Annotated in this window: 55 protein-coding genes and 1 pseudogene (2 of these 56 running past the window's edge); 20 read left to right on the forward strand and 36 right to left on the reverse strand. The window is 62.8% G+C overall.

From position 1 onward, the window contains the following. The 11 genes from BLU15_RS22645 to BLU15_RS22695 all read right to left on the reverse strand — a co-directional run. A protein-coding gene (locus tag BLU15_RS22645) for a branched-chain amino acid ABC transporter substrate-binding protein (RefSeq protein ID WP_034798823.1) crosses the window boundary here: on the reverse strand, window positions 1-219 show its 5' portion. Its footprint begins 900 nt before the window's first position; only the first 219 of its 1,119 coding nucleotides appear in the window; its start codon is at window positions 217-219; its stop codon lies off the left edge, out of view. A gap of 114 nt (window positions 220-333) precedes the next feature. Beyond that, complete coding sequence (locus tag BLU15_RS22650) at window positions 334-678, reverse strand: DUF6867 family protein (protein ID WP_034798825.1); 345 nt, start codon at window positions 676-678, stop codon at window positions 334-336. A gap of 24 nt (window positions 679-702) precedes the next feature. Next, on the reverse strand, window positions 703-1,428 hold the full coding sequence (locus BLU15_RS22655; RefSeq protein WP_034798827.1) for an ABC transporter ATP-binding protein: 726 nt from the start codon (window positions 1,426-1,428) through the stop codon (window positions 703-705). Next, window positions 1,428-2,312 (reverse strand): ABC transporter ATP-binding protein, encoded by an 885-nt coding sequence (locus BLU15_RS22660; protein ID WP_090298237.1) that lies wholly within the window; start codon window positions 2,310-2,312, stop codon window positions 1,428-1,430. The genes BLU15_RS22655 and BLU15_RS22660 overlap by 1 nt, the downstream gene beginning before the upstream one ends. Continuing rightward, a complete protein-coding gene (livM, locus tag BLU15_RS22665) occupies window positions 2,312-3,697 on the reverse strand; it encodes a high-affinity branched-chain amino acid ABC transporter permease LivM (protein WP_060520354.1) in 1,386 nt (461 codons plus the stop codon). The genes BLU15_RS22660 and livM overlap by 1 nt, the downstream gene beginning before the upstream one ends. Window positions 3,698-3,701: 4 nt before the next feature. Then, window positions 3,702-4,604: a branched-chain amino acid ABC transporter permease gene (locus BLU15_RS22670; RefSeq protein WP_034798833.1), complete on the reverse strand. Its 903-nt coding sequence runs from the start codon at window positions 4,602-4,604 to the stop codon at window positions 3,702-3,704. A 287-nt stretch (window positions 4,605-4,891) separates the two neighbouring features. Further along, window positions 4,892-7,318: a GcvT family protein gene (locus BLU15_RS22675; protein ID WP_090298242.1), complete on the reverse strand. Its 2,427-nt coding sequence runs from the start codon at window positions 7,316-7,318 to the stop codon at window positions 4,892-4,894. A gap of 253 nt (window positions 7,319-7,571) precedes the next feature. Beyond that, a complete protein-coding gene (locus BLU15_RS22680; RefSeq protein ID WP_060605195.1) occupies window positions 7,572-8,126 on the reverse strand; it encodes a sarcosine oxidase subunit gamma in 555 nt (184 codons plus the stop codon). Between the two features lie 10 nt (window positions 8,127-8,136). Then, the gene (locus tag BLU15_RS22685; protein ID WP_090298245.1) at window positions 8,137-11,094 is read right to left on the reverse strand and encodes a sarcosine oxidase subunit alpha family protein; all 2,958 of its coding nucleotides are present in this window, start codon (window positions 11,092-11,094) and stop codon (window positions 8,137-8,139) included. Beyond that, the gene (locus BLU15_RS22690) at window positions 11,091-11,369 is read right to left on the reverse strand and encodes a sarcosine oxidase subunit delta (RefSeq protein ID WP_090298248.1); all 279 of its coding nucleotides are present in this window, start codon (window positions 11,367-11,369) and stop codon (window positions 11,091-11,093) included. Before BLU15_RS22690 ends, BLU15_RS22685 begins: the two co-directional genes overlap by 4 nt. Window positions 11,370-11,443: 74 nt before the next feature. Next, window positions 11,444-12,694: a sarcosine oxidase subunit beta family protein gene (locus tag BLU15_RS22695; protein WP_034798844.1), complete on the reverse strand. Its 1,251-nt coding sequence runs from the start codon at window positions 12,692-12,694 to the stop codon at window positions 11,444-11,446. Window positions 12,695-12,909: 215 nt separating this feature from the next. Here BLU15_RS22695 and cysQ point away from each other — a divergent pair, with 215 nt between their 5' ends. Beyond that, window positions 12,910-13,686 carry a 3'(2'),5'-bisphosphate nucleotidase CysQ gene (cysQ, locus tag BLU15_RS22700; protein WP_090298250.1) on the forward strand — a complete coding sequence of 259 codons (777 nt, stop codon included), beginning with the start codon at window positions 12,910-12,912 and terminating at the stop codon, window positions 13,684-13,686. 28 nt (window positions 13,687-13,714) lie between these two features. Here cysQ and BLU15_RS22705 read toward each other — a convergent pair whose 3' ends face one another. Beyond that, the gene (locus tag BLU15_RS22705) at window positions 13,715-14,101 is read right to left on the reverse strand and encodes a response regulator (RefSeq protein WP_034798951.1); all 387 of its coding nucleotides are present in this window, start codon (window positions 14,099-14,101) and stop codon (window positions 13,715-13,717) included. A 265-nt stretch (window positions 14,102-14,366) separates the two neighbouring features. Here BLU15_RS22705 and BLU15_RS22710 point away from each other — a divergent pair, with 265 nt between their 5' ends. Further along, window positions 14,367-14,879: a Dps family protein gene (locus tag BLU15_RS22710; protein WP_060583003.1), complete on the forward strand. Its 513-nt coding sequence runs from the start codon at window positions 14,367-14,369 to the stop codon at window positions 14,877-14,879. A 62-nt stretch (window positions 14,880-14,941) separates the two neighbouring features. On the opposite strand, the gene BLU15_RS22715 is transcribed toward BLU15_RS22710, so the two are convergent. Beyond that, window positions 14,942-15,697, reverse strand: a complete 756-nt coding sequence (locus tag BLU15_RS22715; RefSeq protein WP_034798848.1) for a Crp/Fnr family transcriptional regulator — start codon at window positions 15,695-15,697, stop codon at window positions 14,942-14,944. 189 nt (window positions 15,698-15,886) lie between these two features. On the opposite strand from BLU15_RS22715, the gene BLU15_RS22720 reads away from it, so the two are divergent. After that, entirely contained in the window at window positions 15,887-16,744 is an 858-nt protein-coding gene (locus BLU15_RS22720; protein ID WP_090298253.1) for an SDR family NAD(P)-dependent oxidoreductase, read from the forward strand. Between the two features lie 92 nt (window positions 16,745-16,836). Further along, window positions 16,837-18,393: a VOC family protein gene (locus BLU15_RS22725; RefSeq protein WP_060583001.1), complete on the forward strand. Its 1,557-nt coding sequence runs from the start codon at window positions 16,837-16,839 to the stop codon at window positions 18,391-18,393. Between the two features lie 132 nt (window positions 18,394-18,525). Here the strand turns inward: BLU15_RS22725 and BLU15_RS22730 are convergent, their stop codons facing one another. From BLU15_RS22730 to speB, 11 genes are all read right to left on the reverse strand, one after another. Continuing rightward, window positions 18,526-19,104: an NADPH-dependent FMN reductase gene (locus tag BLU15_RS22730; protein WP_090298256.1), complete on the reverse strand. Its 579-nt coding sequence runs from the start codon at window positions 19,102-19,104 to the stop codon at window positions 18,526-18,528. A 182-nt stretch (window positions 19,105-19,286) separates the two neighbouring features. Beyond that, window positions 19,287-20,240 (reverse strand): ring-cleaving dioxygenase, encoded by a 954-nt coding sequence (locus BLU15_RS22735; protein ID WP_060583000.1) that lies wholly within the window; start codon window positions 20,238-20,240, stop codon window positions 19,287-19,289. 158 nt (window positions 20,241-20,398) lie between these two features. Beyond that, window positions 20,399-21,178: a carbon-nitrogen hydrolase family protein gene (locus BLU15_RS22740; RefSeq protein WP_090298259.1), complete on the reverse strand. Its 780-nt coding sequence runs from the start codon at window positions 21,176-21,178 to the stop codon at window positions 20,399-20,401. Continuing rightward, window positions 21,175-21,975, reverse strand: coding sequence for an ABC transporter permease (locus BLU15_RS22745; RefSeq protein WP_034798857.1), 801 nt, complete (start codon window positions 21,973-21,975; stop codon window positions 21,175-21,177). The genes BLU15_RS22740 and BLU15_RS22745 overlap by 4 nt, the downstream gene beginning before the upstream one ends. Continuing rightward, a complete protein-coding gene (locus tag BLU15_RS22750; RefSeq protein ID WP_034798859.1) occupies window positions 21,972-22,826 on the reverse strand; it encodes an ABC transporter permease in 855 nt (284 codons plus the stop codon). The genes BLU15_RS22745 and BLU15_RS22750 overlap by 4 nt, the downstream gene beginning before the upstream one ends. After that, the gene (locus BLU15_RS22755; RefSeq protein WP_060520343.1) at window positions 22,823-23,860 is read right to left on the reverse strand and encodes an ABC transporter ATP-binding protein; all 1,038 of its coding nucleotides are present in this window, start codon (window positions 23,858-23,860) and stop codon (window positions 22,823-22,825) included. The genes BLU15_RS22750 and BLU15_RS22755 overlap by 4 nt, the downstream gene beginning before the upstream one ends. A gap of 121 nt (window positions 23,861-23,981) precedes the next feature. Further along, a complete protein-coding gene (locus tag BLU15_RS22760; RefSeq protein ID WP_090298263.1) occupies window positions 23,982-25,061 on the reverse strand; it encodes an ABC transporter substrate-binding protein in 1,080 nt (359 codons plus the stop codon). 73 nt (window positions 25,062-25,134) lie between these two features. After that, a complete protein-coding gene (locus BLU15_RS22765) occupies window positions 25,135-25,782 on the reverse strand; it encodes an amino acid ABC transporter permease (protein WP_034798864.1) in 648 nt (215 codons plus the stop codon). Beyond that, window positions 25,779-26,447 (reverse strand): amino acid ABC transporter permease, encoded by a 669-nt coding sequence (locus tag BLU15_RS22770; RefSeq protein ID WP_034798866.1) that lies wholly within the window; start codon window positions 26,445-26,447, stop codon window positions 25,779-25,781. Before BLU15_RS22770 ends, BLU15_RS22765 begins: the two co-directional genes overlap by 4 nt. Window positions 26,448-26,507: 60 nt before the next feature. Beyond that, complete coding sequence (locus tag BLU15_RS22775; protein WP_034798868.1) at window positions 26,508-27,302, reverse strand: transporter substrate-binding domain-containing protein; 795 nt, start codon at window positions 27,300-27,302, stop codon at window positions 26,508-26,510. Window positions 27,303-27,394: 92 nt separating this feature from the next. Further along, window positions 27,395-28,456 carry an agmatinase gene (gene speB / locus BLU15_RS22780; RefSeq protein ID WP_034798870.1) on the reverse strand — a complete coding sequence of 354 codons (1,062 nt, stop codon included), beginning with the start codon at window positions 28,454-28,456 and terminating at the stop codon, window positions 27,395-27,397. Window positions 28,457-28,680: 224 nt separating this feature from the next. On the opposite strand from speB, the gene BLU15_RS22785 reads away from it, so the two are divergent. Together BLU15_RS22785 and BLU15_RS22790 are read left to right on the forward strand one after the other, a co-directional pair. Continuing rightward, window positions 28,681-29,727 carry a LysR substrate-binding domain-containing protein gene (locus BLU15_RS22785; RefSeq protein WP_090298265.1) on the forward strand — a complete coding sequence of 349 codons (1,047 nt, stop codon included), beginning with the start codon at window positions 28,681-28,683 and terminating at the stop codon, window positions 29,725-29,727. A 19-nt stretch (window positions 29,728-29,746) separates the two neighbouring features. After that, window positions 29,747-30,925 carry an aminotransferase gene (locus BLU15_RS22790; protein ID WP_090298268.1) on the forward strand — a complete coding sequence of 393 codons (1,179 nt, stop codon included), beginning with the start codon at window positions 29,747-29,749 and terminating at the stop codon, window positions 30,923-30,925. A 78-nt stretch (window positions 30,926-31,003) separates the two neighbouring features. On the opposite strand, the gene BLU15_RS22795 is transcribed toward BLU15_RS22790, so the two are convergent. From BLU15_RS22795 to BLU15_RS22825, 7 genes and pseudogenes are all read right to left on the reverse strand, one after another. Continuing rightward, complete coding sequence (locus BLU15_RS22795; RefSeq protein WP_090298271.1) at window positions 31,004-31,849, reverse strand: DMT family transporter; 846 nt, start codon at window positions 31,847-31,849, stop codon at window positions 31,004-31,006. Between the two features lie 218 nt (window positions 31,850-32,067). Beyond that, on the reverse strand, window positions 32,068-33,501 hold the full coding sequence (locus BLU15_RS22800; RefSeq protein WP_090298273.1) for an aldehyde dehydrogenase family protein: 1,434 nt from the start codon (window positions 33,499-33,501) through the stop codon (window positions 32,068-32,070). A gap of 16 nt (window positions 33,502-33,517) precedes the next feature. Further along, the gene (locus tag BLU15_RS22805) at window positions 33,518-34,252 is read right to left on the reverse strand and encodes an MBL fold metallo-hydrolase (RefSeq protein ID WP_090298276.1); all 735 of its coding nucleotides are present in this window, start codon (window positions 34,250-34,252) and stop codon (window positions 33,518-33,520) included. Between the two features lie 4 nt (window positions 34,253-34,256). After that, entirely contained in the window at window positions 34,257-35,357 is a 1,101-nt protein-coding gene (locus BLU15_RS22810) for an ABC transporter ATP-binding protein (protein WP_090298282.1), read from the reverse strand. Beyond that, the gene (locus tag BLU15_RS22815) at window positions 35,354-36,145 is read right to left on the reverse strand and encodes an ABC transporter permease (RefSeq protein ID WP_034798882.1); all 792 of its coding nucleotides are present in this window, start codon (window positions 36,143-36,145) and stop codon (window positions 35,354-35,356) included. The genes BLU15_RS22810 and BLU15_RS22815 overlap by 4 nt, the downstream gene beginning before the upstream one ends. A gap of 2 nt (window positions 36,146-36,147) precedes the next feature. Further along, window positions 36,148-37,029 carry an ABC transporter permease gene (locus BLU15_RS22820; RefSeq protein WP_090298285.1) on the reverse strand — a complete coding sequence of 294 codons (882 nt, stop codon included), beginning with the start codon at window positions 37,027-37,029 and terminating at the stop codon, window positions 36,148-36,150. 74 nt (window positions 37,030-37,103) lie between these two features. Then, a pseudogene (locus tag BLU15_RS22825) lies at window positions 37,104-38,191 on the reverse strand (PotD/PotF family extracellular solute-binding protein). Between the two features lie 119 nt (window positions 38,192-38,310). On the opposite strand from BLU15_RS22825, the gene BLU15_RS22830 reads away from it, so the two are divergent. Together BLU15_RS22830 and BLU15_RS22835 are read left to right on the forward strand one after the other, a co-directional pair. After that, complete coding sequence (locus BLU15_RS22830; RefSeq protein ID WP_089045837.1) at window positions 38,311-38,928, forward strand: TetR/AcrR family transcriptional regulator; 618 nt, start codon at window positions 38,311-38,313, stop codon at window positions 38,926-38,928. A gap of 51 nt (window positions 38,929-38,979) precedes the next feature. After that, window positions 38,980-39,372, forward strand: coding sequence for a YybH family protein (locus tag BLU15_RS22835; protein ID WP_090298288.1), 393 nt, complete (start codon window positions 38,980-38,982; stop codon window positions 39,370-39,372). Window positions 39,373-39,380: 8 nt separating this feature from the next. Here the strand turns inward: BLU15_RS22835 and BLU15_RS39570 are convergent, their stop codons facing one another. From BLU15_RS39570 to BLU15_RS22855, 4 genes are all read right to left on the reverse strand, one after another. Further along, window positions 39,381-39,530 (reverse strand): hypothetical protein, encoded by a 150-nt coding sequence (locus BLU15_RS39570; RefSeq protein ID WP_034798890.1) that lies wholly within the window; start codon window positions 39,528-39,530, stop codon window positions 39,381-39,383. 134 nt (window positions 39,531-39,664) lie between these two features. Further along, the gene (locus BLU15_RS22845) at window positions 39,665-40,579 is read right to left on the reverse strand and encodes a transglutaminase-like domain-containing protein (RefSeq protein WP_034798891.1); all 915 of its coding nucleotides are present in this window, start codon (window positions 40,577-40,579) and stop codon (window positions 39,665-39,667) included. A gap of 284 nt (window positions 40,580-40,863) precedes the next feature. Further along, entirely contained in the window at window positions 40,864-42,177 is a 1,314-nt protein-coding gene (locus BLU15_RS22850; RefSeq protein ID WP_176960327.1) for an NAD(P)/FAD-dependent oxidoreductase, read from the reverse strand. Further along, window positions 42,174-43,541, reverse strand: a complete 1,368-nt coding sequence (locus tag BLU15_RS22855) for a glutamine synthetase family protein (RefSeq protein ID WP_034798892.1) — start codon at window positions 43,539-43,541, stop codon at window positions 42,174-42,176. The genes BLU15_RS22850 and BLU15_RS22855 overlap by 4 nt, the downstream gene beginning before the upstream one ends. A 189-nt stretch (window positions 43,542-43,730) precedes the next feature. Between BLU15_RS22855 and BLU15_RS22860 the strand changes: the two genes are divergently transcribed. After that, window positions 43,731-44,423 carry a GntR family transcriptional regulator gene (locus BLU15_RS22860; protein WP_034798895.1) on the forward strand — a complete coding sequence of 231 codons (693 nt, stop codon included), beginning with the start codon at window positions 43,731-43,733 and terminating at the stop codon, window positions 44,421-44,423. 317 nt (window positions 44,424-44,740) lie between these two features. Next, a complete protein-coding gene (locus tag BLU15_RS22865) occupies window positions 44,741-45,844 on the forward strand; it encodes a M24 family metallopeptidase (protein ID WP_090298294.1) in 1,104 nt (367 codons plus the stop codon). 59 nt (window positions 45,845-45,903) lie between these two features. Here BLU15_RS22865 and BLU15_RS22870 read toward each other — a convergent pair whose 3' ends face one another. Beyond that, window positions 45,904-46,155 carry a hypothetical protein gene (locus tag BLU15_RS22870; protein WP_090298298.1) on the reverse strand — a complete coding sequence of 84 codons (252 nt, stop codon included), beginning with the start codon at window positions 46,153-46,155 and terminating at the stop codon, window positions 45,904-45,906. A 146-nt stretch (window positions 46,156-46,301) separates the two neighbouring features. Between BLU15_RS22870 and BLU15_RS22875 the strand changes: the two genes are divergently transcribed. The 10 genes from BLU15_RS22875 to BLU15_RS22920 form a co-directional block, all read left to right on the forward strand. Next, complete coding sequence (locus BLU15_RS22875) at window positions 46,302-47,018, forward strand: FadR/GntR family transcriptional regulator (RefSeq protein WP_090298301.1); 717 nt, start codon at window positions 46,302-46,304, stop codon at window positions 47,016-47,018. After that, a complete protein-coding gene (locus tag BLU15_RS22880; protein ID WP_034798903.1) occupies window positions 47,015-48,187 on the forward strand; it encodes a PLP-dependent transferase in 1,173 nt (390 codons plus the stop codon). Before BLU15_RS22875 ends, BLU15_RS22880 begins: the two co-directional genes overlap by 4 nt. 69 nt (window positions 48,188-48,256) lie before the next feature. Continuing rightward, window positions 48,257-49,519: an ABC transporter substrate-binding protein gene (locus BLU15_RS22885; protein ID WP_034798905.1), complete on the forward strand. Its 1,263-nt coding sequence runs from the start codon at window positions 48,257-48,259 to the stop codon at window positions 49,517-49,519. 146 nt (window positions 49,520-49,665) lie between these two features. Further along, window positions 49,666-50,601 carry a carbohydrate ABC transporter permease gene (locus BLU15_RS22890; RefSeq protein WP_051659467.1) on the forward strand — a complete coding sequence of 312 codons (936 nt, stop codon included), beginning with the start codon at window positions 49,666-49,668 and terminating at the stop codon, window positions 50,599-50,601. A 4-nt stretch (window positions 50,602-50,605) separates the two neighbouring features. Continuing rightward, window positions 50,606-51,439 carry a carbohydrate ABC transporter permease gene (locus BLU15_RS22895; RefSeq protein ID WP_060520333.1) on the forward strand — a complete coding sequence of 278 codons (834 nt, stop codon included), beginning with the start codon at window positions 50,606-50,608 and terminating at the stop codon, window positions 51,437-51,439. Window positions 51,440-51,450: 11 nt separating this feature from the next. Beyond that, window positions 51,451-52,518, forward strand: a complete 1,068-nt coding sequence (locus BLU15_RS22900; protein ID WP_090298303.1) for an ABC transporter ATP-binding protein — start codon at window positions 51,451-51,453, stop codon at window positions 52,516-52,518. A 204-nt stretch (window positions 52,519-52,722) separates the two neighbouring features. After that, entirely contained in the window at window positions 52,723-53,109 is a 387-nt protein-coding gene (locus BLU15_RS22905; RefSeq protein ID WP_034798911.1) for a c-type cytochrome, read from the forward strand. Window positions 53,110-53,349: 240 nt separating this feature from the next. Next, window positions 53,350-54,192, forward strand: a complete 843-nt coding sequence (locus tag BLU15_RS22910) for a cytochrome c oxidase subunit II (protein WP_034798913.1) — start codon at window positions 53,350-53,352, stop codon at window positions 54,190-54,192. A 155-nt stretch (window positions 54,193-54,347) separates the two neighbouring features. Beyond that, window positions 54,348-56,126: a cytochrome c oxidase subunit I gene (gene ctaD / locus BLU15_RS22915; protein WP_060582986.1), complete on the forward strand. Its 1,779-nt coding sequence runs from the start codon at window positions 54,348-54,350 to the stop codon at window positions 56,124-56,126. Further along, window positions 56,123-56,418: the 5' end (the start) of a cytochrome c oxidase subunit 3 gene (locus tag BLU15_RS22920; protein ID WP_090298306.1), read on the forward strand. The gene runs 409 nt beyond the window's last position; the window shows 296 of its 705 coding nt (coding positions 1-296); the start codon lies at window positions 56,123-56,125; its stop codon lies off the right edge, out of view. Before ctaD ends, BLU15_RS22920 begins: the two co-directional genes overlap by 4 nt.

Here is a 56,418-nt window from a genome sequence, read left to right on the forward strand (position 1 = left end):
GTCGTCGCCGAGCACAACCTTGATCTGTTCCCCATTGATACCGCCAGCGGCATTGATGTCAGCGGCGGCCTGCTCTGCACCTTTCTGGAGCTGTGCACCGAAAGCGGCGTTCGGGCCAGTCAGCGGGCCGGCGACACCAACGAGAATATCAGCCCAGGCGCTGCCGCTGAAGGCAACCATAGCCGTCAGCGCGACCGCCGACAGAAGAGACTTTTTCATCTTGTTACTCCCAATTATTCGAGCGGGTCTCGTTACCAACCTGCGCAATGCCCACCATAGTTGCGCCGGTGTTTCTTTCGCACCGGCCGCGGCGGCCGGCGCGCGCTGTTCCCTTTATTTGGCTTTCCAGGAGAAAGGCGAAGCCTTCTCATAGAGCCAATAGTAGTTATTGGTCATTTGCTTGGTCCGGTAGTACCGGAAACCTGCGGTAGCAAACAACAAAAGTACGATCGTGTCCACGATATAGTATTGCAGGCTGAACATGGTGCCTTCGAACAGCGCATGGTGGACGAAACGGATCCCCAGTCCCAGCAACGCCACGTAGAGGATGAGCCGCGGCATGCCTTCCCAGCTTTCAGCCACGCTCTTGCCCGTGCGCCAAGCGGTCCAGCCGCCGAGCACGCAGCTTATGAAAAGAAACTGCCAGATCGACACTTCTTCGTAGAGAATTCCCTGCATGTCACTTGCTCCAGATGCGGCCGGTCAATGACGGCCGCCTTCGAGATAGGCCGCGCGCACTTCCGGATTGGCGAGCAGTTCCTTGCCGGAACCGCTCATCGTCACCCGGCCGTTCACCATCACGTAGCCGCGGTCCGAAAGCTTGAGCGCGCCGAAGGCGTTCTGCTCGACGAGGAAGACCGTCAGCCCCTCCTCCTTGTTGAGTTTCTTGATCGCTTCAAAGATGCCCTTGACGATCAGCGGTGCGAGACCGAGCGACGGCTCGTCGAGAAGCAAAAGCTTCGGCCGGGCCATCAGCGCGCGGCCGATCGACAGCATCTGCTGCTCACCGCCCGAAAGCGTGCCGCCGCGCTGCGCCTGGCGCTCCTTCAGGCGCGGGAAAAGCGTAAACACCTTTTCCACGTCCTGGTCGAAGTGCTTCAGGTTGTCGAGGCTGGCGCCCATCTGCAGGTTTTCGAACACGGTCATGCGCGGGAAGATGCGCCGACCCTCAGGCGATTGCGCAATACGCAGCCGGGCGATCTCGTGCGTCGGCATACGGGTGATGTCCTGACCTTCGAAGAAGACCGAACCGGTGCGCGCCTGCGGGCTGCCGCAGATGGTCATCATCAGCGTCGACTTGCCGGCACCGTTGGCACCGATCAGGCAGACGATTTCACCACGGTGAACTTCGACATCGACCCCGCTGAGCGCCCGGATGTTGCCGTAGTAGGTCTCGACGGCTTTGACTTGGAGAAGTGGCGCCGTCATCAGTGGGTGCCCCCCTGCCCGCCTTCGATTTCCTCGATTTGTTCGATCACCTCTTCAACCTCTTCATCCTCGACACCCAGATAGGCCGCAATGACCCTCGGATCGTTCTTCACGAAATCCGGTGTGCCGTCGGAAATCTTCTGTCCATATTCCAGGACCACCACGTGGTCGGAGATCTCCATGACCACGGACATGTCGTGTTCGATCAAAAGAATCGACGTGCCGGTATCGGCGCGAATGCTTTTCAGCAATTCGTTGAGCGCCAGAGACTCGCGCGGATTGAGACCGGCGGCCGGCTCGTCCAGGCAGAGAAGCTCGGGCCCGGTGCACATGGCACGCGCGATCTCGAGACGACGCTGGGCGCCATAGGAGAGATCGCCGGCCGGATCGTCGGCACGGTCGATTAGCGACGCCTTTTCCAGCCAGTGCTTGGCAAGTTCGATCGCCTCGCGCGATGCCTGGCGGTAGGCCGGGAAGCCGAGCAGACCGAGGAAGGTGTAGCCGGATGCCTGCATCAGCTTGTTGTGCTGCGCGACGAGCAGGTTTTCGAGCACCGTCAGACCGGAGAACATCCGGATGTTCTGGAAGGTACGCGCTACCTTGGCGAGCTTGGTGATCTCGAAGTCGGGCAGACGCTCCAGCAGGTATTCCTTGCCGGCCTTCTGCTTCATCGTGATCATGCCCATCGTCGGCTTGTAGAAGCCGGTGATGCAGTTGAACACCGTGGTCTTGCCCGCTCCGTTCGGGCCGATCAGCGCGGTGATGTCACCGCGATAGGCTTCGAAGGAGAAGTCGTTGATGGCCATGAGACCGCCGAAGCGCATCGACAGGTGCTCAACCTTGAGAATGGGGTCTTTTGTCATTGTCGTTGTCTCGCGGGCCATCAACCGTGCCCTTCCTTTGTGAAGCTGCCGGAGACTGCCTTGCGTTCGTGCAGGAAGGCTGTCGGTTCGCGTGATCCGACGAAGCCGCGCGGCTTCCAGACCATGACGACGACCATGGCCAGGCCAAAGATCAGCATACGGTAGAGTTCAGGTGTGAAGTCCGGTCCGAAGACCATCTTCAGGAAGGAAAGCTCGCGCAGGATTTCGGTGCCGCCGATCATGACGGCCGCAGCGACCGCGATGCCGGTGAGCGAGCCCATGCCGCCGAGAACCACGATCGCGAGAATGACCGCGGATTCCAGGAAGACGAAGGATTCGGGCGACACGAAGCCCTGGCGCACCGCGAAGAACGAGCCGGCGATGCCGCCGAACATGGCGCCCGTCGCAAAGGCGGTGAGCTTGGTCGTCACCGTGTTGATACCGAGCGAGCGGCAGGCGATCTCGTCCTCGCGCAACGCTTCCCAGGCGCGGCCGATCGGCATGCGGCGCAGCCGGATCGTCACGTAAGCCGTGAGCAGCGCAAGTGCCAGGATCAGATAGAACAGGAAGATCTTGTAATAGGCCGACGACATCGGCAGGCCCATCATTGCTGCAAATCCGTCCTTCGAGGCATCGAACTTGATGCCGAACAGCGTCGCCTTGGCGATACCGGAGACGCCGAAGGTACCCTTCGTCACTTCGGTCCAGTTGATCAACACCAGTCGGATGATTTCACCGAAGGCGAGCGTCACGATCGCCAGATAGTCACCGCGAAGACGCAAGACCGGGAAGCCGAGAATCATGCCCCAGAAGGCGGCGAGAATGCCGGCGACCGGAAGAAGAACCCAGAAGGACAGGCCGAAATAGGTCGACAGCAGGGCGTAGGAGTAGGCACCGACCGCGTAGAAGGCGACGTAACCCAGGTCCAGCAGGCCAGCGAGGCCGACGACGATGTTGAGCCCCCAGGCCAGCATCACGTAGATCAGGATCTGGATGCCGAAATTGTCGACCCACTTCAGCGAGCCCTGGACGCCGAAGATCGCGACGACGAGCGGCGGATAGATGAGCAGGAACGCAATCGCGAGCTTGGAGAAGTTGCGGCTGAAGAAGGTCTCCTCCTTCACCGCATCCTCGGCCTCGGCCTTGGCGGCCTTGCGCCGAGCCATGGCCGGCTGGACATAGGCAACCATCAGGAAGCGGCCGACGGCAGCGACGATCACGAAGATCGCCAGCAGTCCCCAGCGCTGGTTGAGGATCAGCTCGTTGCGGATGTTCTGGTCGGACTTGAGACCGACGAACAGCACGAAAAGGCCGAGCGAAATCAGGCCCGCGAAGACAGCCTCGCGCAGGGCCCGCGCCGTCACGTCAGTGCCGGCGCTTGCAGTCGTAGAAGCAATGTTTGCCATGGAATTATACCTTCTCGACTTCCGGTCGTCCGAGAATGCCAGACGGCTTGAAGATCAGGACGATGGCGAGAATGGAGAAGGTCGCGACGTCCTTGTAGTCGATGGTGAAATAGGCCGACCAGAGGGACTCGATGAGCCCGATCAACAGTCCGCCGAGAACGGCGCCCGGCAGCGATCCGATGCCGCCGAGAACGGCCGCGGTGAACGCTTTGACGCCAGGCACGAAACCGTCGGTGAAGACGACGACGCCATAATACATCAGATACATCGTGCCGGCGACGGCAGCGAGTGCTGCACCCATGATGAAGGTCACCGAGATGGTGCGGTCGACGTCAACACCCAGCAGCGCCGCCATCTTGCGGTCCTGTTCGGTCGCGCGCTGGGCACGGCCGAGCGGCGTCTTGTTGACGATGTACCAGAAGATCGAAAGCAGAGCCGCCGTGATGACGATGATGATGATCTGCTTCAGCGAGATGGTGATGCCGAAGACTTCGTAGACCGAAGAGACGAGCGGCGGGATCGGCTTGTTGCGCGGGCCCTGCGTCACCTGGATGAAGTTCGACAACGCAATCGACATGCCGATCGCGGTGATCAGCGGCGCAAGCCGGAACGAACCGCGCAGCGGCCGATAGGCCACTTTCTCGATCGTCCAGTTCCAGAGACCTGCGGTCAGCATGCCGACGATCATCATCAGCAGGAGAGCAAGTACAACCGGGACGCCCCCGATGAATGTTGTGAGAATAAGAAAGACAATCAAAGCAGCAAAGCCGCCGAGCATGAAGATATCGCCGTGGGCGAAGTTGATCATGCCAATGATGCCGTAGACCATGGTATAACCGATTGCGATCATACCATAAATAGACCCAAGAGTCAGCCCGTTGACGAGCTGCTGGACGAAATACTCCATCAATCTTCCCCTGGACCAGATCCATAACGGTCCGGTCTCTTGTTTTTTGAGCTCATTGTTGAGCGCTGTGTTTGCTCGATTCCATACCTCTTTCAAACGAAAAGGAAAGCTAAAAAACGCGACTTCGCCAAAAACTTCCTCGATAAAATCGATTTGACGCTTTTACAGCCAGAAAAATCAAATCTTTCGCAGCTTTCGCCCGCGAAAGCATCAACTTTAGTCGTAAAAGCGTCGGGTATTCTATGAAGCTTCGACAGCCACTTCGGTCTGCATTACACCTCGAATGCTTAGGCGCGCATGCGCTGACCGTTCGAATCGAACAGCGGATGCGGCTGAAGACGGGCCGGCAGGATCTCACCCAAGAGTTCGATCGACCAGCCATCGCTTCGGTCGGCGATCTCCTTGGGCACGTAGCCCATGGCGACCGAAACCCCACTTGCATGCGCATAGCCGCCCGATGTCACCCAGCCGCGCACGACACCGTCGAGATAGATGGGCTCGTCGCCGATGACGTCCGCATCCCTCGCATCGAGCACGAAGGTCCGCAGCCGCATCGCGCCGCCATCCGCCTTCTCCTTCACGGCCGCCGCCTTGCCAATGAAATCCGCATCCTTGCCGGTCGCGACGAAACGGCCGAGCCCAGCCTCGACCGGGCCATAGAGCGGACGATATTCGCGCGCCCAGCTGCCGAAGGATTTTTCGACGCGCAATGCATTCAGCGCCCTCAGGCCGAACAAACGGATCCCGGAAGCCGCCCCCTTCTCCATCAGCAGTTCGAAGAGATAACGCTGGTGCTCCGGTTTCATCCAGATCTCGTAGCCGAGATCGCCGGTGTAGCTGACGCGGCCGACGAGCGCGGGCGCCATGCCGAGATCCATCCGGCGGATGTCCATGAACGGGAAATCGGCGTCGGAGACATCGAGATGGGTCAGGCTTTCAAGCACATCGCGCGCCTTCGGCCCGGCGATCGACAGGCCCACCAGCTCCAGCTTCAACGCCTTCAGCGTCACCGAGCCGTCCGCAGGCAGATGCGCCTCGAACCAGCGCATGTGGTAGTCCTCGGCTATGCCGGATCCAACAAGCAGGAAATCCCCCTCGCCGAGCTTGGCAAGGGTGAAGTCGCCGATCAGCTTGCCGTCCTCCTTCAGCATCGGTGCCAATGCCATGCGCCCGACCTCAGGGATGCGGCAGGCAAGCATGCGGTCGAGCCAGGCTTCAGCGCCCTTGCCGGTGATCGCATATTTGGCAAAGCCCGATGTCTCCATCAGGCCGACGCCTTCGCGCACGGCCCGGGCCTCCGCGCCCACCGTCTCGAAGTCGGTCGAACGGCGCCAGGAGAAGGCGTCCTTCACGCCTTCGGGTGCAAACCACAGCGGCGTTTCAAGCCCGTAGGACGCGCCGAAGACGGCGCCCGCAGCCTTCAGCCGGTCGTAGATCGGCGTCGTCAACAGAGGCCTTGCCGCCGGCAGCTCCTCGTTCGGATAACGGATCGAGAAGCGACGCGAGTAGTTCTCGCGCACCTTGGCATTGGTATAGGCAAGCGTGGCGAAATCGCCGTAGCGCGAAACGTCCATGGCAAAGACGTCGAAGCCGGGGTCGCCATGGATCATCCAGTTGGCAAGCGCCAGGCCGACGCCGCCACCCTGGCTGAATCCGGCCATGACGGCGCAGGCCGACCAGAAATTCCTCAAGCCCCGCACCGGGCCGACCAGCGGGTTACCGTCCGGCGAGAAGGTGAAAGGACCGTTGATGATCTTCTTGATGCCGGCCTTGTTGAAGGCCGGGAAGTGCCGGAAGCCGACCTCGAGTTCGGGCGAGATACGGTCGATGTCCTCGGCGAGAAGTTCATGGCCGAAGTCCCAGGGCGTCGTGACGGGCGACCACGGACGACACGCCTTCTCATAGGTGCCCATCAGCATGCCGTTCCGCTCCTGGCGGAGATAAATCTCGCCGTCGAAATCGACACAGTGCATCAGCTCCTTGCCGCGCGTCTGGTTGAACTCGATGACCTCGGGCATGTCCTCGGTGATGAGATACATGTGCTCCATAGCGAGCACAGGCAGCTCCAGCCCCACCATGCGCCCCACCTCGCGGGCCCAGAGGCCGGCGGCGTTGACGACATGCTCGGCGACAATCTCGCCCTGGTTGGTGATCACCCGCCAGCAACCGTCTTCCCGCTGCACCAGATCCTCGACCTTGGTGTGCAGATAGATCTCCGCACCGTTCTTCTTCGCCGATTTGGCATAGGCATGCGTCGTGCCATAGGGATCGAGATGCCCCTCGACCGGATCGAACACCGCACCGACGAACTGGTCGGGATCGAGCAGCGGCATCAGGTCATGCGCTTCCCTGGGCGTCAAAAGCTCGGCTTCGAGCCCCATGTAGCGGCCCTTGGCAAGGATCGACTTCATCCAGTCGAAACGTTCCTTGGTGGCGGCGAGCATCATGCCGGAGGTCATGTGCAGGCCGACATCCTGGCCGGAATACGCCTCGATCTCCTTGTAGAGCTCGACCGTATATTTCTGCAGCTTGGCGACGTTCGGGTCACCGTTGATCGTGTGCATGCCGCCGGCCGCGTGCCAGGTGGAGCCGGAGGTGAGTTCCGATCGTTCAAGCAGCACGGCATCGGTCCAGCCGAATTTCGTCAGGTGATAGAGCACCGAACAACCGACGACACCGCCTCCGATAACGACGACCTTGGCATGGCTTTTCATGCGTACACTCCGTCTCCCCATGCTCCTGTCGGAGGCATGGCCAAATTGTCAGGAAGAAACTCAGGCACGGCCACCACTTGCTTCAGAGACAGAAGTGCAAGCGGCGAATGATGAAAGCCTAGTCAGAAAGACGGCGCCGATAAAGACACGGCTGCGAAGGACGCTTGTCCATTTCCGCCGTTTGCTGGCGGATGGGCGACCTGTTTGCGGCATTTCATGCCGCATTTGATTTCGACCTCTTGAAGGGGCCGTTTCAATCCGAGAAGGCGGCGGTGAGATCGAAGGCCCGCCCCATCTTCATCAGGTCGTCGAAGAGCGATTCCGCATAGCTCCGCGGCACGATCAGCTCGAACGTGTCCTCGTCCGTCCGGGCGAGATTGACCGGGATGTGACCGCACAGCGCATTGGTGCTGCCGCCAACCGTGAAGGCTGAGGGATGAAGATCAAGGCCGATGCCCTTGGCGAGGATGCTGCGCACGTTCGGGCCGGCGATCCGGAAGACGACGCGCCCATCGCTTTGGTCGACAACATAGGCACCGCCGTCGCAAAGCTCTTCGAGCCAACGCACGAGCCCGCTCGGCGCTTCCACCTCGGAGACGACAATCCATTCCCCCGGTGCCGAAAACCGCATGGACAAGTCGGACTGTGCGGCGATCGCCTCACGCACGGTCTCCTCCCGGCCGGCGCGCGCAAGAACCGTCGCCATCGTGCGCCAATGCCCGACCATCAGGTGGTCGGCCGCCGGCGACATGGGTGCCGATCGCAGTTTCTGCTCCAGTGCGTGGCGGTTGTTGTAGTCGCGAACCATCACCGCCTCCTCAGGCCTTCAGCTTTGCATTTTGCGGATCGACCAAGACCGGGTCGCAGACCTCGGCGACGATCTCCTGATCGCGCAGCTTGTCGAACACCACGACCTTCTCGCCATAGCGTTCGCGCCCGGATTTCAGGAAGGCAAGCGCGATGGCGTGGCCCAGGACCGGCGAGAAACCGGCCGAGCTGACCCAACCCTGATCGTTCAGCGTCGAGGGCTTGGTCCCCTCCTTCAGAAGATGCGCTCCGGCCCGCATGTCCTTGTCGGCATCGACGGGCTTCAGACCAACAAGCTGCATGCGATCCGCCGCCGTCAGGCCGTAGCGCGTCGACAGGCGCTTGCCGATGAAGTCGGTCTTCTGCATCGAGAGCATTCGGCCGAGCCCGGCATCGTCTGGCGTCACGCGACCGTCGAATTCCGCATGCGTCAGCAGACCCTTCTCCAGCCGCAGCACGTTCAAGGCTTCGACGCCATAGGCACAGATTTCATGCGGCCGGCCGGCCTCCATGATCTGGTCGGCCACCGCCTCGCCATAACCTGCCGGCACCGCCAGTTCGAAAGCCAGCTCCCCGGAGAAGGAAATGCGAAAGAGCCGCGCCGACACGCCGCTTTTCAGGACGATCTTGCGGGCGGACAGGAACGGAAACGCGCCATCGGAAATATCGCCATCGACGATCTGCTGCAGCACCGCGCGCGCTTTCGGACCAGCGATCGCCATCTGCGCCCATTGGTCGGTCGACGAGGTGAAGCGGACTTCGAGTTCAGGCCAGAGCGTCTGGGCGCAATATTCCAGGTGCGCCATGACGGGACCGGCCATCGCCGTCGTCGTGGTGACGAAGAAATGTTCCTCGTCGAAGCGGCTGACCGTACCGTCGTCGAAGACGAAACCGTCTTCGCGCAGCATCAGACCGTAACGCGCCTTGCCGATCGGCAGCTTCAGGACCGGGTTGCAATAGAGACGGTTGAGGAACTCCGCAGCGTCGGGGCCGAAGACCTCGATCTTGCCGAGGGTCGAGACGTCACAGAGGCCGACATTGGCCCGCACGTTCAAGACTTCGCGATCGACGCTGTCGCGCCAGGTCTTTTCGCCGGCGCGCGGGAACCAGGCGGAACGATGCCAGAGCCCGGCCTCGACGAAGGTCGCGCCATTTTTCATCGCCCAGCCATGCAGCGGCGACTTGCGCGCCGGTGCTGCATGCTCATCGCGCGCCGTGCCGGCAAGTGCACCGAAGGAGACCGGGGTGTAGAACGGCCTGAAGGTGGTGGTGCCGACCTCTGCCGGGCTGACGCCGCGCATGCCGGCAAGAATGCCGACGGCATTGATGTTGGAAAGCTTGCCCTGATCGGTCGCCATGCCGCTGGTCGTGTAGCGCTTGGCGTGCTCGACATGGCCGAAACCTTCGCGCAGCGCCAGGCCGAGATCCTTCGCATGCACGTCGTTCTGGAAGTCGACAAAGGCCTTCGATTTGGCGCCCGGTACATACCAGAGCGCTGAAAAGGACGTGGCCTCTTCGCCATCGACGACCGGTGCTGCGGCCGAGCTGGCGCTGAAACCGAGGTCGGCCGCAATCGCTGCGGCCTTCTCCGCACCATCGGACAGGCAGCCCGAGAGCGTGTAGACACCGTTTGCAGCGCCCACGGGACGCAGGCCGCCACCGACATCAGGTGCGACGAAGGCCTTCAATTCCTCCGACCAGCCCGGTCTTGCGCCGCGCTGGCAGGCAAGATGCACGACAGGGCTCCAGCCACCGGACATCCCCAGCGCATCGCAGGCGATCAGTTCCTCGAAGCCGGAGCGTTCGACGACGATGCCCTTGAGGCGCTGCCTGCCCTTCGTGTCGACGATCGAGGCCGAGCGGATCACCCTGACACCCTCGGGCGCCTGATCGGTCGCCTCAGCGCGGGCGTCGACGATCGCCGCGATGGCGACGCCCTTGGACGCAAGGGCCCGCGCTGTGCGGTACCCGGCGCTGCCGCTGGTAGAGATCGTGACCTGCTTGCCGGCGGCCACACCATAGCGCTCGGCATAGGTGGTCATGGCGCCCGCCATCATCACGCCGGGCCTATCATTGCCGCCGAACACCAGCGGGCGTTCCTCGGCACCGGTTGCCATCAGCGCGCGCTTGGCAACGATGCGCCAGACACGCTCGCTCACGAGCTTCGAAGACGGTTCAGCGACGTGTTTCTGCACGCGTTCAACCGCGCCGAAGACGTTGTCGTCATACCAGCCGAAGACCGTGGTGCGCGAAAGCAGCGTGACATTGGGCAGCGCTTGCAGTTCGGCGACGGTGCGGTCGGCAAAGACCGATGCCGGCGCGCCGTCGACGGTCTCGCCGGTCGCAAGCAGGGAGCCGCCGAGCCGGAAATCCTCGTCGGCGACGATGACCCGAAGGCCGGCGCGGCCGGCCGTCAGTGCTGCCATCAGGCCGGCGGGACCGGCACCGACGACGAGCAGGTCGCAGAACGCCCAGGACTTCTCGTAGCTCTCGGGGTCGCGCTCCAGCACCGCCCGGCCGAGGCCGGCGGCGCGGCGGATGAAGGGTTCGTAGACGCGCTCCCAGAACTGCTTCGGCCACATGAAGGTCTTGTAGTAGAAGCCGGCGCCGAGGAACGGCGAAAGGACGCCGTTGACCGCCCCGACATCGAAGCCGAGAGACGGCCAGCGGTTCTGGCTTTTGGCAGTCAGCCCGCCATAGAGTTCGGCGACGGTCGCCTTGGTGTTGGCATCGGTGCGGGCACCAGAGCCGAGGGTGACGAGCGCGTTGGGCTCGGAGGGCCCGGCGCTGACGATGCCGCGCGGCCGGTGGTATTTGAAGCTGCGGCCGACGAGCAGCTGGTCATTGGCAAGAAGTGCGGAGGCGAGCGTATCGCCGGAAAATCCGCGCAGCGGCCGGCCGTCGAAGGTGAAGCTCAACGTTTTGCTGCGATCGACGAGGCCGCCGGAGGAAAGACGATAGCCGGTCATCGCGCAGCCCTCCGCGCAAACTCGGCCGCATCGACGACGGAATAGACCTCGTGGGTGGCCGTGTCGCGCTCGACCACCAGGAAGCGGCGACAGCCGGCGATGTGATGCCAATGCTCCAACGTGCGCCCACGCGGGTTGGCGCGCACATAGACGTAATCATGCCAGGCCTCGTCCGAATCCATGGGCTCGGGACGGCCGCGCGAGGCGTCGCCGCGGATCGCGAATTCTTCCTTCGGTCGGACCCCGCAATGCGGGCAGGTAATCAGGCTTGCCATCGTCTTCCGTGTCCTGAAGCCGCACTCCGGCTTCCTGTTCATTCCATACGAGCCGGCGGGCCGGCCGTGTCCTGTCAGTGAAGGTTGGGCTGCGGGCCGGCGCCGGCCTCGTCGACGGCATAGCCGCGGGCGAAGCGATCGAGCCTCAAGGCGCGCGCCACCGGATGGGTGTCGTTCTTGGCGATCAGGTGGGCGAAGCAGTAGCCGGAGGCCGGCGTCGCCTTGAAACCGCCGTAGCACCAGCCGCAGTTCAAGTAGAGATTGTCGATCGAGGTGCGGTCGATGATCGGCGAGCCGTCCATGCTCATGTCCATGACGCCCCCCCAGGCGCGCAGCACCCGAACGCGCGACAGGCCGGGGATCATCGTCACCCCCTCCTCCATCACGTGCTCGGCGGTCGCCAGATTGCCGCGCTGGGCATAGGACGAATAGCCGTCGATCTCGGCGCCGAAGACGAGGCCGCCCTTGTCCGATTGCGAGATGTAGAAGTGGCCGCCACCATAGACGATCACGTGATCGATGCAGGGCTTCAGCCCCTCGGTCACGAAGGCCTGCAGCACATGGCTTTCCAGCGGCAGCTTCAGATCCGCCATTTCGCCGACGCGCGAGGTGTTGCCGGCCGCCGCCAGCGCCAGCTTGCCGCAGCCGATGAACCCCTTGGTCGTTTCGACGCCGGTGACGACACCGTTTTCGCGGCGAATGCCGGTCACTTCGCAATGCTCGATGATGTCGACACCATGCTGGTCGGCGCCGCGGGCATAGCCCCAAGCGACCGCATCATGCCGCGCGGTACCGGCGCGGCGCTGCAGCAGGCCACCGAGGATCGGATAGCGGGCGTGATCGTAGTTGAGGAAGGGGATCATCTTCTTCAACTGCTCACGCTCGATGAGCTCCGCTGCCACGCCTTCCATCCACATGGCATTGCCGCGGCGCACATAGGCATCGCGCTGGCCGTCGCTGTGGTAGAGCATGATGACGCCGCGCTGCGACAGCATTACATTGTAGTTGAGATCCTGCTCCAGCCCCTCCCAGAGCTTCATCGAGAACTCGTAGAAGGGTTCGTTGCCGGGCAGCATGTAGTTGGAGCGCACGATCGTCGTGTTGCGACCGACATTACCCGAGCCGAGATAGCCCTTTTCCAGGACCGCGACGTTCTTCACGCCGAATTCCTTGGCGAGATAATAGGCGGTCGAGAGCCCATGGCCGCCGCCGCCGACGATGATCACGTCATAGTGGGATTTCGGCTGTGGCTGGCGCCAATGCGGTTTCCAGTTCAGGTTTCCGGAAAGGGCGTTCCTGACAAGCGAGAAGGCGGAATAACGCATGAAGGCATCCAGTTCAGTTGCGCCGGCACATTTGCACAGCCGGAACGCGGAAGCAAAGACGCAAAGCCTCTCGCAATTGCAAAAAAGCTTGAGATGCTCCGCCCCGCAGATCAGTTGCGACCACGCGTAAAGAGCCGCCTGCCATGTCAAAAGCATGGCTATAATCTTCCTCTCAATATGCTATGGGCCTGATGACGGACCGAAAGACAGGGCGAATGCTGGAGATACTGCAACAATCGGCAATAACGGCGGGTCGGGCCATTCTCGACATCTACAATGCCGGGCCGGAGGTCACGCACAAGCCTGACTGCTCGCCGGTCACCGATGCCGACACGACGGCCGAACGCATCATCCTGGCAGACCTCGCCTCCGCCTTTCCGGACATCCCCTTGGTCGCCGAGGAAGCGGTGTCCGCCGGCTTCGTGCCGGAGATTTCCGGCAAGTCGTTTTTCCTTGTCGATCCGCTCGACGGCACCAAGGAATTCATCAGCCGCAACGACGACTTCACCGTCAACATCGCGCTGATCGAAAACGGCGCGCCCGTCGCGGGCGTCGTCTACGCCCCGGCGCTTGGAATCCTCTATGCGGCACACCATGGCAAGGCGGTAAAGTCGGTTATTGATGGCAGCTTTCGCCTGACCGAAGAAACGATCATCGGCTGCCGCAGCTGCGGGGATCGCATGGTGGGGCTCGCCAGCCGCTGGCACAACAGCGCCGAGACGATCGACTACCTCGAAAAACACGGCATCGCCGATTACCGGACGGTCGGCTCGTCCTTGAAATTCTGCCTGCTCGCCGAAGGCGTGGCCGACGTCTATCCCCGCTTCAGCCGGACGATGGAATGGGACACCGCCGCTGGCGACGCGATCCTGAGGGCCGCCGGTGGCGAAACGCTGACGATGGATGGCACGCCGCTTACCTACGGCAAGCGCAACCAGAAGGACGACAGCGACTTCGCCAATCCCTGGTTCGTATCGCGCGGCAAGCCCTGAGCAGGTCGCGCAAGGGCTGAGCCGGTTCCTAAGCCTCTCTCGTCTGGATCCCAGCGGCGATCAGCTGGCCGATCGATTTCTCGTTAAAGGGTTTGTCGATCCGCGGAACGTGCCTGAGATAGGTCGGGAAGTGCTCGGCATCGCCGTAGCCGCTGGTGAAGCCGAACGGCATTCCGCGGGCAAGCATGGCATCGGCAACCACGAAACTCGTGTGATCGCCGAGATTGACGTCGAGGATCGCAAAATCGAAGGCCTGGAGCGCCAGCAGCTCCAATGCCTGGTTCGCATTTCCGGCGATCGTAACCTGCAATATTCCGAGAGAAGCGAGGATTTCCTCGACGTCCATGGCGATGATGAAGTTGTCCTCGAGAACGAGGACCGTCCGGACGGACGGTGAAAGCTCGGCCATGTCAATGCACTCCATTTTTCACGCACAGCGACGGCAGTCATCGTCGCTGCAGGCGCATTTCCAGGCGGAATGCCGTCCAGAGTCCCGGAACCTCCACTGAGGCAACGGCAACGACTGAGCTTAGGCTCCAATGGCCTGACCTGGCATTTAAAAAAGACATGTGAGCGTCATGACGGGATCGGGAACAACCCTTTCGTCGCGGCGTTCAGTTCATGCGGCGTGGCCTCGGCCGCCTCCGCTCGACATTCCAAGACAGAACTGGAGCAGAAGAATGAAACAGACTGCCGCCGTGCTGAAGCCCAAGGTCAGGGACGAAGAATTCGACATCGGCCTGACGAAGGCCTATCGCCAGCAGATGGCAACCGCGCTTTCCGATATCCTTGCCGATACCTACAAGCTGGTGATCAAGAGCCACATCTACCACTGGAACGTGGTCGGGCCCCTGTTCAAGCCGCTGCACGAACTGACCGAAGAGCACTACAACGCGCTGTTCAAGGCAACCGACATCATTGCCGAGCGCATTCGCGCCCTTGGCCACCTGGCGCCGGCGAAGCTCGCCGAAGCAAAAACCTTCGCCCCCAGCGCCGCCTCGGTCAACCACACGACGGCGGCCGAGATGGTGGCAGACCTGATCACCGATCACGAAGCGGCGGCGCGGCGCATACGCGAGGCCGGCACCAAGGCCGATGAAAACGGCGACCTGGTCACGACGGACATGCTGACCGATCGCCTCAACTTCCATGAAAAGGCTCTGTGGATGCTGCGGGCGATCGTTGCCGCCTGATCTCCCCCACCTTGACATCGATGCGGCCCTGGCGCCGCATCGATCGGCTTCGACTGGGCACGTCAGATGAACGGCCGCTTGGGTTCGCGGAGCCCTTCCCAGCCTGAAACCGCGAGCAGGCCGTCGATGTCGCGGACATTGCAGCCCTTCTCCGCCCAGCGGATCAGGCCCCGTTCGGCAAGTTTCTTCAAAGTCTTGTTGGTGTGAACGATCGAAAGACCCAGCGTGTCGGCCACATGCTGCTGGCTGATCGGAATGGCGACGCGGCTGTTGCTGAAGAGGTCGAGTACCTCCGCCCGCTGATAGAGGAAGGCGATGAGATAGGCCGCCCGCTCCAGCGCGGATCGGCGGCCGATGCTCAAGAGGTTTTCATCCAGAATGCGCTCCTCGCGTGCAGCGATCCAGGTGAGATCATAGGCAAGCTCAGGGTAGTTCTCGAACAGGCGGTTGAGCTTGCCGCGCTCGAAGACGCACAGAGTGACGGGCGACAGCGCTTCGATCGAATGCTGCATCTCCCCCATCAGGCTGCCCTGCAGTCCGATCAGATCGCCGGGCATCACATAGTTGAGGATCTGGCGGCGGCCGTCATCGAGCATTTTGTAGCGGAAGCCCCAGCCGGAAAGCACGGTGAAAAGGTGCGCACTGTGCGCGCCTTCGACGAGTATGGTCGCGCCACCATCGACCGCCAGTTCGCCAGTCTTGAACTGCGAAACGAAGGCAAGTTCTTCGCCGGTAAAGGCACGAAAATGATCGAGCTTGCGCAAGGGACAGCTTTCGCAAGGGGTGCGCTTTTCGTTGCGGGCTGTCATTTCGTTCATCGTTCCATCCACCGCATGCGTTCGTTCAGGCATTTGCGTCCAAAACTGCAAGTAGCGCCGGCATCGCAGGTGACAAGATACAACCCTGAAAACACTTGGTTTTCCGAAGCGCCATCGTTGCCATGATCATGGACAGCCAGCCCTTCGCGCCCTATCTCTTGCACTCGACCCCGCCACAGGAGCTTCACCATGTCCCACCCTGCCTTCGCCCCCGGCAATGTCGCTGTCGTTACCGGTGCTGCTTCCGGCATCGGCATTGCGGCCGCCAGACACTTCGCGACGCTCGGCATGTACGTCGTGCTCACCGACCTCGCGGGCGACAAGCTGGAGAAGGCGGCCGCCGAAGTCGCAGCCGCCTCGCCCGGCGGGGCGCGGCACGTCACGGCCATCGCGACAGACGTCTCGCGGCTCGACACGCTGGAAGCGCTCGAGCGGGAGGTGCATCAGCGGCTCGGCGACGTGCATGTGCTCATGAACAATGCCGGCATTCAGCCCGGTAGCGCGATCCTCGGCCCCTTGGCCGCCTGGGAGGCGACGCTCGGGGTCAATCTCTGGGGCGTCATCAACGGTTCGCGCGTCTTTGCATCCCGGATGATCGCCCACGGCAAACCGGCCGTCATCATCAACACCGGCTCGAAACAGGGCATCACCACGCCGCCCGGCGACCCGGCCTACAACGTCTCCAAGGCGGCCGTGAAGGTCTTTACCGAGGCGCTGGAGCACGAGCTGCGCAACACCGCCGGAAGCCAGGTCCACGCGCACCTGCTGATCCCCGGTTTCGTCTACACCGGGCTGACGGCTGGCGGCCGCACGGAAAAGCCCGCCGGCGCCTGGACGTCGGAACAGACGGTAGACTTCATGATGGAGAGCCTGGCGCGCGGGGATTTCTACATCCTCTGCCCTGATAACGACGTGCCACGCGCGACCGACGAACGGCGTATCCTGTGGGCCGCCGGCGACATCGTCGCGAACCGGCCGCCGCTGTCGCGCTGGCATCCGAAATATGCGGATGCCTTCAAGGCATTCCTCGACAAGGATGGCGATTGATCCTCCTACGTTGACACTGCGTTCTCGGCGACCCTTCTGGTGCTGGCGGGACACATCGTGTTTTGTGGGACGACGATAATGAGGGACTAAGAATGACGAGCGGCATCCATCACATCACCCTGATTGCCCGGAAGGTCCAGGCAAACGTCGACTTCTATGTCGGCTTTCTTGGCTTGCGCCTCGTCAAGCGGACGGGCGGCTATGAGGACGCCAACCAGCTGCACCTTTTTTACGGCGACGCCGAGGGTTCGCCGGGTTCGCTCGTGACCTTCCTGATGTGGGAAGACGGCGGCCGCGGCCGCGTGGGCCATGGCCAGCCGAGCGAAATCGCGTTTGCCATCCGGCCGGAGAGTATCGGCTTCTGGCTGACCCGCGCGCTGCAGTTCAACATCGCCACGTCAGGGCCAGCGCAGGAGTTCGGTGAGCCGGTGCTGCGGCTCAAGGATCCGGACGGTGTCATCGTCAAGCTCGTCGGCACCGAGTTGGTTTCGGGTGCGGCCCCCTGGAGCCCGCGCGATATCCCGGCGGAAGACGCCATCCGCCGCCTGCGTGGCGCCACGATCCTCACGGAAAAGCCGGAGGATTCCGTTCGCTTCCTGACGTCCCATTTCGGTTATACGGAAACCGGCGCAACCGACGCGATCCGGCGGCTCACCTCCGCCTCCGGCGACACCATCGACGTGCGCAATGCAAGCGGCTTCTGGACGTCTGCCCCCGGAACCGGAACGATCGATCACATCGCCTTCCGCGCGCCCGACCGAGCCGCCGTGGAACGGGTGCACGAGGACCTGCAACGGGATGGCGCGGGCGCGATCAATGCGCATGACCGCAAATACTTCTATTCGCTCTACGTCCGCGAACCCGGTGGGTCGCTCTACGAACTGGCCAGCGACGTGCCCGGCTTCACCGTCGACGAACCGAAGGAAACACTCGGCACCGAACTCTTCGTGCCGGCGCATTTCAGCGCCGCGCGCGAAGAAATGCTGCTGGCCATGCCGCAGTTCGCCCTGCCGGGAGAACCGCGGCTGACCGAGCGCGACCTGCCCTTCGTGCACCGCTTCTATCACCCTGGCGTGCTGGATGACCGCACCTTCATGCTCTTGCACGGCAGCGGCGCCAACGAAACGCAGCTTCTCCACCTCGCCCATCAGGTCGACAGGCAGGCGACGCTTGTCGGCATTCGCGGCCGGTCGAACGAGGAGGGAACGCCGCGCTGGTTCCGGCGCTATTCGCCGACGACCTTCGACCAGAAGGACGTGCGGTCGGAAGCCGAGGCCTTTGCTGCCTTCGTCGAGGGTGCCCGCGACGGCTACCGCATCGATCTGGAGAAGACGGTTTTCATCGGCTACTCCAACGGCGCCAATCTTCTGGTGGCCCTGATGCTGTTGTATCCGGGGCTCGTGCGCAATGTCGTACTGATGCGCTCAATGCTCGTCCTCGACGACGTGCCGCCGCCGGATCTCTCGGGTACGAAGGTGCTGCTCCTGACCGGCAAGCACGACAGCTACGGCGACTTCGCTCCACGCCTCAGGGAAGAGCTCGTCCGCACGCGCGCGGATCTGACCGCGGTCGACCTCGACATGGGCCACGAGATCGGCGCGCCAGATATCGCGGCTATCCAGCAATGGCTGCAGGATAAGGGCCTCTAAGCGTTTCTGAGGTCGTTTCGGCGAATGCTTTCGAGAAATCCAACAGCGCTCGCTCCCTCACCCTCATGCTTGGGCTTTGCCCGAGCATCCATACCCAGTCCTGTCCGCGATGTCCGGGGCAGCCTTAGCGCCTCACTGTGTCGGCAGACTACCGCGCTCCCTCAGCGCCGGAAAATCCGCAAATGCCTTGACGAAGGCGGCGAGCCGGTCGCGGGCGTCCGTGTCCGTCAGCGTCCCCGCCTCATCGAAAAGCGTATCCGCCTTGGGCAGCATCAGGCGCTTGCCGGACCAGAGCTCGGCGCCGAGCGTGCGCATGACGGGCAGCCAGGCGTTCTGGCTGAGAATGGTGCCGAAATTGCCGGGCGAGCTGCCGGCAAGCGCAAAGGGCCGACCGCGAAACACCTTGGCGATATCGGCGGAAGGCCGGCTCATCCAGTCGATCGCGTTCTTGAACACGCCGGGGATGGAGTTGTTGTATTCCGGCGTGAACAGGATGACGCCGTCGGCAGCCATCACCTTTTGCTTCAGCGCCGTCACGGCGTCCGGAATGCCGCTCTCCTTTTCGACATCGCCGTCATAGAGCGGAATTCCGTGCAGCGTCGCGGTGTCGAATTCGACGCCACCAGGCGGGTTTTCCGCGGCCGCCCGCATCAGGCCGGTGTTGAACGACGCCTTGCGCAGGCTCCCGGAAATGCCGAGGATTTTTGTCATGAGGTCTGGTCCTTTTCCAAGTCCTTGCGGGCGCGCCTCGAAGCGCGAGGCGGGATGCCATCGACATAGGCAACGCAACAGCTGTCATGATGGGTCCGCGCGGAACCGATGTCCAACGGGATCAGAGGGATAGAGACAAAAAAGCCGGGGACGAGCCCCGGCTTTTCGTTGGGATCAGACCGTTAGACGAGCGGCTTCAGCCGGGCCTCGATCTGCGCGCGCTTCGGCTCCAGGAACGGCGGCAGAGACAGGCTCTCACCGAGCGTTTCCATCGGCTCGTCGACGGCAAAACCGGGACCATCGGTCGCGATCTCGAAGAGGACGCCGTTCGGCTCGCGGAAATAGAGCGAGCGGAAATAATAGCGCTCGACCTCGCCGCTCGACGGCAGACGGAAGCCGTTAAGCCGTTCCGTCCACTCCGTCAGCGCCGCATTATCAGGCGCCCGGAAGGCGACGTGGTGCACGGCACCGGCGCCCTGACGCGCGATCGGCAATCCCGGTTGGACGGCCACGTGCAGTTCGGCCGCAGGACCGCCCTCGCCCATGGTGAAGACGTTGACTTCCCCCTCGCCGTCCGGCGACGGATAGGTGCGGGCCTTGCTCATGTTCATCACATGCGTCAGGACGAGTTCGGTGTTCGTGATGTCAGGCACGCTGATGGTGATCGGTCCGAGGCCCTTGATCTGGCGCTCGGCCGGCACCGGGCTCTTTTCCCAGGGGTGTGAGGGCGCAAGCCCGCCGTCGTCGACCAGCCGGAAACGTTGGCCTTCGCCATCCTCGAAATCAAGCGCGGTGCGGCCATCGATCTCCGTGACCTCTCCACTCGTGACCTTGAGTTCGTCGAAGCGGTCCTTCCACCAGCGAACGGTTTCGGCGCTGCCGACCCTCAGACCCGTGCGCGAAATGCTGTGCGTGCCGCGCCCTTCCGGCCCGACCGGCCAGTCGAAGAAGGTCAAGTCCGTGCCGGGCGTGGCGCGCCCGTCGGCATAGAAGAGGTGATAGGCGGTGGTGTCGTCCTGGTTGACGGTTTTCTTGACCAGCCGCAGCCCGAGCGTCTCGGTGTAGAAGCGCAGGTTTTCCGGTGCGTTGGCGGTGATCGCCGTCAGGTGATGGATCCCAGTCAGTTGCAAGCTCATGATTGCCTCCAATGCGTTGGCATTGCTGTTGAGCCCAATATGGGATGCCGCATCGTTTCCGACAGTAGACCAATAGAGAACAGAACGTTCTCCTCAGGTGACAACAAACGGCCCGTCCGCGCTGCCATCGCTGAGGCGCAACGGCGATCGAGGCGCGCTCAGCGGCGATTGAGATCGCCGAGATAGGTGTTTTCAAGGCGGGAGATTGCGTAGGCCTTGGGGTCGATGTCGACGAGGAGCACGGCTTCCTGCCCAGACCCCGCCTTGGCGAGCAACTGCCCGTCGGGTGCTGCAATGCGCGACAGCCCGGCGAAGGAGAACAGCGAGTCCGAACCACAATGGTTGATGTAGGCGACGAACACCTGGTTCTCGAAGGCGCGCGTCTGGATCATGTGCTCGGCGATGAAATCGCCGGACCAGCCCGCCGGCAGCGCCGTCGGCACCAGCACGGCCTCGGCGCCGGCGAGCGCCAGCCGCCGCACATTCTCCGGAAACTCGACGTCGTAGCAGATCAGCATGCCGCAGGTGACGCCACGATGTGTGAAGAGCCGCGTCGACGGCTCCGGCGCGCGGAAGATCGAACGCTCATAGTCGCCGTAGAGATGGGACTTGCGGTAGACGACCGGCGCGGCATCGCCATCGACATAGACGGCGCTGTTATAGACGTCGTCGCCGTCGCGCTCGGCAAAGCCGGCGATGAGCGCAATGCCCGTCTCAGCGGAAATCGCCTTGAGGCGCTGAACGATCGCGCCATCCGGCGCCTCGGCGAGCGCTGTCAACGCCTCGCCGGCGCCATAGCCGGTGACGCCGAGTTCGGGCGTCAAAAGCAGCGTCGCCCCTTGTCCTGCAGCTTCCGCCGCGGCACGGGCAATGCGGTCAAGATTGGCGGCGACGTCACCCGCCGCCGATTGCATCTGGAGGGCGGCGAGCTTCATCATTTTCCATCCGACGACATGGCGCCAAGCAGCTTCGGCAGGTCGCCGAAACGGGCAACGAGGCTGAAGATCACCGCGGCGGTCGTGACGAAGAGTACCGTCACCGACGCCATGGTCGGCGTATAGCCGTAGCGCAGCGCATTGAAGATCTTGATCGGCAGCGTTTCCACCGTGAAGCCAACCGTCATGTAGGCAACGATGTATTCGTTGAGCGACAGCACGAAGGCGAAGGCGTAGCCCGACACGATATAGGGCAGAATCAGCGGCAGCACGACGGTGCGGAAGATCGTGCGCTCATCCGCCCCCATGGTCGAGGCGGCCTCGACCAGCGAGCGGTCGATCGAGGTGAAACCGAGCGACAACGTCACCAGCGGCAGCGTCACGAAGAAGATTGCGTGGCTGACGACGGCCGTCCACGGCTGGCCGTAGAAACCGACCGTCGCCCAAAAGGTGAGCATGCCGAGCGCGGTGATGACGGGCGGCAGCGTGAACGGCGCGACACCGAGAAGCTGGAAAATGTTCGCCCACGGCGCGATCCGCCGCCACAGGAACCAGGAGAGCGGCAGCGCGATCGCCACCGCAAGCGCCGCCGAAAGCACCGCCAGCGTCACCGAGGCAAAGAGCGCGTTGCGCCATTCCGGATTGAGGAAGATCTCGCCATACCAGGAGAGCGAAAAGCCCTGCGGCGGAAAGGCGAGCGTCTGCTTCTGGTTGACCGAGACGCCGGCAACGACGATCAGCGGCAGCGACAGGAACAGGCCGATCAGGAAGAAGTAGGCCTTGCGGAAGATCGAGGTCATGCCGCTTCTCCCTTGCGTCCGGCAATCACGGTGAGCGCCACGAGCCCGAGCGTGACCAGCACGAGGAACACGGCCATGGCGGCGGCAAACGGCATGTTCGACTGGTAGATCGCCTGGTCGGTGATCAGCACCGACAGCGTCCAGTGCTGCGGCCGGCCGAGAAGCTGCGGCAACAGATAGGAGCCGAGCGCGAAGATGAAGACCATGATCAAGGTGGCGGTGATGGTGTTGCGCAGCGCCGGCACGACCACGGTGAAGAAGGCTTTGAGCGGCGAGGCGCCGAGCGTGCGCGCGGCTTCCGTCAGGGTCGGATCGAGACGCACGAGCGCCGGGAAGAGTACGAGCACCGTATAGGGGAAGGCCTGATAGACCATGCCGGTCAAGACCGCGCCGAAGCTCGGCGTCAAGGCCTTGGCCTGCTCCATGATGCCGAGCGCAACGAGGATGTTGGTGATCCCTGCGGTGCGCGAAAACAGCGTCGACCAGGCAAAGCCGATGATGACTTCCGAGAGCGACAGGATCGACAGGAGCGCCACCAGCCACACGACCTGTACCTTCCGCGCCATGCGCGTCAGCATGTAGGTGAAGGGCAAGGCGAGCACGACGCAGCAGATCGCCACGATGACGGCGAGCATCAGCGAAAAGCCGAGCACACCGCCGAAAAAGACCGAGAGGAAGCGGGCGTAATTGTCGAAGACGAAGGCCGGCGTGTAGAAGCCGCCCTGCTGGCGCTGGAAGAAGCTGACGGCGATCATCGTGCCGAAGGGCACGACGAAGAAGATCGTCAGCATGGCCGCCGGAAAGAGGAGCGGCAGGTAGTCGCCAAGGGTTTGGGGCGGTTCGCGTCTCATTTCTTCAGCACCACGCAGACATCCGGAGTGAGCGCTATGCCGACTTCCTGGCCGACCGAAACGTCGGGCCGGGCGCGCGGCGTCGAGACGGCGACAATCTGGTGTCCCGCGATATCGACGAAGGTTTCGATCGTGCCGCCGAGATCGCGCACGAAGGTGACCTTGCCGGTGAGCGCCCCGGCGCCGGGCGCCGTCAGGTGCACGTCTTCCGGGCGAACCGACAGCGTACCCTTGTTGGCGCCCGCAGGCAGGGCGAGGCCGGGGACGACATGACCGAGCACTTCCGCGCGGCCGGCACTGTCGGCCTGAACGTCGAGCAGGTTGGTCTGGCCGATGAAGTCGGCGACAAAGCTGTCGGCCGGGCGGCGATAGATTTCGATCGGCGACGCAGCCTGGCGGATCTCGCCGCCGCTCATGACGACGACGGTGTCGGCCATGGTCATCGCTTCGCGCTGGTCGTGGGTAACGACGATGGTGGTGATGCCCAGCTTCTGCTGCAACTGGCGCAGTTCTACCTGCATCGCCTCGCGCAGCTTCGCGTCGAGTGCCGAAAGCGGTTCGTCGAGCAGGAACAGTTTCGGCGAGATCGACAGCGCGCGGGCGATCGCCACGCGCTGGCGCTGGCCGCCGGACAGCTTGGCGACCGGCCGGTCGGCATAGCCCGAGAGATGGATCATCGACAGAAGCTCGTCGACGCGCTTCTTCTGGTCTTCTTTTGCCGCACCGCGGATGCGCAGGGGGTAGGCGATGTTTTCGCCGACGGTCAGGTGCGGAAACAGCGCCAGCGACTGGAACACCATGCCGAGGTTGCGCTTGTGCGTCGGAACCCGGGTGATGTCCTCGCCGTCGAGCCGGATCGCACCGCCGGTCGGCAGATCAAGCCCGGCGATCATGCGCAGCAGCGTGGTCTTGCCGCAGCCAGATGGTCCGAGCATGCAGACGAAGGTGCCGTGCGGCACCGTCAGATCGACATTGTTGACGGCCCTGAAGGCTCCGAATTCCTTGACGACGTTTTGAAGGGCAAGTCCGGACATTGTTTCTCCGCGAGGATGGTCCCCTCCGCCTCATGGGAGGGTTTCAGGCGGGGAGCGGCTGCAAGGCCCCTCCCCGTCGTTATGCTTGTGGCTCTCCCCGGAGGCCGGGGAGCTGGCCGGATCAGCCGACGATCAGCTCGGTCCACTTCTGGTTCAGCCAATCCGACTTGGTCTGGTAGAGATCGTAGCGCGGAATGATCGGCTCGATATCCGACGAGACGGCTGCGAATTCCTTGTCGGTCAGATCCGTAACCTCGCGCTTGACGGTCGGCGACGTTCCGACCTTGCGCGACAGCGTCGCCTGGACCGAGGGTTGGCACATGTAGTCGATGAAGATATGGGCTTCCTCGGACTTCTGCGAGGCACGCGACAGTGCCCAGCAACCGGAATCCTGAATGCCGCCTTCCTTCGGGAAGGTGGAGCGGACCGGGTGACCGTCGGCAGCAGCAAGGCCGGTGACGTCGTGATAGTACTGGCCCATCGGGATTTCGCCCGACTTCAGCGACTGCTCGAACTGCGCCTCGTCGCGGTACCACAGGCGAACGTTGGGCTTCACTTCGGCAAGCTTGTCGAACGCCTTGAGAAGGCCTTCTTCGGTGTCGAGCGCATTGGTGCCGCCGAAGAACGTCTTGGCCGTCACTTCGAGCAGGAACGAGTTGGAGACGAGCGCGAGCAGGCCGAGCTTGTCGGCGTTCGCCGGATCCCAGAAGGCGGTCCAGGAGGTCGGCGCTTCCTTGTAGACGTCGGTGTTGGTCACCAGCGTGATGTACCAGGAAACAGCGCCGATGCCGGCAATGCGTCCGTCCGGATACTTGTTGACGAAGCGATCAAGTAGGTTCGAGGCATTCTTGATCTTGGCGGTATCGAGTGGCGTCCAGAGATCGGTCGACTGGCCCTTCAGCATCGCAACCTGCGACATCATCGAAACGTCGGCTGGGGCCTGGCCGGCGCGGGCGGCCTGTTCGAGCTGGACGAGCCAGGCTTCACCGGTCGGTTCCGCGATCGACTCGACGGCAATGCCGGTCGCTTTGGTGAATTCCGGGAAGATGTTCTTGTCGAACGAATCCTTGAAGTAGCCGCCATAGACGCCGACCTTCAGCGACTTGTCCTGCGCGCGCAGGATCGACGGCATCGCCAGCATGGAGGCACCGGCAAGGCCGGCGCCGAGCAGCGTGCGGCGCTTGATGGAAGTGGTGATCATTCGCGTTCTCCTTTGTTTCGGCGGTGATCCGCCTTGTTCCCTGTTCTGTTTGATTTCTTGCACATTTTCAGTCTCAGTGCGCGGCTGTTTTGCGCTCCAGCATGCGCGAATATTGTGTCAGCGGATAACACAGCACGAAGAAGATCACCGCGACCAGCCCATAGACCGTGAAAGGTTCGAAGGTTGCATTATTGATCGCATTCGCGGTTCTGAGAAGCTCTTCGAAGCCGATGATCGAGGTCAGCGCCGTGCTCTTGATGAGCTGCACGAGGAAGCCGACGGCGGCCGGCCGGGTGATGGCGAAGGCCTGCGGCAGGATGACGAGCCGCAGTTCCTGCAACCGGTGCAGCCCGAGGCTCGCGCCGGCATCCCACTGCCCGCGCGGCAGTGCCTCGACCCCGCCACGCCAGATCTCGGCGAGATAGGCACTGGCATAGAAGGTCAATCCGAGGGCTGCCGCCGTCCACGGCTCGATGCGGAAACCGAGCATCGGCAGGCCGAAGAACATCAGGAACAGCTGCATCAGGAGCGGTGTTCCCTGGAAGAGCGCGATGTAGCCGGAGCCGAAGCGCCGCGCCCAACGGCGCTCGGAAATGCGCGCTGCAAGGACGGCAAGCCCCACTGCTGCGCCGCCGGCAAAAGCGACGATCGACAGCAGGATCGTCCACCGCGTAGCGAAGATCAGGTTGCGCAGGATGTCCCAGAAGGTGAACTCGATCATGACACGCCCGCTCCAAGCACGCGGCGCCCGCCGGCGACGAACAGCCGCCGAAGCGCCATCGACAGGCCGAGATAGATCAGCGTGACGACGAAATAGGTCTCGAATGAGCGGAAAGTGCGCGCCTGCAGCAGGTCCGCCTCATGCGCCAACTCCCGCACCGCGATCTGCGAGACGACCGCCGATTCCAGCATCATGATGATCACCTGGCTGGTGAGCGCCGGGAAAATCACCTTCAGCGCCTGCGGCAGGATGATCTTGACGAAGACCTGGCGGGGCTTAAGCCCGAGCGCAAATGCCGCCTCGCTCTGCCCCTTCGGCACAGCATCGAGACCCGCACCGACGATCTCGGTCGTATAGGCCGCCATATTCAGCGTCATTGCGACTATTGCCGCGACGATCGGGTCGAGTCGGATGCCGAGGCTCGGCAGGCCGAAATAGATGAAGAACAGCTGCACCAGGAACGGCGTGTTCCTGACGACTTCGACGTAGACGGCCACCGCCTTGCGCAAGACGCCATAACGGCTGCGGCGAGCGGCGGCGAAGAGAATGCTGATCAGGATGCCAAGCACCGTGGTGCAGGCGATCAGGAACACGGTCATGGCCGCGCCATGGGCGATTGCGCCCGCGGCGTCCTTGAGCCAACCGAAGCTGAGGCCGTAGCCCATCGTCGCAACCTTTCCTCAAGCGGGCCGCGAGGGGATTGCCCCCCGCGGCCACCGAGCTTGTTAGTCCTTGAGGTTGTCGGGGTTGAGCGGCGTCTTCAGCCAGGCCTCCGAGCTCGCGTTCAACTTGCCGTCCGAGAGCATTTTGGCAACGGAGTCGTTGACCGCCTTCTTCAGGCCTTCCTCGCTCTTGTTGAGACCGATATGCGACGGCGAGGTCAGAAGCTGGAACTTCTGCTCCGGTTTCAACGCTTCCTGGCGGGCCAGCACCTGGGCGCCGACGTCGTTGCCGACGACCATCAGTTGCGTCTGGCCGGAGATGAAGGCCTGGATCACAGCATTGTAGTTGTCGAAGCGCTGGATGTCGGCATTGGCCGGGGCCGCCTCGGTAAGCGAGGTGTCTTCCAGCGTGCCGCGATTGACGGCGATGGTCTTCTCGGCAAGGTCTTCCTTGCCGGCAACCTTCAGTTCCGCCGGGCCGATGACGGCGATGTAGTAAGGCGCGTAAGCCGCGGCAAAATCGATCACCTCGGCGCGCTCCTTGGAGAAGCCGACGCTCATCAGGATGTCGACGCGCTTGTCGTTGAGATAAGGAATGCGGTTCTGCCCTGTGACGCTGACGAGGTTGAGCTTGACGCCGAGATCATCGGCGATCTGCTGCGCGACGTCGACGTCATAGCCCTTGATGCTCATGTCGGCGCTGGCCGAGGAGAACGGCGGGAAGTCGGAGAAGATGCCGACATTGATCTGGCCGGCGGACTTGATATCGGCAAGCGCGTCGGCCTTGGCGATGCCGGCGGCGGCCCCGAGCATCAGGGCGGCGGCGAAGGCTGTCTTCAGTTTTGCATGGATCGTCATGGTAATTCCCCTACCCGGAAGCTTTGTGATTGTGCAGTCTGGTGGTCGGCCGCCGTTTCCGGTCCGGCAGCCGACGAACCCTTAGTCAGGCCTCAGGCGGACTTGCCCGTGATCGCCGGGCTGAAGACCATGAGGCTCAGGATTTCGAAGAGCACCTGCGCGCCCGCATGGGCCGTGTTGGTGGTCGAGTCATATTGCGGCGCCACTTCGACGACGTCGCCGCCGACGAGGTTGATGCCCTTGAGGCCACGGATCAATTCCAGCACTTCGCGGGTCGTCAGACCGCCGACTTCCGGCGTGCCGGTACCCGGCGCGAAGGATGGATCGAGGCTGTCGATGTCGAAGGACAGATAGGTCGGGCCGTCGCCGACGATCTTCTTCGCTTTCTCGATGATCGCGGGAATGCCGAGACCGGTCACTTCCTCCGCATGGATGACGGTCATGCCGGACTCGTAGGAGAACTCCCAGAGATATTCGGCCGAACCGCGGATGCCGATCTGCACGACGCGGGTCGGGTCGAGCACGCCGTCGAGCACCGCGTTGCGGAACGGACCGCCATGGTGGAACTTGGTGAGGTCGTAGGCGCCGCCGGTGTCGCAATGCGCGTCGATGTGGATCATACCGACCGGGCGCTTTTTGCCGACCGCTTTCAGGATCGGGTGGGTGATCGAGTGGTCGCCGCCGACCGACAGCGGCAGCACGCCGGCATCGACGATCTGGTTGATGCGCTTCTCGATGTCCTCATGGCTGAGTTCCAGCCGGTAGCGGCTCTGGAACGGCACGTCGCCGATATCCGCGACGCGGAGTTCTTGAACCGGCGTGCAGCCGAGCACGTGGTTATAAGGGCCGATACGCTCGATCGAGCGCAGCGCCCGCGGTCCAAAGCGCGAGCCCGGACGGTTGGTGACGCCGAGATCCATGGGAATGCCGACGATCGCCACCTGCAGATTGCCGAAATCCGGGTTCTCCGCGTCAACAGGCATGTGCGGCGCCGTCAGGAAGGTCGGGATGCCGGAATAGGGCGCGAGACGTGTGCCGCTCTTGTTGAAGATCTTGTCGGCGACCTTGCGGAAGGTCGGGTCGAACAGCTCGCCGCCATGGCTTTCGCCATACTTTGCCTTCAGTTCGGCAAGCTTGTTGTCGTTCCAGGCCATCGATTCAATCCTCCGTCTTCCATAGCCTGAGGCATGCGCGCGAAGGCGCCACAGATATCTGTCTGCGGAAGGTGCCGGCTCGTCCGGCGCGTTCATGTTCCCCAGGCGTTTTCGCCTTTGTTGATGAATATTAGGCGGCAATTCCCCTAGAAAATCAATTGACATTGTTATAGCGTTTCGTGTGAGAAAAATTCACATCACAGCAACCGCCGGAACGCCCCGATTTGTCCAGCCGCCTGCCTCCCCTCAACCCCTTGCGCGCCTTCGAAGCGACGGCGCGGCGGGGCTCCGTTTCGGCCGCGGCGCGTGAACTCAACGTCACCCACGGTGCGATCAGCCACCAGATCCGCGCGCTCGAACTCTCGGTCAAGGCGGCGCTGTTTGAACGCGGCGGCAAGCGGCTGAAGCTGACTCCGCAGGGGGCATTGCTGCTGCCGGCCGTCACCCACGCCTTTGCCGAAATCGCGGCGGCGACCGCAGCGATGACGCGGCCGACGACGAGCGGCGAACTGCGCATCACCTGCGTCCCGGCGCTGCTTTCCTTCTGGCTGATCCCGCGGCTGCATCTTTTCACCGAGCAATATCCGGACGTGCGTCTGACGCTGATCGCCTCTAACGACGAGGCGTATCTCCACTCGCCCGACGTCGACGTCTGCCTGATCTATGGCGACGGCAACTGGTCCGGCGCCTGGGCCAAGCTCTGGAGCCGTCTCGAACTTTTCCCTGTCGTCAGCCCGACCCTGCTCAACATGCGGCCACTGCGCTCGGTTCGCGACCTGCGCGACCACGTCATGCTGCATGGCGACGATGGCCGCGAATGGAACACCTGGCTTGCGGCGGCGGATGCCAGCGACCTGCAGCGCGGCCAGCAGCATTTCATGAGTGACGCACGGCTTTCGACAGAGGCGGCCCTGCACAACCAGGGCGTCGCGCTCGGCGATACGATTACCGCCGGCAGCCTGATCGCGCGCGGCGAACTGATCGCCCCTTTCGACCTGACGGTGCCCGCCAACGACGCCTTCTTCGTCGCCTGCCGCAACGAGGTGCTGGCGGCACCGATCGTGCGCATCTTCATCGACTGGATGTTCGAAACACTCGAAAGCGACCCGATGCCGGAACTGCAGACATCGGCGCGCACGATTATTCGCGGCCGCACCTCGAAATCCGAGCCGACAGATCGTAAATCGGAGAAGAACGGTTTTCAGCCGGTTTCGGCGCCGAGCCGTGCTCGCCGCACCGATCGTCCGCAGAAACGCAAAGCCAAGGCCTAACCCCACAGGAACACCCGTCATGCCGCATTTCAACCCGCTCGTCGAAAAGCTCTCGCCGCCGCCCGTGCCCTCGGTGCTGGCCTGGGCGAAATCCTACGACGGCTCCCGTGGCCCGCTGATCGACCTGTCGCAGGCAGTGCCCGGCTATCCCGCCCATCCGGACATGCTGGCCTGGCTCGGTGAGGCTGCGGCCTCAACCGCTTACACCGGCTATGGCGCGATCGAGGGCGAAGCGGAGTTGCGTGAGGCCTATGCGGCGCATGTCGCCGGCCTCTATGGTGCTGCGGTCGCCGCCGACAACATCCACATCACCTCGGGCTGCAACCAGGCCTTCATCTGCACGGCAATGGCCATTGCCGGCGCGGGCGATACGATCCTGATGACCAACCCCTATTACTTCAACCAGGAAACGACGCTGTCGATGCTCGGCATCAATGTCGAGCTCGTACCTTGCGATGCCGGCGCCGGCTTCCTGCCGGAGGTCGATGCAATTGCCGCGGCACTTCACCCCGGCATCCGGGCGCTCGCGCTGGTCTCGCCCAACAATCCGACCGGCGCCGTCTACCCGCCGGAGCTGCTCGCCCGCATCCACGAAGCCTGCCGTGCCAAGGGCGTCTGGCTAATCCTCGACGAGACCTATCGCGACTTCCTGCCCGATGCCTCCGCAGCACCCCACGGCCTTCTGGCAACCGAAGGCTGGCAGGATAGCTTCATCGGCCTCTACAGCTTCTCCAAGTCCTTCTGCATTCCCGGCCATCGCCTCGGTGCGATCACCGCCGGCCCTGCCGTCATCGAGCAGGTGACGAAGATCATGGACAACCTGCAGATCTGCGCACCGCGTTCCGCGCAAGCCGCCGTCGCCAAGGCCATACCGGCGCTTGCCGAATGGCGCCAGGCCAACCGCGCCGAGATCTCCGCACGCGCCGATGCGCTTAGGGATGTGATGAGCCGCCTGCCGAAGTGGAAGCTGCAGGCGGTCGGCGCCTATTTCGCCTATGTCCGCCACCCCTTCCCCGACATCGACTCGCAGTTCATCGCCGAGAAGCTGGCCAAACTCGCCGGAGTCGTCTGCCTGCCGGGCGATTACTTCGGTGAGGGCCAGGAGAACTACCTGCGCTTCGCCTTTGCCAACGCGGATGCCGATACGATCCGCAAGCTCGAGGAGCGTCTGGCGAACTTCACGCCGCCGGGTCTCTAAGACTTTGAAATGACGCAATTCCGGACGGAAAACCGTTTCACACTTTTCCTGGAATTGCTCTGAGGAAAGCGCGCGGCGTCATCCGCGCCGCGCGATCAGGATGCCGACAAGGACGATCGCGCCGCCGATCGCCTGCATCAGGCCGACGGGTTCGGCAAGCAGGATCCAGGCGAGGATCGCCGCGACCACTGGCTGCAACAAGAGGGTGAGCGACGAGAAGGCGGGCGGCAGATAGGCGAGTGCATAGGTGATCGCCACCTGCCCGCCGGCATGGCTGACGAAGGCGAGACCGAACAGCATCGCCCAGCCGAACGCGGTCGGCGGCAACAGCGTCGGCTCCGACAGAAGCACGATCGGCAGCATGCAGATGGCAGCCGAGGCCGTACTCCAGACCATGATCCTGATCGTGCTGAACAGGCTGCGCAGCCGGCCGATCGCCAGGATATAGCCGGCATAGAACATCGCGGCGACAACGGCGACGCCATCGCCCAGCAGATTGCCGTCACCAAGCGCCATCGGCCCGCCCTTGAGGGTGACCACACCGACGACTGCCGTCACCAGCCCGATGGCAAAGACAGCGCTGATCCGCGCTCGGAACAACAGCCAACTGGCAAGCGTCACGAAGACGGGCGCGAGATTGGCAAGCAGCGTGGCATTGGCGACTGACGTCTTCGTCAGCGCGTAGTGCCAGGCCGCAAGATCGATGGCGAGAAACACGCCGGGCAGAACCAGCAGCGCGTACTCGGAGAGCTTTTGCGGGCGCCGGTCGTTGGCGCCCTCACCGCGAAACCACGACCAGGCGAGAAGCGGGATCAGCGCCAGTGCCACCCGCCAGAAGGCCGTCGCCATCGGCCCCACCTCGGACAGCCGCACGAAGATCGGCGAACCGCCAATCGCAGCACCGCCGATGAGGAGGGCAGCCATGGCAAGGCGATTTTGGGAGGAAGCGGTGGCGGGTACTGGGGTCAAGGCAATGTCGCTATTCTGCTGGCGGGCGATCTTCGCGCCCTCGACAAGGCAGCTAACAGAAGACCGGCATCGGCGACAGTCGCAATAAATCGCCCACCCGAACAATGGCGGCCGCCCTGCGCAGACAGGGCGGCCGCCGATTTCTCCGTCTGGCAGACGCGATAACTCGTTTGTCAGGCCGCGTCGGGAACGTGCACGGTCTTCACTTCGAGGAAGTCCTCAAGGCCGAACATGCCACCTTCGCGACCGTTGCCGGACTGCTTGTAGCCGCCGAACGGGCTGCCGTAGCGGTGCGGCCCGCCATTGATGTGCACCATGCCGGCGCGCAGGCGTCCGGCGACGCGCTCGGCCCGTTTCGGGTCACCTGTCTGCACATAGGCTGCGAGACCGTAGTTGGTGTCGTTGGCAACAGCGATCGCCTCCTCCTCGGTGTCGAAGGGGATGATCGCGAGCACCGGTCCGAAGACCTCCTCGCGGGCGATGCGCATGTCGTTGTTGACGTCGGCAAAGATCGTCGGCTTGACGAAGTAGCCGGTCTCGAAGCCCTCAGGCTTGCCGGCACCGCCCACAAGCAGGCGCGCGCCTTCGGCAATGCCTGCTTCGATCAGCGCCTGCACCCGGCCGAACTGGATGTGACTGACGAGCGGGCCGATATGGCCGCCCTCTTGCGTCGGGTCTCCGACTTTCGCCTCGCGGCCGACGCGCTTGGCGATCTCAACCACCTGGTCATAGACGCTGCGCTCCACCAGCATGCGGGTCGGCGCGTCGCAGGACTGGCCGGAATTGTTGAAGCATTCGAGCACGCTGCCGGTGACGCGGTCTTCGAGATCGGCGTCGGCAAAGACGATGTTCGGCGACTTGCCACCGAGCTCCAGCGTCACGCGCTTGACGGTCTCGGCGGCATCCTTGCTGACGGCGATGCCGGCGCGGGTCGAGCCGGTGAACGACATCATGTCGATATCGGGATGCTTCGACAGCGCCGCACCGGCATTGATGCCGTCGCCGTTGACGAGGTTGAAGACGCCGGCCGGGAAGCCCGCCTCATGCACCATTTCAGCGTAAAGCATGGCGTTGAGCGGCGTGAACTCGCTCGGCTTCAAGACGCAGGTCGAGCCGGTCGCAAGTGCGGGCACCACCTTCAGCGCGATCTGGTTGATCGGCCAGTTCCAGGGTGTGATCAGACCGCACACACCGATCGGCTCGCGCAGGATCACGTCACCGTTCGGCAACCGGTCGCGGGTCTTCAAGCGCTTCAGTGCATCGATGAAGCCCTGCAGGTGACCAACGCCGACATCGGCCTGCTGTTCGCGGGTCATGGTCTTCGGCGCTCCGAGTTCCATGGTGATGGTGTCGACCATCTCGTCATAGCGGCGCTTGTAGACGGCAAGCAGCTTTTCGAGCAGCGCCAGGCGCTCCTCGACGCTCGTCTGGCTATAATTGGCAAAGGCCTTCTTGGCGGCGGCAACCGCTTGGTCGATATCCGCGGCCGTGCCCATGGAGATCACCGCAACCGGCTTTTCCGTCGCCGGGTTCAGCACCTCGAGATCGTTGGCGACGATGGGATCCACCCAGGCGCCGTTGATGTAGAACTTGCGTTTGTCGAGCATTCGCTCCTCCTTCCCGTCAGTTTGTCTTTTGTTTTTCGGCAAGCCATTCAAGGATTAGCGCTCGGTAACGCTCACCCGAAAAGCTCGGAAAATGTCCGCCGTGAACGATACGCACGGGTATCTTCAGCAGCCGTTCCATCGACGCCAGATAGTCGTCGGCATTGGAATGATAGGTGTCCTCGATCAGCGGGCCATCGTAGAGGATGTCGCCGGAGAACAGGATGCCGGTCTTCGCCTCGAAGAGCGCAATGCCGCCGGGCGAATGGCCGGGCGTGTGGATCACCTCGAAGACCCGGTCGCCGAGATCGATACGGTCGCCATCCTCCAGAAGCCGCGTCGCCGGCGCCGCCTTCACCGCATAGGTGGTGGAGGCGTAGGGCTCGGGCGGCAGCGCGTCGAAGATCTCGTCGGCGACGTAGGGGTCGGCGAGCGTGTTCTTGCGCGTCGGATGCGCCAGCAGTTCCGCCTCGGCCGAATGCACGCAGCGGCACTCGAACTCGTGATGGCAGCCGATATGGTCGAAGTGGGTGTGGCTGGCGACGGCGTCCAAGGCGCGTTCGGTGACGAGGGGCACCCATTGCCGGAGCGACACGACACCCATGCCGCTATCGACGAGCATATCGCGGTCGCGGCCGCGCACATGCCAGATGTTGCAGCGGTAGAATTCCTGGATATAGGGCTCATCGATAGCGGTGACGCCGTCGTCGAGCCGCCTCACCCGGTACCAGTCCTGAGGTGCAATTCTCTGCATCGTGCTACGCATGTCCACCCGTGGCGGGCAAGGCTACGACGTCGGCGGCGCGCACGGCAAGCGGCACAATCTCGCCCTCGCGCACGCTTGCCGATTGCGGCAGGTGCGCGACCAGCGCCCTCGTGTCCGCCGCACAGGGCTGCAGGTGGCAGCGGTAATGCGTGCCGAAGAAAGCGCTGCCGGCAACCCGCGCCTCACCAAGCGCCACTGTCGGACCCTCTGCCTTGTCGTCAGCGCGGAAGTGTTCCGGCCGGATGGTGAGCGTAATCCGGTCGCCGGTCTTCGGCGACGATGCGGTAAAGTTGCCGGTCGGCAGCGCCAGGCTGCCGAGCGGGGTTTCGACACGGGCGGAGCTGGCGTCCGCCGCCGCCACACGGCCGGAAACGAAATTGACCTCACCCATGAAGCCCGCCGAAAACAGCGAGCGCGGGCGCATATAGATCTCCGATGGCGGGCCAAAATCCTCGATACGGCCCTGGTTCATCACCACGATCCGGTCGGCGATCGCCATCGCCTCTTCCTGGTCGTGGGTGACGTGCACGAAGGTCGTGCCGACGCGCTTTTGGATCGCCTTCAGCTCGTCCTGCATCTGGCGGCGCAGTTTCAGGTCGAGCGCGCCGAGCGGTTCGTCGAGAAGCAGCACATCCGGGTCGACGGCAAGCGCGCGGGCGAGCGCCACGCGCTGGCGCTGGCCGCCCGAGAGCTCGTGCGGCCGCTTGCCGGCGGAAGCCTTCAGACCGACGAGATCGAGGAAACCGAGCGCCTTTTCGTCCCGCTCGGCCTTGGCAAGGCCGCGCATCCTGAGGCCAAAACCGACATTGTCGACAAGGCGCATGTGCGGAAACAGCGCATAGTCCTGGAACATCGTCGTCGTCGGACGCTTGGCCGGCGCCACATAGGTCATGTCCTGCCCCGCGATCGTCACGCGTCCCGCGCTTGGCGACTGAAAGCCGCCAAGGATCGACAGAAGCGTGGTCTTGCCGCAGCCGGACGGCCCGAGCAGCACGATGAACTCGCCAGCCCGGATATCGAGGGAAACGTTATCCAGGGCCGTGAAGGTACCGAAGATCTTGCTGACGTTTTCGATCGAGACAGGAGCGGTCATTGTTTCTTCGTCCTTCCGAACAGGGAAAGCTCAAGGATGAGGAGCACGGCGACAGAGGCTAAGAACACCAGCGAGCCGATGGCATTGGTCTTGGGGTTGAGGCCGGAGCGCAGCATGCTCCAGATCTCGACGGGCAGCGTCACGTCGAAGCGCGACAGCAGGAAGGCGATGATGAACTCGTCCCAGCTGAAGGTGACGGAAAGGAAGAAGGCAGCAAGGATCGACGGCATCAGCATCGGCGCCGTCACCAGCGCCATCACTTTGAAATCGTTGGCGCCGAGATCGCGCGCCGCCCGCTCGATGTTGATGTGATGATCCCCCATCGAGGCATAGATGATGGCAAAGCAGAGCGGCAGGTTGATCACCACATGGCCGATGCCGACCGTCATCAGCGACAGCGGGATATGCAGCGCGTTCATGAGCGACAAAAGGCCAAGCGCGATGATCAGGTAGCTGACCGTCATCGGCGCGATCAGCAGTCCCCTTTGCAGCGCCGAGCCGGGCAGCTTGTAGCGCGCGAGCGCATAGGCTGCGAGAAAGCCGAGCAGCACGGAGATGACCGAGGAGACGAGCGCCACGACCATCGAGTTACCAAGCGCTGCCATCAGCTTGCGGTCGGCGAAAACCGCCTCGTACCATTGCAGCGAAAAGCCGTTGAACGGCGGCACCGGCAGGCGACCATCCTGGAACGAGAACAGCACCAATACGGCAACCGGCAGGAAGATGAAGGCATAGACGAGGACGAGATAGGTCCAGGAGAGCACGCTTGCGGAGATCTGGCGCAGCATCGTCAGGCCCTCTCGATCTTCAGCCAGCGAGCGCAGGCGAGATAGGCGACGGTGACGGCGAGCATCAGCACGATCGACAGCGCCGCTGCCATCGGGAAATCCGCCCGGCGCCCGAGCTGCAGCATGATGATCTGCGGCAGCACCAGCTCGTTGTTGCCGCCGAGGATCTGCGGCGTGACATAGTCGCCGATGCAAAGCACGAGGGTAAGGAAGGCGCCGGTCATGATACCGGGCAGCGTCAAGGGCAGCACCACATGCCAGAAGGTCTGGAAGGCATTGGCGCCGAGGTCTGCGGCCGCGCGGCGGTAGTTTGGCGAAAGCTGGATCAGGTTGGAATAGATCGTCAGCGTCAAAAGCATGACGAAGAAGTGCACGAAGCCAATGACCGTGGCCGTGCGCGTGCTCGCCAGCTCCAGCGGCTCGGAGATAAGGCCGATGCTCATGAAGACCTGATTGATTACACCGTTCTTCGATAACACCAGCAGCCAGGAATAGGAGCGCACCACATAGGAGGTCCAGAACGGCAGGATCGCCAGGATCAGCGCCATGCGCTGCAGCCGCTTCGGCACGCGCTCGGCGATGATCCAGGCGAGCGGATAGGCGAGCAGCACCGAGATCACCGTGACGATAACGGTGATTTCGAGCGAGTTGACGAGCCCCCGGAACAGCGCGTTTTCGGAGAAGAAGCGGACGTAGTTGTCGAAGGTCCAGGCATGGACGATGTCCCGCCCTTCCCGCTTCCAGAGGCTCATCGCCGCCATGAAGGCGAAGGGCACGACGAAGAAGGCGACGGTCCACAGAAGCGCTGGAGCAACGAAGCCCCAGGCCTTGCGCCGGTCGGCGTCTTCAAGCGCTGTCGCTGATGTCAAAGCGGTGTCTGCCATTACCGTTCCAGATCAAAGGATTTCGGCGAGCGAAGAAGAAGGGCGAGCGCGACACATCGTGCCCGCTGCTTTCATTACTGCTGCAGCATTTCCGTCCAGGCGTCCTGGAACTGCTGGTCGAGCTCGGCCGACGGGATCGGATAGAGCTGCGTCTTCTTCAGATATTCGGCCTGCTGGTCGAAGCGCAGGGCCGCCTTCTGCTGGTCGGTCAGGTGTTCACCCGCCTTGGCATTGGCCGGCATCGCCCAATAGCAGGATGAGGTCGCAAGCCGCGCCTGGCCCTCGGGGCTCACGATGTACTGTACGAACTTCAGCGCCAGATCCTGCTTGGTCGAATCCTTCATCACGCCGATCGACTGCGCCCAGCGCACAGCGCCCTGCTCGGGGATGGTCCAGTCGAGGCTGGGCTTGTCGGCCGAGAGAACAGCGGTGATCCATTCGCCGCCGCCGACGAGAATGTCGACTTCGCCGGTCGCAAGCGCGGTCTGCGATGAGACGACGTCGCTCACCTGCTTGGAAACGGCCCGCATTGCCGCGAGCTTTTCCTTGATCGCCGGCATGTCCGCGTCGCTCAGATCGGCGGTCTTCTTGCCGAGGCCAAGCCCGACGAGACCGATCATCGGCAGATAGTAGTCGTAGAGCGCTATGCGGCCCTTGTATTTATCCGACCAGATAACCGAAAGGTCCTGCATGTCCTTTGGGTCGACCTTCGTCTTGTCGTAGGAAATCGTGTTGTAGCCGAACTTCTCGGTGACGGCGTAGGTCTTGCCGTCCTTGGTGTTGTTGGCCTCCATGCGCACTTCCGGGAAAATGTCGGCGGTCGGCAACGCATGGGCCGGCATTTCGGCAAGCAGATCAAGGTCGATGGCCCGGTGCACGTCGACGCCGTCGATCACGAGCACGTCCCAGTCGCCCGGTTGCGACTGGTCGAGAGCCCTGCCCCGGTACCCTCATAAACCTTGACGTTGACCTTCACGTCATTGGCCTTCTCGAACGGCTCAAGAAGCGCCGGATCGGTGTGGTCGCACCAGACGAGCGCATTGAGCTCTTCCTGGGCAAAGACCGGCGCGGGGGCCGCGACCGTCGACAGAGCGGCGATCGCGATTGCGGCCGTGGAGGAGAAAAAACGGCGCAGGCGCGCACCGTCACGAACTGACTGCATCATGCTGTTGCCCTCTTGTTTTGACGCTCGTTTCGGCGTCTTCAAAAAAAGATTGAATGAATTCATTTTTTAAGTCAATCTCAATTTTGAACCAATTCATAATTCGGGGAAACACTGGAATGACAGGGCTGCGCGCACGGCAAAAGGCGGATCGCAACAGGCGAATTCTCGACGCCGCCGCCGTGCTTTTTCGCGAAGTCGGCTACGACAGCGCACGCATCGAGGACATTGCCGAGCGCGCCGAAATTTCGGTCGGAACCTTCTACAACTACTATGAAAACAAGGGCGACATCCTGCTTGCGACCGTGTCGATGGAAGTCGAGGAAGTGCTCGCCGGCGGCGGATCGATCGTCGACAACCCGCCCGCCTCCGTCATGGGCGCCTTGGACGCGCTGATCGGCGAATACTACGATCACTCGCTCTACTATCTCAGCAAGGAGATGTGGCGCACCGCGATGGCGATCGCCATCCAGCAGCCGGAGAGCCCGTTCAGCAAGCGCTACACCGAACTCGATCGTCGGCTATGCGAGCAGGTTTCGACGCTGATCCGCAAACTTCAGGCCAAGGGCGTCGTCGCACTTGATGTCGATGCCGAGGCGGTCGGCGAGATGTTCTTCAACAATCTCAACATGATGTTCACCGAGTTCGCGAAGCGCGAAACCATGTCGCTCGACGATCTCAAAGCGCGCGTCTCACGCCAGAACCGCCCGCTGGCGACGCTCATTGCAGTGCGCTGACCATCACGAAGACCACCGGAGCAGTCTGCTTCCGGATAAAGAGGGAACCCCATGAAAGATCTCGAACAGTCGGTGCTTCAGGCCGCCGACCAGCTGGTTGCCGCTTTCGCCAGGCATGACCGGACAGCCTATTTCTCCGCGTTCGCGCCGGATGCGACCTTCATCTTCCACACGCTCGACCGACCGCTGAAAAGCAGGGCGGAGTACGAGGCCGAGTGGTCGCTTTGGGAGGAACGGGACGGTTTTCGCGTGCGCGCCTGCCGGTCGAGCGAGCGAAATGTGCAGACGGTGGGCAATGTCGCGGTCTTCACCCACCGGGTCGAGACCGAACTGGAATTCAATGGAGAGCCCGCAACCGCGGACGAACGGGAAACGATCGTGTTCGAGCGGAAATCGTCAGGAGAGTGGCTTGCCGTGCACGAGCATCTGTCACGGCAAAGCTGAGGCAGCCGTCAGAAGGCGCCGACGACGACGGCGCTGACGAAAGAGAAGGCGGCAACGATGGCAATTGCGTGCGGAACGAGATGAACATGTGAGCGGCGTTGCGGTGTGGTCCCGTAGAGTGCGTAGCGGGACTGGATCATCGGTTTCGCTGCGTTCATCGCGTCTCTCCGTTCCTGCGAGGGCCACGGCCCATCGACTGTCTTGTTCTCCTATATTTTCCATTGAGTTTGTAGATATTAAATTCCGCAAATCGCATAAATCGTAAAAAATCGGTTCGCCGCCATCGCGCTCATCAATGGCGGTTGCGGTCGCGGTCCTGAAGATGCTTCGCCCAGGTTTCGCTGAACCATGGGGTGAGCAGCGAAACGTCGGAGGCACGATGCGAGCCTTTGAGCGCGCTATCCGTTTCGACGCAGGTCCAGACGGTGAAAGCGGTGAGCTCATGTTTGCCGAAGGTCTGGATCAGCGGAATGTCGGCGGCATCACGGCCGCGGGCAACCGCGATGCGCCCCGCCCGCCGCTGGTTGTTCTTGGCGTCGAACGTATGCCAGCGATCGCCGAGATAGACCTCGAACCAGGCATTGAAATCCATCGGCGCAGGATGTTCGCTCGCGGGGATATCGGCCATATAGCCGTTCACGTAGCGCGCCGGCATGTTCATGCAGCGACAGAGGGTGATCGCCAGATGGGCGTAGTCGCGGCTGACACCGACGCGATCCTCATGCGCCTCGAGTGCCGTGCGCATCGCCTGCGCATAGCCGTAGCTGAAAACGAGGCGTTCATGGACATAATCGCAAATCGCCTGGACGCGCTCCCAGCCGGCTGGCACATCGCCGAACAGACGCCAGGCAAGCGCGCCAAGCCGGTCCGTTTCGCAGTAGCGGCTGGCTGCAAGATAAGGCAGCCACTCGGCGGGCAGGTTCTCGACCGGCACCGCATCCGCCAATGGGTCCGTGGCGTCGAGCCTGCCGTCATCCTCTATCACCGCATCATAGCAGAGCTTGAAATCGCCCTCGGGCACAGTCATCCGGAAGCAGGTGTTGCCATGCGGATCAGTGATCTGCTCCATCTTCACGATCGGCGAAGAGACTGGACCATGCTCGCGCCGCAGGCATGAGCGCCGTTCCGGCACGACGGAAAGATAGGTCATCATCGGGGTCGGCTGCGGGCAACGAATGCCGATTTCATAGCCAAAGCGCACGAACATCGCGAGGTCTCCCAGGAAATCAATCGGGAGCGACAGGCTCCCCGTTTGCTTGCCCGCAGCGACAGGCGGGCGATCCTTGGTGACCGATTCAGCAAGCGCCAGATGCGGGCGGTCACAGGGCAGAGACGCAAAGGCCCACTTTGAGACGGCGGACCCCTGCCGCAGAAGGTCGATACTATCGCATCGCCAATCAGGACGGAAACACATTCGACGCGAGATCGACCGCGGACCGCCGCCGAGACGGCGGTCCGCCCGGCCAAAACGCCGCTGCGCGCGGATTGTTCCTAGAGCCCGGCCGCGTCCTTGAACTGGTACCACCAGGAACCGATGGTGGAATACTGCGCCCGGAACATGCGCCCGCCCGGGAACGGATACCAGGGCAGCTTCTCGAAGACATCATAACGCGTGGTGTCGCCGTCGATCGCCTCGGCGAGCGTGCGGCCGAAGAGGTGCGAACCGGTAACGCCGTGGCCGCTATAGCCATGGGCGAAATAGGTGTTGGAGCCGATGCGCCCCATCTGCGGCACGCGGGTGAAGGAGAGCGCGAAATTGCCGCTCCAGGCATACTCGATCTTCACGCCCTCGAGCGCGGGGAACACCTTTTCGAGATTGGGCTTCAGCTTGGCGACCACGTCGGCCGGATCGGTTCCACCATAGACGGTACCGCCACCGAAGATCATGCGCTTGTCGGCCGAGAGCCTGAAATAGTCGAGGATATAGCGCACGTCCTCGACGCACATGTCGCTCGGGATCAGCGAATGGGCAAGCTCTTCGCCGAGCGGCGCCGTGGTGATCATCTGCGTCGAAACCGGCATGACGCGCGAGACGAGCTTCGGCACGGCATCGCCGAGATAGGCATTGCCGCAGAGAACGACGATGCGCGCCGAAACCTCGCCGCCTTCAGTATAGACGGTCGGCCGCGCCGCCTCGTGGTCGACACGTGTCACCGGCGACTGTTCGTAGATCGTGCCGCCAATGCTTTCGAAGGCACGGGCCTCGCCGAGTACCAAATTGAGCGGATGCATGTGGCCGCCGGTCGTGTCCAGCATGCCGCCGCAATAGGCATCCGACTTGACGAGCTTGGCGAGCGCGTCACGGTCGAGCAACTGGTGATCGTCCATGCCGTATTTGCGCCAGAGCGCCTGCTTGGCTTCGAGCTCCTTCATATGCGCCGGCGTATAGGCGGCGTAGATATTGCCCGGCTTCAGGTCGCATTCGATCTGGTACTGGCTGACGAGGCGGCGGATGATCTTGCCGCCCTCCTGCACCAGCCCGCCGATGAAGCGCGCCGCATCCTCGCCGTAGCGGCGCTGGATGGTCGCGAGACTGGCATTGAGGCCGTTGACCACCTGACCGCCGTTGCGGCCCGAAGCGCCCCAGCCGACCTGCGCGCCCTCGATGACGACGACCTTGTAGCCTTTTTCGGCAAGGTGGATCGCCGTCGACATACCGGAATAGCCGGCGCCGACGACGCAGACATCGGCCTCGACCCGGCCCTGCAGCCGGACCGGCGTGCGGATGATGTTGCGGGAGGCGGCGTAGTAGCTGGTCGGGTAGCTGCCGTCACCGGCATAGGATTTCTGTTTGGTAAGCATCAGACGATTTCCAGATAGGCGCTGAATTCGTAGTCCGTGACCTGCTCGGCAAAGCCCGCGATTTCCTGGCGTTTGCAGGCGATCAGCATCGAGCGCAGCACGGGATCGAAGATTTCGGCGGCAATCGGTCCTGCCTCGAAGCTGTCGACCGCTTGCCCCCATTCCGAGGGAATTTTGGGCAGTTTCTCCGCTGCATAGGCCCGACCCGAAACCGGCGCCGGCGGCTTCCACTTGTTGCGGATGCCGACCAGGGCAGCACCGAGGATCGCGGCGATGACGAGATAAGGATTGGAGTCGGCACCGGCGACGCGGTGCTCGATACGCCGCGCGGCAGGATTGCCGCCGGGAATACGGATGGCCGAGGTACGGTTCTCGTAACCCCAGCAGACGGCGGTTGGCGCGTGCGTATCCGGCCGAAGTCGCCGGTAGGAATTGAAATGCGGCGCAAACAGCAGCGTCGTCTCGGCCATGCCGCGCAGTAGACCGGCGACGGCGTTCTTCAGCATCGGCGAGCCCTCGTCGCTGCCGTCGTTGAAGACGTTGTTGCCCTCCTCGTCGAGCAGGCTGAAATGGATATGCATGCCATTGCCGGAACGGGTGCCATAGGGCTTGGCCATGAAGGTCGCGGCGAGCCCATGCTTGCGCGCCACGCCCTTGACAATGCGCTTGAAGAAGATCGCGTCGTCGGCCGCCTTCAGCGGGTCGTCGGTGTGGAGCAGGTTGATTTCGAACTGGCCGATGCCGTTCTCGGCGATCGCCGCATCCGCCGGCACGTTCTGCCGGGCGCATTCCTTGTAGACGTCGGAAAAGAACTCGCCGAAATCGTCGAGTTCGTCGATCGAGAGGATCGCATCGGAATCGAGACGTTTGCCGGTATAGGGCGAGATCGGCGGCACTGCGCTGTCCGGCTCCGGGTCGATCAGGTAAAACTCCAACTCGGTCGCGACGACGGGGCGAAGGCCGAGCTCCTTGTACTCACGCACGACCGCCGCAAGGGCCTGGCGCGGATCGGCGAGAAACGGCTTGCCGTCCTCAAGCTGCAGCCAGAGCGGCACCAGCGCGCTCGGCCGCGAGGTCCAGTTGACCGGCAGCGCGCCGCGGCCGGTGACACCGCAGATGCCGTCGCGGTCGCCGCTCGCAAACACCTGCTCGCTGTTGATGATGTCCTCGCCCCAGACGTCGACACCGACGATCGAGAGCGGCATGCGGATGCCGCCGCCGAGCACCTTGCCCGCCTGCTCCACTGGCACGCGTTTGCCCCGCATGATGCCGTTGAGGTCGCAGACGACGGCCTGGATGCTTTCGATCGGCCCGTTCTGCTCGAGCCATGCCTTGAATGCGCTGGGATCTTCCGCGTCGAGCGACATATCGCAAATCTCTTTTTGTGATCACATTTTCCGAAAGTTGACATAATTCTGGAATTGGAGTCAAGCAGCGGCAGTGCTATCAGGCGTTTGACGTAGAGCGGCGCGCGGAAAAGTGTATGCAGGCGTTTGCCAAACACCGCTCTCGCTGATGAGAAAGCCATCGCAATTCGGGCAAAAGGACATGCGCACTTGAAACCCCTTGTCTTACCGCCACTTGCGCGCCCCGACGGCATGACCACGCATGACTATGCCTTTCACCGGCTGCGCCAGGCGATCATGGTCGGCGCGTTCCGACCCGGCACCTCCGTCACCATCCGCGGTCTGGCCGAGGCGCTTGAAAGCAGCCCGACCCCGGTGCGCGAGGCGCTTAGACAGCTGACCTCGATCGGCGCGCTGCAGTTCCTCGAAAACCGCCGCATCGTGGTGCCGCACATCACGCCCGCCCGCTTCGAAGAACTGATCTCGTTGCGCATCGCGCTCGAAAGCCATGCGGCTCGCCGGGCCGTCGCTCATCTTTCCGAACGTCAGATCGAGAAGATCACGGCGATCGACGACAGCATCGAGACGGAGATCCGTCGGGGTGACAAGGTGGCGGCGCTGATCGCCAACCAGGCGTTTCACCGAATGATCTATACGGCCAATCCCGATGCGGTCGCCGTGCCGCTGATCGAGAGCGTCTGGCTGCAGCTCGGCCCGATCCTCGGCATCGCCATGGAACACGTGACCGAACTTTACGTGGTCGACCGCCACCGCGAGGCAATCGAGGCGCTGAGGCGCCGGGATGAGAACGCTGCTGCCGACGCGGTCGCTGCCGACATCCGTGAGGGTATCGGCGGCTTCGACCAACAGGCGGTTGCACGGTTGCTGCGATTGGCTGCCTGAGGCGATGCCGTCATAAATTTTAGTGTAACTAAAATTCCATATTGACAACGCTCAGCCACAGCACCAAAGTCGTGCAAATACAGACGCATAGCGACGGGAAGCGACCAGCCTCCCGGCCTCATGTTCGTGCATTCGAGGGGGAGGTGTCCGCTTGAAGAGCCAGAGATCCAAGTCCCGCCGCAAGACAGGCGCGGGCCTCAGGCATTCCCCGTAGCCGACGACGCGCCGATCTCCGGTGCTCCTTTCCCCCTCACCTTCGGCCACGGCCGCATGACCGGCTGTGGCATCTGATTTCTCAAGCCAGAATTGGAAACACCATGAAGGAACTCACCAAGAGCCGTTTTGCAGCACTCCGCCGCACGATGGCCGAAAGCAATGTCGGCCTCGTCGCGTTGGCGCCGGGATCGCATATGGATTGGCTGATCGGCTACCATCCGCATCCCGACGAACGCCCGTGCCTGCTGCTCATCGGCCCGGAGAAGGAAGCGTTCCTGATGCCGGCGCTCAACGCCGAAGGCACGCGCGAGCACACCGATATCGCCTTCCACAACTGGGCCGATGACGTTGGCCCGAGCGACGCCCTGACCGCAGCGCTTGCCGATGTCGGCGCCGCAAAGCCCGGTCGCGTCGTGCTCGACGAAACCATGCGCGCCGATTTTGCGCTGCTGCTGATCGATGCGCTGCCCGCCGATACCGCGCGCGAATTCACCCCGGCGACGCTCGGCGCGCTCCGCATGCGCAAGGACAAGAGCGAGTACGCGCTTCTGAAGATGAATGCCGGCATCGCCGATCGCGCCATGCAGGCGGCATTCTCCAAGATCCGCCCGGGCATGACCGAGAAGGAACTGGCCGCCGACATCCGCGCGCACTTCGCCTCGGAAGGTGCGGCACCGGCCTTCTGGATCGTCGGCGCCGGCGGCAACGGCGCCTTCCCGCATCACTCCGCCAGCGAGCGGGTGATCGAGGAAGGCGATGCCGTCGTTATCGACATCGGCGGCCGCAAGCAGGGCTTCCCGAGCGACATTACGCGCATGGCGATCGTCGGCCGCGCGCCCGAAGGCTACGGGCAGATCCACACGATCGTCGAAAGGGCCGTCCAGGCGGCACTGAAGGCGGCTCGCCCGGGCGTGCTCGCCAAGGAGGTTGATGCTGCTGCCCGCAGGGTGATTTCGGACGCCGGTTATGGCGAGTACTTCGTCCACCGCACCGGCCACGGCATGGGCATCGACGGCCACGAGCCGCCCTATATCACCGCGACCTCGGAAACCGTGCTCGAAGAAGGCATGGTCTTCTCGATCGAGCCCGGCATCTATCTCCCCGGCCGCTTCGGCATCCGGCTCGAGGATATCGTTATCCTCCGGGAGGATGGGCCGGAGGTTCTCTCCTCACTCCCCCGCGACGTTCACGTCGCGAAGGTCTGATCAAAGTTGCGGCGCCCCAGGGCGCCGCTTCTCTTTGCGCTCTTCGTCGAGCCCTGCGGCTATTGAACCGGCCGCTTGCGCGGCTTCGCGAGCTCGCTCCCCTTCTTGCCGGGTTGCTTCTTGTAGACGGGCTGCTGCTGCTCGACCGGTGGCCAGATCCAGTAATAGCCATAGGGCTTGCGCTGGATCCCCTCGTAATACTCGCCCTTCCGCGTCCGCATCTGAGCCTCGGCATCCCCCGTAGCCGCCACCATGACGAAGAACGCGCCGAGCACGGCTGCGACCACGAACTGATATTCCGATTTCATCATCACCAGAGCTCCTTGCCTCCCTTGTCTACGCCTGAGGCGAGCGGGGTCAACAGTTGTGCGTCTATCAGTTCTTGCTTGACGACCCCAACTGGCTTGATCATATTGGTGAGATGTCAGACCAATTTGGCCTCTGGGGAGGGAGCCGAATGAATGAACCGGCAAGAGCGGCACTAATGCCCCTGCCCCCGGCCGACCGGGCTCAGCAGGTGATGGCCGCGTTGGCTGACTACATAGAACAATCGGGCCTGAAACCCGGCGAACGCCTGCCGGCCGAGCGCGAGCTGATGACGGCGCTGGCCGTCGGCCGCTCCACGGTCCGTGAGGTCATTCGCCACTTCCAGGCACTCGGCGTCGTCGAGGCGCGCAAGGGCAGCGGCACCTATCTCTTGCGCACGATCTCCGGCGCGACCGTCCATATGCCGCTCACGCTCGACGCGGCGCATCTGCGCGACGTGCTGTTGATGACGCTCGAAGTGCGCCGCGGCATCGAGGTCGAGGCCAACATGGTCGCCGCCCGCCGGCGAACCGATGAAGACCTGAAGATCATCGAAATCAGGCTCAACGAAATGGAGCGCGTGCATATCGCCAAGGGCACGTCGGGGCCGGAAGACCTGGCCTTTCATCTGGCGATCTACGACGCCACCCACAATCCGCTCTTTCGCCAGCTGCTCGAGCAAATGCGCGAGGCCTTCGAGCGCTTTTGGGACCATCCTTTCGACCGAACGGATTTCGCCCGTCGCTCCTTCCCGTTCCACCGCACCCTCTTCAACGCAATCGCTGCTCAGGACCCTGAGACCGCGCGCGAAGAAACGCTGAAAATCCTCGCGATCGTCGAGGAAGACATCAAGGAAATGTCCAAATGACCAACGGCCTCGATCCGTTCGACCATGCCTCGCTGATCGTCGCGCATGACGAAGGCCACGCCTTCGACGCCGTCGTGCCGCCGATCGTGCAGACCTCGCTCTTCACCTTCAAGGACTATGACGATATGGTCGCCTCCTACCGGGGCGAGCGCGTGCGGCCGATCTATACCCGCGGCCTCAACCCGACTGTGCGCATGTTCGAGGAGATGCTGGCGAAACTCGAAGGCGGCGAGGACGCGATCGGTTTTGCGAGCGGCATGTCGGCGATCTCCTCTACCGTGCTCTCCTTCGTCGAGCCGGGCGACCGGATCGTTGCCGTCAACCATGTCTATCCCGATGCCTTCCGCCTGTTCGGCACGCATCTGAAGCGCATGAAGATCGAAGTGACCTATGTCGACGGCCGCGACGAGGAAGCAGTCGCCAAGGCGCTGCCCGGCGCAAAGCTCTTCTACATGGAAAGCCCGACGAGTTGGGTAATGGACACCCACGACGTCGCTTCCCTTGCCCGCCTGGCGAAGGACCAGGGCATCATCACCGCGATCGACAACAGCTGGGCGAGCCCGATCTTCCAGCAGCCGATCTCGCTCGGCGTCGATCTCGTCATCCATTCGGCCTCGAAATATCTCGGCGGCCACTCGGACGTCGTCGCCGGCGTCGTCACCGGATCAAAGGAACTGATCGGCCGCATCCGTTCCGAAGCCTATCCCTATCTCGGCGGCAAGCTTTCGCCCTTCGACGCCTGGCTCTTGATCCGCGGTCTGCGTACCTTGCCGATCCGGATGAAGTCGCACGAGCGCTCGGCGCTTGAAGTCGCGCGCCGCCTGCAGGCTCACCCGCTGGTCGAGACCGTCTGCCACCCCGGCCTTGGCAACACATTGCCGCCGGGCCTTTCCGGCACCTCCGGCCTCTTCTCCTTCATCTTCCGCGAGGGCGTCGACGTCAGGCGCTTCGCGGACCATCTCGAACTCTTCAAGCTCGGCGTGTCCTGGGGCGGGCATGAAAGCCTCATCGTGCCGGGCGAAGTCGTGCTGTCGCAGAAAGCCCAGCCCAATTCCGCGGCCGCCTTCGGCATCTCGCCGCGATCGGTACGGCTCCATGTCGGTCTGGAGGGAACGGAGGCCCTCTGGAGCGATCTCGAAGCGGCGCTCGCCGTCGCTTCGACTGACTGACTGGAGCGGGATCAGGATCCCGGTCCGCCCACTTTGAACCAAAACCAACGAAGAAAAGAGGGAACAGAAATGAAGAAACTGATCACTGCCACGCTTCTCGCCAGCCTCATGGCCGGAAGCGCGCTCGCCGACACCAAACTGAAGCTCGTCGAGGTCATCACCAGCCCCGAGCGCACCGAGACGCTGAAGTCGATCGTCGCCAAGTTCGAGGCCGCCAACCCCGGCACGACGGTCGAGATCATCTCGCTGCCCTGGGGCGAAGCCTTCCAGAAGTTCGCGACCATGGTTTCGGCCGGCGAACTGCCTGACGTCATGGAAATGCCCGACACCTGGCTGTCGCTCTATGCCAACAACGGCATGCTCGAAAGCCTCGAGCCCTACCTCGCCAAGTGGGAACACACCGGCGGCCTGACGGAACGCGCGCTCGAACTCGGCCGCGACGTCAACGACACCGCCTACATGCTGCCTTACGGCTTCTACCTGCGCGCCATGTTCTACAACAAGAAGCTCTTGTCGGAAGCCGGCGTCAACGAGCCGCCGAAGACCATGGACGATTTCGTCAAGGCGTCGGAAGCCGTCTCGAAGCTTCCGGGCAAGTCCGGCTACTGCCTGCGCGGCGGTCCGGGCGGCCTCAACGGCTGGGTGATGTTCGGCGCCACCATGGCCGGCAGCAACACCTTCTTCAATGAGGACGGCACCTCGACCATGAACAGCGAAGGCTGGGTCAAGGGCCTCACCTGGGTGATCGATCTCTACAAGAAGGGGCTGGCGCCGAAGGACAGCGTCAACTGGGGCTTCAACGAAATCGTCGCCGGTTTCTACAGTGGCACCTGCGCCTTCCTCGACCAGGACCCGGATGCTCTGATCGCAATTGCCGAGCGCATGAAATCGGAAGACTTCGGCGTCACCACCATGCCGAAGGGCCCGAGCGGCAAGGCTTTCACAACCATCGGCTTTGCCGGCTGGTCGATGCTGTCGGCAAGCCAGAACAAGGACCTCTCCTGGAAGCTGATCGAGACGCTCGAAGGGCCGGAAGGCAACATCGAGTGGAACAAGCGCACCGGGGCGCTTCCGGTACACAAGTCGGCCGAGAAGGATCCCTTCTATGCCAGCGCGCAGTTCAAGGGCTGGTTCGACGAACTTGCCGACAAGGACGTCGTCCTGACTGTGATGCCGACCTACCTCGAGGAATTCGCCTTCTTCAAGGATTCGCTCGCCATCAAGACGACCCAGGAAGCCTTGCTCGGCGATATCACGCCGCAGCAACTCGCCGACCAGTGGGCCGACTACCTCACCAAGGCACAGCAGAAGTTCCTCGCCAGCAAGAAGTAAGCTTTTGGCCGGCGGCGGTTCGCCGCCGCCGGCCCTCATAACTCTTTGAGCGGAATGAAGTGCGCGCGGTCTCCGCCCTTCCCGCTCCGACCTAGAATCGAGGCACGCCCGAAAAACCGGCGGCCGCACAGGGGAAATTTCGATCGATGGCCTATGTCGCCCGCCAAAGCGGCCTGCCGGCAAGCAGGACGCCGCTGAAGAAGCGCATCGCCGATGGCGCCGCACCCTATCTCTATAGCGCGCCGGCGCTGATCCTGATCGTCACCGTGATGCTGGTGCCGCTGGTGCTCGGCGTCTCCTACGCCTTCCGCGATATCCAGCTCCTGAACCCGTTCTCCGGCGCCTATATCGGTCTTGATCATTTCCGGGCGCTGTCCGAGGACCAGGCCTTCTATCGGGCGTTGCGCAATACGCTCTGGTGGACCGGTGCCTCGGTCTTCTTCCAGTTCGTTTTCGGTCTGATCCTCGCATTGCTGCTCGACAAGCCCTTCTACGGCCGCGGCCTCGCCCAGGCGCTCGTCTTCCTCCCGTGGGCGGTGCCGAGTTTCCTCGCCGGCCTTAACTGGGCCTGGCTGTTCAATCCGGTCGTCGGCCCCCTGCCGCACTGGCTCTTCGGCCTCGGCATCATGAGCGAACCGAACAACATCCTGTCCGACCCGCAGCTTGCCATGTGGGGACCGATCATCGCCAATGTCTGGTGGGGCATACCCTTCTTCGCCATCACGCTGCTAGCAGCCCTTCAGGCGATCCCCCGCGACCTCTACGAGGCCGCTAGCATTGACGGCGCCGGCCCAGTGCAACGTTTCCTGTCGATCACCCTCCCCTTCCTTGCGCCGACGATCGCCATCACCATCCTCTTGCGCACCGTCTGGATCTCCAACTTCGCCGATCTCATCATCGTCATGACCAATGGCGGACCGGCCGACCGCACCCAGATCGTCGCCAGCTACATCTTCACCCAGGCCTTCAAGCGGCTGGATTTCGGTTACGCCTCGGCGATCGCGCTCGTGCTCCTGGCGCTGCTGCTCGCCTATTCGATGCTGATCGTCATCCTGCGGCAATGGCTCCTGAGCAAGGATTGAACCGATGCGCGCCAAACCTCTTTTCCTCATGATCGCGCACCGGCTGGCAATCCTTGCCTATATCGCGTTTGCGCTCTTCCCGCTCTACTGGCTGCTGAAGGTCGCCGTCACGCCCAACGATCTGCTCTACTCCGAGGGCATTCGAATGTGGCCGTCGCGCGCCAGCCTTGAGCACTTCGATTTCGTGCTCCGCCACAGCGCCTTTCCGGTGTTCTTCAAGAACAGCCTGATCGTCTCGGGTTCCACCGCCGTCATCGTCACCATCCTCGCCTCGCTCTCGGGCTACGCCCTGTCGCGCTTCAATTTCCGCGGCAAGTACTGGCTGGTGGCGCTGATGCTCCTGACGCAGATGTTCCCGCTGGTGATGCTCGTGGCGCCGATCTTCAAGATCCTCTCGCCGCTCGGGCTGACCAACAGCCTGACCGGGCTCGTCATCGTCTACACCGCCTTCAACGTACCGTTTGCCACCTTCCTGATGCAGTCGTTCTTCGACGGCATCCCGAAGGATCTGGAGGAGGCCGCGATGATCGACGGCGCCACTCAATTCGTCGCCTTCCGCCAGATCATCCTGCCGCTGACGCTGCCCGGCATTGCCGCGACGCTCGGCTTCGTCTTCACCGCAGCGTGGAGCGAGCTACTGTTCTCGCTGATGCTGATCTCCGGCAACGATCAGGCGACGTTCCCCGTCGGGCTTCTGTCCTTCGTGTCGAAGTTCTCCGTCGACTTCGGGCAGATGATGGCCGCCGGCGTGCTCGCGCTCATCCCCGCCTGCCTCTTCTTCCTGCTCATTCAACGTTATCTCGTCCAGGGCCTCACGGCCGGCGCGGTCAAAGGCTGAGGATTGTTCTCATGGCTTCCATCGATATCGCCAATATCCAGAAATCCTACGGCATCCACCCGGTCCTGCACGATGTCGACCTGAAGATCGGCGACGGCGAATTCGTCGTGCTCGTCGGCCCGTCCGGCTGCGGCAAGTCTACGCTTCTGCGCATGATCGCCGGGCTCGAAAGCGTGACCTCGGGCGAAATCCGCATCGCCGGAAAACGCGTCAACGAACTGGCCCCGAAGGACCGCGACATCGCCATGGTGTTTCAGTCCTACGCGCTCTATCCGCACATGTCGGTCGCCAAGAACATGAGCTACAGCCTGAGGCTGAGGAAGGTCGCCAAGGAAAAGATCGCAAGCGTCGTCTCGGGCGCTGCCGCCAAGCTCGGCCTCGACCCGCTGCTCGAGCGGCGGCCGAGGGCGCTTTCGGGTGGACAGCGCCAGCGCGTCGCCATGGGCCGGGCCATCGTGCGCGAACCCAAGGCGTTTCTCTTCGATGAGCCGCTCTCCAACCTCGACGCGCGCCTCCGCGAACAGATGCGCGCCGAGATCAAGAAGCTGCACAAGGACTTGGGCGCCACCTCGATCTACGTCACCCACGACCAGATCGAGGCGATGACGCTCGCCGACCGGATCGTCGCCATGAACGGCGGCTTCGTCCAGCAGGTCGGAAGCCCTCTTGATCTCTATGACCGCCCGGCCAATCTCTTCGTGGCCGGCTTCATTGGGTCGCCAGGGATGAACTTCTTCGAGGGAACCTATCGCAACGGTAGCGCCCCGCGCTTCGAAACCGAAGGCGGCATCATCGTTCCGGCCCAGCCGCATCCTGCCTTGACGGACGGCGCCAGGGCGACGCTCGGCATCCGGCCGGAGCATGTCGAGATCGGCGTCGAAGGCCCGGATGCGCTGAAAGCCAATGTCGACCTGGTCGAACCGACGGGCTTCGGCATCATCCTGCACCTCTCCTTCGGCCGTGCCGGCTTCAAGGCGTTTACCAACGACCGCCGGTTCCTCAACGTTTCCGGCTCGCTGCCCGTACGCCTGCCGGTCGAGCGGCTGCACTTCTTCAACGCCGACGGCAATCGCGTCTGAGCGCCGGCAGCGACATGGCGAAAATTTAGGCGCATCCGGCAAACCGGCCGGCTGCGCCGGTTGACTTCCACAAAGCGAGGCGTACCGTCGTCGTGTCGCAAGTATCAACCGCCGTGGCGCCAACTTAAGAGAAGCAAGCACCGCCAAAACGACAGATTGACGATAGCCTTCCTTGCCTGCGCCCGGCGATATTGAGGAAGTGTCATGCGAATTCTTGTTGTTGCCCTTGCCTTTTCGACAACGATGCTCTGTCCGTTCGCTGCCCTTTCGCAAGAGGGCGATGCGGCCGCCGGAGCCACCGTCTTCAAGAAATGCGCCGTCTGTCATGTGGCCGACAGCGACACCAACAAGGTTGGGCCATCGCTCAACCATCTGTTCGGACGAACGGCAGGCACTCATGCCGACTTCAGCTACTCACCGGCGATGATCGATGCCGGCAAGGGTGGACTCGTCTGGGATGAGGCGCATCTGCGCGACTATCTGCACAATCCAAGGACCAAGGTGAAAGGCACGAAAATGGCCTTTGCCGGTTTGAAAGATGATACGGATATCTCCAACCTCATCGCCTATCTCAAGCAGTATTCGCAGTAACCTGCGGAGACTAAACGCAACCGCTGCTCGCACGGAGGCGGCGAATTGCGACTGTTCGACGTTCGTGTAATAATTGCAGCTACAGCACCGCGTGTCTGACCAGACGCGCAAAGGTCGCTGTAGAACTTTGAATTCCTGCATGTTTTGCCGTTTGATCGGCGACGATTAACGGAAACATGCAGAAGGCTCTACGGATTGCGTATTCATGCCCACAGCCGCCAGCGGCGAGGAGGGACAGAAATGGCCGTGGTAGTTGTTCTGGTTTTGGTGGCCGTCGGTTCGGTGTTGTTCCATCTGTTGAGCCCATGGTGGTGGACGCCGATCGCGTCCAACTGGAATTACATAGACAATACGCTCATCATCACCTTCTGGATTACCGGCGTCGTCTTCGTCGCCGTCGTGCTTTTCATGGCCTATTGCGTCCTGCGTTTTCGGCATCGCCCGGGAAACCGGGCGGCCTATGAACCGGAAAACAGGAAGCTCGAAGGGTGGCTTGCCGGCGGCACCACGCTCGGCGTCGCCGCCATGCTCACCCCCGGCCTTTTCGTCTGGCACCAGTTCGTGACCGTGCCGGATGGTGCGGCGGAGGTAGAAGTCGTCGGCCAGCAATGGTTGTGGAGCTTCCGGCTGCCCGGCGCAGACGGCAAGCTCGGTACGTCGGAGACCCGCGACATCACGCCTGAAAATTCGCTCGGCCTCAACCGCAACGATGCGGCCGCCCTCGACGACGTCGTCATCGAAGGCGGCGAACTGCATCTGGAGGTCGGCAAGCCGGTCAAGATCCTGCTGCGATCGGTCGACGTGCTGCATGATTTCTACGTGCCGGAGTTCCGCGCCAAGATGGACATGGTGCCGGGCATGGTCACCTATTTCTGGCTGACGCCGACGCGCACCGGCACGTTCGAGGTGCTGTGCGCCGAACTCTGCGGCACCGGTCACCCACAGATGCGCGGCACCGTCGTTGTCGACAGTGCCGCCGATTATCAAGCCTGGCTCTCGCAACAGACGACATTCTCGCAATTGCAGGCAAAGGCAGGAACGAAAGAAACGGCGCAGGCAGTGAATGCCGCCCCGGCGCAATAACAGGCGCCCCGACGGCCAAAGCGGGATGAGGAAAAGTGCTCGCGATATCCGCCCGCATCCCGCTCGTGAGGAGACGCAATTCCATTGTTGGACGTGCGGAATTGCAGGTTCAAGGCGTTGGATCGAGATGATCCGGTGTTGGGAGGTTCTCGCAGATGGTCGATATCCGGTCAGGCACGGGCGAACAGATTGGCCCCGCGGAAGTGGAGGACGTGGAGCTCTATCATCCCCATAGCTGGTGGACGCGTTATGTCTTCAGCCAGGATGCGAAGATCATCGCCGTGCAATATGCCTCGACCGCGATCGCCATCGGCATGGTCGCCCTCGTGCTCTCCTGGCTGATGCGTCTGCAGCTCGGCTTTCCCGGCGCCTTCGCCTTCATCGATGCGGAACGCTACTACCAGTTCATCACCATGCACGGCATGATCATGGTGATCTATCTGTTGACTGCGCTCTTCCTCGGCGGCTTCGGCAACTACCTGATCCCGCTGATGCTCGGCGCGCGCGACATGGTCTTCCCCTATGCCAACATGCTGAGCTACTGGCTGTATCTGCTGGCCGTCCTCGTGCTCGTCGCGAGCTTCTTTGCACCGGGCGGGCCGACCGGCGCCGGCTGGACGCTCTATCCGCCACAGGCAGTACTTTCCGGCACGCCCGGCGGCAAGGACTGGGGCATCATCTTGATGCTCTCCTCCCTCATCCTCTTCGTCATCGGCTTTACCATGGGTGGCCTCAACTATGTCGTCACCGTGTTGCAGGGGCGCACGCGCGGCATGACCTTGATGCGCATGCCGCTCACCGTCTGGGGCATCTTCACGGCGACGGTGATGGCGCTTCTCGCCTTCCCCGCCCTCTTCGTCGCCTGCGTCATGATGCTGTTCGACCGGGTGCTCGGCACCAGCTTCTTCATGCCGGCGATCGTCGAGATGGGCGAGCAGCTGCAGCATGGCGGCGGCAGCCCGATCATGTTCCAGCACCTCTTCTGGTTCTTCGGCCATCCGGAGGTCTACATCGTCGCCCTGCCCGCCTTCGGCATCGTCTCCGATCTCATCAGCACCCACGCCCGCAAGAACATCTTCGGCTACCGCATGATGGTCTGGGCGATCGTCATCATCGGCGCGCTCTCCTTCATCGTCTGGGCGCACCACATGTATGTCAGCGGCATGAACCCCTATTTCGGCTTCTTCTTCGCCACCACCACCCTGATCATTGCCGTGCCGACGGCGATCAAGGTCTACAACTGGGTGCTGACGCTCTGGCGCGGCGACATCCACCTGACGCTGCCGATGCTGTTCGCGCTCGCCTTCATCGTCACCTTCGTCAATGGCGGGCTGACCGGTCTGTTCCTCGGCAATGTCGTCGTCGATGTGCCGCTCTCCGACACGATGTTCGTCGTGGCCCATTTCCACATGGTCATGGGCGTTGCGCCAATCATGGTGATTTTCGGGGCGATCTATCACTGGTATCCGAAGATCACCGGCCGCATGCTCAACCAGGCGATGGGGCAGATCCACTTCTGGGTCACCTTCGTCGGCGCCTATCTGATCTTCTTCCCGATGCACTATCTCGGGCTGATCGGCATGCCGCGCCGCTACTATGAGATGGGCGAGACCGCCTTCGTGCCGGCATCCGCCCATACGCTCAACGAGTTCATCACCATCATGGCGCTGATCGTCGGCGCCGCCCAGATCGTCTTCCTCTTCAATCTCATCTGGAGCATCCGCCACGGCCGCGAGGCCGGCGGCAACCCCTGGCGGGCAACGACGCTCGAATGGCAGACGCCGGAAACGCCACCACGGCATGGCAATTGGGGCAAGGACCTGCCGGTCGTCTACCGCTGGCCCTATGACTACAGCGTGCCGGGTGCAGCGGAAGATTTCATTCCGCAGACTGAGCCGGGTTCAGTAGGCCACGCGCCGGAGGGTGCCTCATGAACGTCACCCTCGTCTTCCTGGCGGTGATCTTCGCGATCGCCGCCTGGTGGCTCAGCCGGCAGCGGCTGTTCTCGAAACCCTGGCTGGAGGTCGGCCACGCCCACGATCCCCGTCCGCGCGGTAGGCCTTCGATCCCGCCTGCAAAAATCGGCCTTGGCGTCTTCCTTGCTGTCGTCGCCGCGCTCTTCTCTCTCTTCATCAGCGCCTACTTCATGCGCATGGCCTCCACCGACTGGTGGTCGACGCCGATGCCGAAGATCCTCTGGCTGAACACCGCCATCCTTGCGCTTGG

This window comes from Ensifer sp. YR511, assembly GCF_900103045.1.
GTDB lineage: Bacteria > Pseudomonadota > Alphaproteobacteria > Rhizobiales > Rhizobiaceae > Ensifer > Ensifer adhaerens.

Coding starts and splice junctions, on each gene's coding strand:
- BLU15_RS22810 (WP_090298282.1), bottom strand. CDS start 35,357: ATGACCGCTCCTGTCTCGATCGAAAACGTCAGCAAGATCTTCGGTACC.
- BLU15_RS22800 (WP_090298273.1), bottom strand. CDS start 33,501: ATGCTCGACAAACGCAAGTTCTACATCAACGGCGCCTGGGTGGATCCC.
- BLU15_RS39570 (WP_034798890.1), bottom strand. CDS start 39,530: ATGAACGCAGCGAAACCGATGATCCAGTCCCGCTACGCACTCTACGGG.
- BLU15_RS22730 (WP_090298256.1), bottom strand. CDS start 19,104: ATGACAAAAATCCTCGGCATTTCCGGGAGCCTGCGCAAGGCGTCGTTC.
- cysQ (WP_090298250.1), top strand. CDS start 12,910: ATGCTGGAGATACTGCAACAATCGGCAATAACGGCGGGTCGGGCCATT.
- BLU15_RS22895 (WP_060520333.1), top strand. CDS start 50,606: ATGCGCGCCAAACCTCTTTTCCTCATGATCGCGCACCGGCTGGCAATC.
- ctaD (WP_060582986.1), top strand. CDS start 54,348: ATGGTCGATATCCGGTCAGGCACGGGCGAACAGATTGGCCCCGCGGAA.
- BLU15_RS22695 (WP_034798844.1), bottom strand. CDS start 12,694: ATGCGTTATTCCGCCTTCTCGCTTGTCAGGAACGCCCTTTCCGGAAAC.
- BLU15_RS22890 (WP_051659467.1), top strand. CDS start 49,666: ATGGCCTATGTCGCCCGCCAAAGCGGCCTGCCGGCAAGCAGGACGCCG.
- BLU15_RS22725 (WP_060583001.1), top strand. CDS start 16,837: ATGACGAGCGGCATCCATCACATCACCCTGATTGCCCGGAAGGTCCAG.
- BLU15_RS22650 (WP_034798825.1), bottom strand. CDS start 678: ATGCAGGGAATTCTCTACGAAGAAGTGTCGATCTGGCAGTTTCTTTTC.
- BLU15_RS22835 (WP_090298288.1), top strand. CDS start 38,980: ATGAAAGATCTCGAACAGTCGGTGCTTCAGGCCGCCGACCAGCTGGTT.
- BLU15_RS22685 (WP_090298245.1), bottom strand. CDS start 11,094: ATGACCGGCTATCGTCTTTCCTCCGGCGGCCTCGTCGATCGCAGCAAA.
- BLU15_RS22855 (WP_034798892.1), bottom strand. CDS start 43,541: ATGTCGCTCGACGCGGAAGATCCCAGCGCATTCAAGGCATGGCTCGAG.
- BLU15_RS22910 (WP_034798913.1), top strand. CDS start 53,350: ATGGCCGTGGTAGTTGTTCTGGTTTTGGTGGCCGTCGGTTCGGTGTTG.
- BLU15_RS22795 (WP_090298271.1), bottom strand. CDS start 31,849: ATGGCTGCCCTCCTCATCGGCGGTGCTGCGATTGGCGGTTCGCCGATC.
- BLU15_RS22680 (WP_060605195.1), bottom strand. CDS start 8,126: ATGGTTCGCGACTACAACAACCGCCACGCACTGGAGCAGAAACTGCGA.
- BLU15_RS22710 (WP_060583003.1), top strand. CDS start 14,367: ATGAAACAGACTGCCGCCGTGCTGAAGCCCAAGGTCAGGGACGAAGAA.
- BLU15_RS22765 (WP_034798864.1), bottom strand. CDS start 25,782: ATGATCGAGTTCACCTTCTGGGACATCCTGCGCAACCTGATCTTCGCT.
- livM (WP_060520354.1), bottom strand. CDS start 3,697: ATGGCAAACATTGCTTCTACGACTGCAAGCGCCGGCACTGACGTGACG.
- BLU15_RS22660 (WP_090298237.1), bottom strand. CDS start 2,312: ATGGCCCGCGAGACAACGACAATGACAAAAGACCCCATTCTCAAGGTT.
- BLU15_RS22770 (WP_034798866.1), bottom strand. CDS start 26,447: ATGGGCTACGGCCTCAGCTTCGGTTGGCTCAAGGACGCCGCGGGCGCA.
- BLU15_RS22875 (WP_090298301.1), top strand. CDS start 46,302: ATGAATGAACCGGCAAGAGCGGCACTAATGCCCCTGCCCCCGGCCGAC.
- BLU15_RS22675 (WP_090298242.1), bottom strand. CDS start 7,318: ATGAAAAGCCATGCCAAGGTCGTCGTTATCGGAGGCGGTGTCGTCGGT.
- BLU15_RS22755 (WP_060520343.1), bottom strand. CDS start 23,860: ATGTCCGGACTTGCCCTTCAAAACGTCGTCAAGGAATTCGGAGCCTTC.
- BLU15_RS22865 (WP_090298294.1), top strand. CDS start 44,741: ATGAAGGAACTCACCAAGAGCCGTTTTGCAGCACTCCGCCGCACGATG.
- BLU15_RS22720 (WP_090298253.1), top strand. CDS start 15,887: ATGTCCCACCCTGCCTTCGCCCCCGGCAATGTCGCTGTCGTTACCGGT.
- BLU15_RS22880 (WP_034798903.1), top strand. CDS start 47,015: ATGACCAACGGCCTCGATCCGTTCGACCATGCCTCGCTGATCGTCGCG.
- speB (WP_034798870.1), bottom strand. CDS start 28,456: ATGGCCTGGAACGACAACAAGCTTGCCGAACTGAAGGCAAAGTATGGC.
- BLU15_RS22740 (WP_090298259.1), bottom strand. CDS start 21,178: ATGATGAAGCTCGCCGCCCTCCAGATGCAATCGGCGGCGGGTGACGTC.
- BLU15_RS22815 (WP_034798882.1), bottom strand. CDS start 36,145: ATGCTGCGCCAGATCTCCGCAAGCGTGCTCTCCTGGACCTATCTCGTC.
- BLU15_RS22845 (WP_034798891.1), bottom strand. CDS start 40,579: ATGTTCGTGCGCTTTGGCTATGAAATCGGCATTCGTTGCCCGCAGCCG.
- BLU15_RS22735 (WP_060583000.1), bottom strand. CDS start 20,240: ATGAGCTTGCAACTGACTGGGATCCATCACCTGACGGCGATCACCGCC.
- BLU15_RS22905 (WP_034798911.1), top strand. CDS start 52,723: ATGCGAATTCTTGTTGTTGCCCTTGCCTTTTCGACAACGATGCTCTGT.
- BLU15_RS22900 (WP_090298303.1), top strand. CDS start 51,451: ATGGCTTCCATCGATATCGCCAATATCCAGAAATCCTACGGCATCCAC.
- BLU15_RS22715 (WP_034798848.1), bottom strand. CDS start 15,697: ATGAACGAAATGACAGCCCGCAACGAAAAGCGCACCCCTTGCGAAAGC.
- BLU15_RS22870 (WP_090298298.1), bottom strand. CDS start 46,155: ATGATGAAATCGGAATATCAGTTCGTGGTCGCAGCCGTGCTCGGCGCG.
- BLU15_RS22805 (WP_090298276.1), bottom strand. CDS start 34,252: ATGCAGAGAATTGCACCTCAGGACTGGTACCGGGTGAGGCGGCTCGAC.
- BLU15_RS22655 (WP_034798827.1), bottom strand. CDS start 1,428: ATGACGGCGCCACTTCTCCAAGTCAAAGCCGTCGAGACCTACTACGGC.
- BLU15_RS22760 (WP_090298263.1), bottom strand. CDS start 25,061: ATGATCACCACTTCCATCAAGCGCCGCACGCTGCTCGGCGCCGGCCTT.
- BLU15_RS22775 (WP_034798868.1), bottom strand. CDS start 27,302: ATGACGATCCATGCAAAACTGAAGACAGCCTTCGCCGCCGCCCTGATG.
- BLU15_RS22745 (WP_034798857.1), bottom strand. CDS start 21,975: ATGACCTCGATCTTCCGCAAGGCCTACTTCTTCCTGATCGGCCTGTTC.
- BLU15_RS22690 (WP_090298248.1), bottom strand. CDS start 11,369: ATGGCAAGCCTGATTACCTGCCCGCATTGCGGGGTCCGACCGAAGGAA.
- BLU15_RS22670 (WP_034798833.1), bottom strand. CDS start 4,604: ATGGAGTATTTCGTCCAGCAGCTCGTCAACGGGCTGACTCTTGGGTCT.
- BLU15_RS22885 (WP_034798905.1), top strand. CDS start 48,257: ATGAAGAAACTGATCACTGCCACGCTTCTCGCCAGCCTCATGGCCGGA.
- BLU15_RS22750 (WP_034798859.1), bottom strand. CDS start 22,826: ATGAGACGCGAACCGCCCCAAACCCTTGGCGACTACCTGCCGCTCCTC.
- BLU15_RS22820 (WP_090298285.1), bottom strand. CDS start 37,029: ATGGCAGACACCGCTTTGACATCAGCGACAGCGCTTGAAGACGCCGAC.
- BLU15_RS22830 (WP_089045837.1), top strand. CDS start 38,311: ATGACAGGGCTGCGCGCACGGCAAAAGGCGGATCGCAACAGGCGAATT.
- BLU15_RS22790 (WP_090298268.1), top strand. CDS start 29,747: ATGCCGCATTTCAACCCGCTCGTCGAAAAGCTCTCGCCGCCGCCCGTG.